The 57,671-nt window shown below is 65.5% G+C and carries 28 protein-coding genes and 1 pseudogene (1 of these 29 running past the window's edge); 15 read left to right on the top strand and 14 right to left on the bottom strand.

Features of this window, described 5'->3' with window-relative positions; genetic code table 11:
- Window positions 1–14,334: part of a non-ribosomal peptide synthase/polyketide synthase coding region (locus ACIRRA_RS39670; RefSeq protein ID WP_402779484.1), annotated on the bottom strand (this coding region is incomplete at its 3' end). The annotated region extends 14,363 nt beyond the left edge of the window; the window shows 14,334 of its 28,697 annotated nt.
- Between the two features lie 74 nt (window positions 14,335–14,408).
- The gene (locus ACIRRA_RS39665) at window positions 14,409–15,101 is read right to left on the bottom strand and encodes a hypothetical protein (protein WP_402779481.1); all 693 of its coding nucleotides are present in this window, start codon (window positions 15,099–15,101) and stop codon (window positions 14,409–14,411) included.
- A gap of 679 nt (window positions 15,102–15,780) precedes the next feature.
- On the opposite strand from ACIRRA_RS39665, the gene ACIRRA_RS39660 reads away from it, so the two are divergent.
- The 5 genes from ACIRRA_RS39660 (at window position 15,781) to ACIRRA_RS39640 (ending at window position 31,985) form a co-directional block, all read left to right on the top strand.
- Window positions 15,781–28,032, top strand: coding sequence for an amino acid adenylation domain-containing protein (locus ACIRRA_RS39660; RefSeq protein ID WP_402779479.1), 12,252 nt, complete (start codon window positions 15,781–15,783; stop codon window positions 28,030–28,032).
- A 1,295-nt stretch (window positions 28,033–29,327) separates the two neighbouring features.
- Window positions 29,328–29,648 (top strand): putative quinol monooxygenase, encoded by a 321-nt coding sequence (locus ACIRRA_RS39655; RefSeq protein WP_402779477.1) that lies wholly within the window; start codon window positions 29,328–29,330, stop codon window positions 29,646–29,648.
- Between the two features lie 332 nt (window positions 29,649–29,980).
- Window positions 29,981–31,231, top strand: a complete 1,251-nt coding sequence (locus tag ACIRRA_RS39650) for a helix-turn-helix domain-containing protein (protein ID WP_402779475.1) — start codon at window positions 29,981–29,983, stop codon at window positions 31,229–31,231.
- A 133-nt stretch (window positions 31,232–31,364) separates the two neighbouring features.
- Window positions 31,365–31,703, top strand: a complete 339-nt coding sequence (locus ACIRRA_RS39645; protein ID WP_402779473.1) for a hypothetical protein — start codon at window positions 31,365–31,367, stop codon at window positions 31,701–31,703.
- Window positions 31,704–31,751: 48 nt separating this feature from the next.
- Window positions 31,752–31,985: a DUF397 domain-containing protein gene (locus ACIRRA_RS39640; RefSeq protein WP_402779471.1), complete on the top strand. Its 234-nt coding sequence runs from the start codon at window positions 31,752–31,754 to the stop codon at window positions 31,983–31,985.
- 869 nt (window positions 31,986–32,854) lie between these two features.
- Here the strand turns inward: ACIRRA_RS39640 and ACIRRA_RS39635 are convergent.
- Window positions 32,855–33,109: pseudogene (locus ACIRRA_RS39635) on the bottom strand (helix-turn-helix domain-containing protein); the annotation flags it as partial.
- A gap of 807 nt (window positions 33,110–33,916) precedes the next feature.
- Window positions 33,917–34,270, bottom strand: coding sequence for a hypothetical protein (locus tag ACIRRA_RS39630; protein WP_402779469.1), 354 nt, complete (start codon window positions 34,268–34,270; stop codon window positions 33,917–33,919).
- Between ACIRRA_RS39630 and ACIRRA_RS39625 the strand changes: the two genes are divergently transcribed.
- Window positions 34,254–35,471 carry a diguanylate cyclase domain-containing protein gene (locus ACIRRA_RS39625; RefSeq protein WP_402779467.1) on the top strand — a complete coding sequence of 406 codons (1,218 nt, stop codon included), beginning with the start codon at window positions 34,254–34,256 and terminating at the stop codon, window positions 35,469–35,471. The two genes, ACIRRA_RS39630 and ACIRRA_RS39625, sit on opposite strands and share 17 nt — an antisense overlap.
- 326 nt (window positions 35,472–35,797) lie before the next feature.
- Window positions 35,798–36,451, top strand: a complete 654-nt coding sequence (locus tag ACIRRA_RS39620) for a GNAT family N-acetyltransferase (RefSeq protein WP_402779465.1) — start codon at window positions 35,798–35,800, stop codon at window positions 36,449–36,451.
- Here ACIRRA_RS39620 and ACIRRA_RS39615 read toward each other — a convergent pair.
- From ACIRRA_RS39615 to ACIRRA_RS39600, 4 genes are all read right to left on the bottom strand, one after another.
- A complete protein-coding gene (locus ACIRRA_RS39615; protein WP_402779463.1) occupies window positions 36,382–38,160 on the bottom strand; it encodes an HEXXH motif domain-containing protein in 1,779 nt (592 codons plus the stop codon). The two genes, ACIRRA_RS39620 and ACIRRA_RS39615, sit on opposite strands and share 70 nt — an antisense overlap.
- A 64-nt stretch (window positions 38,161–38,224) precedes the next feature.
- Window positions 38,225–39,439, bottom strand: a complete 1,215-nt coding sequence (locus ACIRRA_RS39610; protein WP_402779461.1) for an FxsB family cyclophane-forming radical SAM/SPASM peptide maturase — start codon at window positions 39,437–39,439, stop codon at window positions 38,225–38,227.
- A gap of 98 nt (window positions 39,440–39,537) precedes the next feature.
- The gene (locus tag ACIRRA_RS39605) at window positions 39,538–39,690 is read right to left on the bottom strand and encodes a hypothetical protein (protein ID WP_402779460.1); all 153 of its coding nucleotides are present in this window, start codon (window positions 39,688–39,690) and stop codon (window positions 39,538–39,540) included.
- Window positions 39,691–39,790: 100 nt separating this feature from the next.
- Window positions 39,791–40,417 (bottom strand): Tn3 family transposase, encoded by a 627-nt coding sequence (locus ACIRRA_RS39600; protein ID WP_402779458.1) that lies wholly within the window; start codon window positions 40,415–40,417, stop codon window positions 39,791–39,793.
- A 252-nt stretch (window positions 40,418–40,669) separates the two neighbouring features.
- Between ACIRRA_RS39600 and ACIRRA_RS39595 the strand changes: the two genes are divergently transcribed.
- Window positions 40,670–41,485, top strand: a complete 816-nt coding sequence (locus ACIRRA_RS39595; RefSeq protein ID WP_402779455.1) for an alpha/beta fold hydrolase — start codon at window positions 40,670–40,672, stop codon at window positions 41,483–41,485.
- A 131-nt stretch (window positions 41,486–41,616) separates the two neighbouring features.
- On the opposite strand, the gene ACIRRA_RS39590 is transcribed toward ACIRRA_RS39595, so the two are convergent.
- Window positions 41,617–43,584, bottom strand: coding sequence for a gamma-glutamyltransferase family protein (locus ACIRRA_RS39590; RefSeq protein ID WP_402779488.1), 1,968 nt, complete (start codon window positions 43,582–43,584; stop codon window positions 41,617–41,619).
- 322 nt (window positions 43,585–43,906) lie between these two features.
- On the opposite strand from ACIRRA_RS39590, the gene ACIRRA_RS39585 reads away from it, so the two are divergent.
- Both ACIRRA_RS39585 and ACIRRA_RS39580 read left to right on the top strand, forming a co-directional pair.
- Window positions 43,907–44,389 carry a hypothetical protein gene (locus tag ACIRRA_RS39585; protein ID WP_402779453.1) on the top strand — a complete coding sequence of 161 codons (483 nt, stop codon included), beginning with the start codon at window positions 43,907–43,909 and terminating at the stop codon, window positions 44,387–44,389.
- Between the two features lie 771 nt (window positions 44,390–45,160).
- Window positions 45,161–46,207, top strand: a complete 1,047-nt coding sequence (locus ACIRRA_RS39580) for a glycosyltransferase family 2 protein (protein WP_402779451.1) — start codon at window positions 45,161–45,163, stop codon at window positions 46,205–46,207.
- Between the two features lie 52 nt (window positions 46,208–46,259).
- Here ACIRRA_RS39580 and ACIRRA_RS39575 read toward each other — a convergent pair whose 3' ends face one another.
- On the bottom strand, window positions 46,260–46,829 hold the full coding sequence (locus tag ACIRRA_RS39575; protein ID WP_402779449.1) for a hypothetical protein: 570 nt from the start codon (window positions 46,827–46,829) through the stop codon (window positions 46,260–46,262).
- 235 nt (window positions 46,830–47,064) lie between these two features.
- On the opposite strand from ACIRRA_RS39575, the gene ACIRRA_RS39570 reads away from it, so the two are divergent.
- On the top strand, window positions 47,065–47,961 hold the full coding sequence (locus ACIRRA_RS39570) for a LysR family transcriptional regulator (protein ID WP_402779447.1): 897 nt from the start codon (window positions 47,065–47,067) through the stop codon (window positions 47,959–47,961).
- 28 nt (window positions 47,962–47,989) lie between these two features.
- On the opposite strand, the gene ACIRRA_RS39565 is transcribed toward ACIRRA_RS39570, so the two are convergent.
- Complete coding sequence (locus tag ACIRRA_RS39565; RefSeq protein WP_402779445.1) at window positions 47,990–48,460, bottom strand: ester cyclase; 471 nt, start codon at window positions 48,458–48,460, stop codon at window positions 47,990–47,992.
- A gap of 184 nt (window positions 48,461–48,644) precedes the next feature.
- Window positions 48,645–49,028 (bottom strand): antibiotic biosynthesis monooxygenase family protein, encoded by a 384-nt coding sequence (locus ACIRRA_RS39560; protein ID WP_402779486.1) that lies wholly within the window; start codon window positions 49,026–49,028, stop codon window positions 48,645–48,647.
- An 834-nt stretch (window positions 49,029–49,862) separates the two neighbouring features.
- Between ACIRRA_RS39560 and ACIRRA_RS39555 the strand changes: the two genes are divergently transcribed.
- Window positions 49,863–50,237 (top strand): glycosyltransferase, encoded by a 375-nt coding sequence (locus ACIRRA_RS39555; protein WP_402779443.1) that lies wholly within the window; start codon window positions 49,863–49,865, stop codon window positions 50,235–50,237.
- Window positions 50,238–50,259: 22 nt separating this feature from the next.
- Here ACIRRA_RS39555 and ACIRRA_RS39550 read toward each other — a convergent pair whose 3' ends face one another.
- On the bottom strand, window positions 50,260–51,609 hold the full coding sequence (locus ACIRRA_RS39550) for a cytochrome P450 (protein WP_357010524.1): 1,350 nt from the start codon (window positions 51,607–51,609) through the stop codon (window positions 50,260–50,262).
- A gap of 190 nt (window positions 51,610–51,799) precedes the next feature.
- Between ACIRRA_RS39550 and ACIRRA_RS39545 the strand changes: the two genes are divergently transcribed.
- A complete protein-coding gene (locus tag ACIRRA_RS39545) occupies window positions 51,800–53,017 on the top strand; it encodes a helix-turn-helix domain-containing protein (protein WP_402779439.1) in 1,218 nt (405 codons plus the stop codon).
- Window positions 53,018–53,149: 132 nt separating this feature from the next.
- A complete protein-coding gene (locus ACIRRA_RS39540) occupies window positions 53,150–53,893 on the top strand; it encodes a hypothetical protein (RefSeq protein WP_402779437.1) in 744 nt (247 codons plus the stop codon).
- A 35-nt stretch (window positions 53,894–53,928) separates the two neighbouring features.
- On the opposite strand, the gene ACIRRA_RS39535 is transcribed toward ACIRRA_RS39540, so the two are convergent.
- Window positions 53,929–54,909, bottom strand: a complete 981-nt coding sequence (locus ACIRRA_RS39535; protein ID WP_402779435.1) for a hypothetical protein — start codon at window positions 54,907–54,909, stop codon at window positions 53,929–53,931.
- 308 nt (window positions 54,910–55,217) lie between these two features.
- Between ACIRRA_RS39535 and ACIRRA_RS39530 the strand changes: the two genes are divergently transcribed.
- Complete coding sequence (locus ACIRRA_RS39530) at window positions 55,218–56,255, top strand: polyprenyl synthetase family protein (protein WP_402779433.1); 1,038 nt, start codon at window positions 55,218–55,220, stop codon at window positions 56,253–56,255.
- Window positions 56,256–57,671 lie beyond the last annotated feature (1,416 nt).

The following is a 57,671-nucleotide window of genomic DNA, read 5'->3' as shown; positions in this document are numbered from 1 at the left end:
CAGCTCGGTGTAGGTGAGTTCCTCGTCGCCGAAGCCGACGGCGACGTGCTCGGGATGGGCGGCCACTGCGAGGTCGAACAGGCTCGACAGGGTGGCGTCGCTGTCGACGATGTCCTCGCCCGCGGAGACCCAGTGCTCGGCCACATCGTGGCGCTCGCCCTCACCGAGCAGATCGATATCGCCGAGCAGCGCGCCCGGATCCTCCGCGACCGCGCGCAGGATGCGCACTAGGCGCTCGGCGAAGGAGATGACCGTCTCGACGTCGAACAGGTCGGCGGCGTAGTTCCACGACAGGCCCAGCGACCCGTCGGCGCGCCCGCTCACGGTGAGCTGCACGTCGAACTTGGCGGTGCCCGGATCGAATTCGACGACCTCGAGGTCCAGGCCCTCCAGCGAGACGGCCTGCGCGTCCTTGGCGCTGGCGGCCTCGAAGGTCAGCGCCACCTGGAACAGCGGGTGGTGCGCCTGCGAGCGGACCGGGCTGAGCACGTCCACGAGCCGCTCGAACGGCACATCGGCGTGCGCGAACGCGGCCAGATCAGAGCGGCGCACCTGGGCCAGCAGGTCGCGGAACGCCGCGTCCGGGCGCACCTCGCTGCGCAGCACCAGCGTGTTGACGAACATGCCGACCAGGTCGTCCAGCGCCCGCTCACCACGGCCCGCGATAGGGGTGCCGATGGCGATATCGGTGGCGCGGGACAGGCGCGACGCCCAGGTCGCCAGGGCGGCGTGCACCAGCATGAACAGGGTGACGTCGTGCTCGCGCGCCACGCCGGTCAGGGCGCGGTGCAGCTCCGCGTCGATCGAGAAGTCGTAGGTACCACCGGCATTGGTGGCGATCTCCGGCCGCGGCCGGTCGGCGGGCAGCTCGATCTGCTCGGGCAGATCGGCCAGCTGCGCCGTCCAGTAGGCGATCTGCTGGGCGGCGATCGACTCGGAATCGGTTTCCGCGCCGAGGATCTCGCGCTGCCACAGCGTGTAGTCGGCGTACTGCACCGGCAGCGGCGACCAGGCCGGAACCTCGCCCGTGGTACGGGACAGGTAGGCGGACACCACATCCCGCAGCAACACCCTGAGCGAGAAGCCGTCACCACTGATGTGGTGCGACACCAGCACCACGACGTGCTCGTCCGCTCCCAGGTTCAACACGGTGGCACGGAAAGGCACCTCGCGGGTGACATCGAAGTGGACGCTCGCCAGTCGGGTGACCCGCGCGACCACGTCTTCGGCGCTCGCCGTCTCGGTGCGCACCTCGAACTCGACGTCGGACATCGGCAGGATCCGCTGGTAGCCGTCGCCCTCGATCTCCGGATAGACGGTGCGCAGCGACTCGTGCCGCGCCAGCACATCGCCGATCGCGGCGGTGAAGGCGTCGAGATCGAACGCGCCGGCGAGCTTCAGCGCCACCGGGATGTTGTTGACGGCGGTGCGGTTGTCGAAGCGGTTGAGGAACCACATGCGCTGCTGCGCCAGCGACAGCGGCACCAGCTCCGGGTGTTCCTGCGCGACCAGCGCCGCGCGGGCACCGGTGCCGACCCGCGACTCCAGCTGCGCGGCAAGCGAAGCCACCGTGGTGGCCTCGAACAGCGCGCGCAGCGGGATGTCGGCGTCGAGAGCGGCCGACAGGCGCGCGATCACCTGGGTGGCGATCAGCGAGTTGCCGCCGAGCTCGAAGAAGTCGTCGTCCAGGCCGACCCGGTCCAGGCCGAGGACATCGGCGATGGTGCCGGCGACGGTCTGCTGCACCGGGGTCTCCGGAGCACGGAACGCCCGGACCGCGAAGGTCGGGGCGGGCAGCTGCTTGCGGTCCAGCTTGCCGGAGGCATTGAGCGGGAACGCATCGAGCACCATGAAGGCGGCCGGCACCATATACGCCGGAAGCCGTTCGGCCAGCGCGTCTTTCACGCCGTCGACGTCGAGGTGGCCGTCGGCTGCGACCAGGTAGGCGACCAGCTGGTCCCCGGTCCGCTCGTCGTGGCGCACCACCACGACCGACTGCACGATCGACGGCAGCGCGGTGAGCGCCGACTCGATCTCGCCCAGCTCGATACGCAGACCACGCAGCTTCACCTGGAAGTCGATGCGGCCTCGATACTCCAGCTCACCATCGCGTGTCCAGACAACGAGATCACCGGTGCGATACATTCGCTCACCGCTCGTGAACGGGTTGGCCACGAAACGATCCGCGGTCAGATCCGGGCGCGCCACATACCCGGTCGCGAGCTGATCACCCGCCAGATACAGCTCACCCGCGACACCCACCGGAACCGGCCGCAGCCGCGAATCCAGCACATAGGCCTGCGTATTGAAGTGCGGCGCACCGATCGGCACCGATGCGAGATCGGCATCGGTGACCTCGTGATAGGTCACATCGATCGTCGTTTCCGTCGGGCCGTACATGTTGTACAACCGCGCGCCTGTCAACGCACGGAATCTCTGGGCAGCCAAGGCGGGAAGACTCTCGCCACCGGCGAACACCAGGCGCAGGCAACGAGCCTGCGACGCCTGGTCCACAGTGAGGTACTGCTGCAGCATCGATGGTACGAACTGCGTGACGGTGACCTGTTCGGCGGCAATCAAACGTGCCAGGTACAACGGGTCGCGATGCCCGTCAGGCCTGGCGACGACCATTCGCGCGCCAACCTGCAACGGCCAGAAGAACTCCCCCAATGACGCATCGAAACTCACCGGAGTCTTCTGCAGCACCACATCGTCAGCCGCAAGACCGAACTGAGCGTGCATCCACACCAGCTGATTCGCGATGGCCCGATGACTCACCGCCACGCCCTTGGGACGACCGGTCGAACCAGAGGTGAAGATCATGTACGCGGTATTGGCCGCCCCCAACGACGCCAATCGGTCGGCATCGGTCACCACAGCGCCCGAAATACCCGACAGATCCAACTCATCGATCCGAACCTGGGGCCAATCGACACCCTCCAGGCCATCCGCGGAGGTCAACACACAGATCGGCTGGGCAGTCTCGAGAACGTATCGGACGCGCTCAACCGGATGTTCCGGATCCAAGGGCACAAACACACCGCCCGCGACACTGATCGCATACATAGCGACCACCAGGTCGATGGACCGATGCATGCTCAGCGCCACCGGGGTCTCGGGTCCGACACCGGCACCGATCAGCCAGCGTGCGAGCCTGCGCACCCGATCCGAGAACCCGGCGTAGGACAGACTTGTCCCCTCGAAGGTGATAGCGGTCGCTTCGGGGGTCAGGGCAACCTGCGCCTCGAACAACGATCCCAGTGTCGCGCCGGAATCCTCGGACACCCTCGGCAATACCGCATCGATCGGGTACTCGGTCTCGTTCCACGCCTCGAGCACCAGCGCCCGCTCGGCATCGTCCATCAGCGGCAGATCGCCCACGCGCGTAGCCGGATCCGCGGCGACCGCGGCCAGCAGATGCAGCAATCGCTGTGCGAACAGGTCCGCGAAATCGACATCGAAAAGGTCGGTGGCGAACACCAATTCGGCAGACACGCCTGCGCCGTCGCCATCCATCAGAGACAGCTGGAGATCGAATTTCGCTGTCTGATAGTCGATCTCGACTTCGCCGACCGTCAGATCGGGCAATCTCAGCTCGGTGTGACCCAGATTCTGGAACGACAGCATCACCTGGAACAGCGGATGGCGTCCCTGCGACCGCACCGGGTTGACCATCTCGACCACCCGTTCGAACGGCACGTCGGCATGCGCGAACGCCTCCAGATCCCGGCCACGAACTTGGCCCAGCAGATCGGTGAACCGCTCCCCCAGATCGACAGTCGTCCTCAACACCAACGTGTTGACGAACATGCCGACCAGATCGTCGAGAGCCTGCTCACCACGACCAGCAATCGGCGTGCCCACCGCGATGTCCGCGGTGCCACTCAAACGCGACAGCAGGACCGCAAAAGCAGTCTGTACCACCATGAACAGGGTCGCGCCCTCCGCATGCGCCAACCGGTTCAGGGCATCGATCGTCTCGCCGGACACCCGGAACCGCAACAGCCCCGCACGATTGGACGCGACGGCTGGACGCGGCCGCATCGACAACCGCAGCTCGTCCGGGATTCCGGTCAGAGTCTCACGCCAGTAGTCGAGCTGCTGGGAAATCAGCGACAGCTCGTCAGTTTCCGATCCGAGTACCTCACGCTGCCACAGCGCGTAATCGATGTACTGAACCGCGAGTGGCGCCCAACCCGGCTCGACGCCCATCGCAACCGCGGCATAGCCCGTCACCAGATCGCGTACCAATGGCCGTATCGAGAAGCCATCGACAGCGATGTGGTGAGCCGCCAACACCAGCACGTGCTCGGAGGAATCCAACCGAAGCAGGCGCAGCCGAACCGGCAATTCAGTGGTCACGTCGAAGCCACGACCGACGAACTCGGCCACCACGCCAGGCAATTCGCCCTCGGTCACTTCCACGACCTCGAGCTCCGGCACGGCGCAGCCGGTCGGCAGCACCTTCTGGTAAGCCACGCCCTCGTACGACGGGTAGATGGTCCGCAGCGACTCGTGGCGGGCGATCACATCGGCGATCGCGCCCCGCATGGCGTCGAGATCCAGTGCGCCGGACAGACGTACGGCCGCCGGGATGTTGTTGGCGGCCGACTCCGGATCGAACCGATTGAGGAACCACATGCGCTGCTGCGCCAGCGACAGCGGCGGGTACTCCGGCCGGGACCGAACCGTGAGCGCCTGACGCACACCGGTTCCCGCGTGCGACTCGACGCGCGCGGCCAGCGCCGCCACGGTCGGAGCCTCGAACAGCACACGCACGCCGACCTCGGCGTCGAGCGCGGCCGACAGGCGCGCCACGACCTGGGTGGCGACCAGCGAGTTGCCGCCCAGCTCGAAGAAGTCGTCGTCCACGCCGACGCGCTCGACACCGAGCAGGTCGGCGAAGATCTGCGCGATGATCTCCTCGATCGGGGTCGAGGGGGCACGAAAACGCTTGGCCTCGAACACCGGCGCGGGCAGGGCCTTGCGGTCCAACTTGCCCGAGGCATTCACCGGGAACGCGTCGAGCACCACGATCGCGGCCGGAACCATGTACGCGGGCAGCGAACCGCTCAGCGCGGCCTTCACACCGTCGACATCGACCACGGCCTCGGGCTCACGCACCACATAGCCGACCAGCTGGTCACCGGCGTGCACGTCGGTGCGCACGACCACCACCGACTGCGCGATGGTCGGCTGCGCCAGCAGCGCCGCCTCGATCTCACCGAGCTCGATGCGCAGACCGCGCAGCTTCACCTGGAAGTCGATGCGGCCCAGATAGTTCAGCTCACGATCGGCGGTCCAGGTGACGAGGTCACCCGTGCGGTACATGCGCTCACCGACCGCGAAGGGGTTGGCCACGAACCGATCCGCGGACAGCTCGGGCCGCGCGACATAACCGCGCGCCAGCTGCGCGCCCGACAGGTACAGCTCACCCGCGACACCCGGGGCGACCGGGTGCAGGCGCGAATCCAGCACGTACACACGGGTATTGGAGACCGGCGCACCGATCGGCACCGACAGCAGGTCGGCGTCGGTGACCTCGTGGTAGGTGACATCGACGGCGGCCTCGGTGGGGCCGTAGAGGTTGTGCAGGCGCGCACCGGTAAGTTCGCGTAGCTTCTGCGCGGTCGGCGCGGGCAAGGCTTCGCCCGATGCGAACACCTGCCGTAGAGACATCCGCGCCGGAATGACGGGGTTGGAGTCTCCGAGAGTAGCGACGAACACCGAGAGCATGGATGGCACGAAGTGCGCGGTGGTGATGCCGGTCTCGGCGATGGCCTGGGCCAGGTACACCGGGTCGCGGTGCCCGTCCGGCTTGGCGACCACCAGTCGCGCGCCGGCCTGCAAGGGCCAGAAGAACTCCCACACCGACACGTCGAAGGTCGCCGGAGTCTTCTGCAACACAGCATCGTTCGCGTCGATCGGGTACTCGTGCTGCATCCACAGCAGACGGTTCACGATCGCCCCGTGCTCGACCGCCACACCCTTCGGGCGGCCGGTCGAACCGGACGTGAAGATCACGTACGCCGTGTGCTCGGGCCGAATCGCCCCTCCCCGTTCGACATCCGTGACCGGAGCGTCGGAGTAGGCCTCCAGGTTCAGCGTGTCGACCTCGAGCACCGGCACATTGCGACCGGTGACGAACTCGTCGCGACTGGTGGTCAGGATCGCGACCGGCCGCGCGATATCGAGCACGTAGTCGATGCGCTCGTCGGGCTGATCCGGATCCAGCGGCACGTACGCGCCACCGGCCTCCAGCACCGCGTACATCGCGACCACGAGATCCAGCGAACGCCGGATCGCCAGCGCCACATGCGATTCCGCACCAACACCCTGCGCGATCAGCTTGCGGGCCAGCTTGTGCACCCGCGCCGAGAACTCGGCGTAGGACAGACTTGCCCCCTCGAACTCCACGGCAGGCGCATCAGGGCTGGTCAGCGCTTGCGCCTCGAACAGCGAAACCAGGGTGGCGGACTCGAAGTGACGAGCCGTGTTGTTCCAAACATCGAGCACACGCTCGCGCTCGTCGACATCCAGCAGATCGATATCACCGATGCTCACATCCGGCTCGGCGACAATCGCCACGAGTAGACGCTCGAGCCGGTGTGCGAAGGCCTCGATGGTCGGCTCGTCGAAAAGGTCCAGCGCGTAGGAGATCTCGGCGGACATGCCCGCGTTCTCACCACGGTCGTCCTGCGCCTCCTGCAGGGTCAGCTGCAGATCGAACTTGGCCAGACGCGCCTCGTAGTCGATACCGCTGACCGACAGCCCGGGCAGCTCCAAGCTCGCCTGCCGCGTGTTCTGGAAGGTCAGCATGACCTGGAACAACGGATGCCGCGCCTGCGAACGCGCCGGGTTGAGCACCTCGACCAAACGCTCGAACGGCACATCCGCGTGCGCGAACGCGTGCAGGTCGGTATCGCGGGAGCGGGCCAGCAGATCGGCGAAGGTCTCGCTGCCGTCCACCTCGGTGCGCAGCACCAGGGTGTTGACGAACATGCCGATCAGGTCGTCGAGCGCGGCCTCACCACGACCGTGCACCGGGGTGCCGATCGCGATGTCGCCGGTCCCGGACAGGCGGGCCAGCAGCACCGCCAGCGCGCTGTGCATGACCATGAACAACGACGCATTGTGGCGGCGGCCCAGATCCACCAGCGCCTGCTGAGTTTCGGCGGAGATGGCGAACGGATAGGTGCCACCCTGGTAGCTGGCCACGGCCGGACGCTGCCGGTCGGCGGGCAGAACCAGCTCGTCCGGCAGATCGGCGAGCGCGTCGGTCCAGTAGCGGATCTGCTTGGCGATCAGCGAATCCGGGTCGTCCTCCGAACCCAGCACCTCACGCTGCCACAGCGCATAGTCGGCGTACTGCACCGGCAGCTCCGCCCACACCGGGGCCTCCCACGAGGTACGCGCGGCGTAGGCCACCATCACATCACGGGCCAGCGGGCCCATCGACCAGCCGTCGGCGCTGATGTGATGGACCACCATGCCCAGGATGTACTCGGACTCGCTGATCTCGAAAAGCGCCGCGTGCAAAGGCACTTCGCCGGTGACATCGAAGGCCGTGGTCGCCAACTCGACCAGATGCTCGATCAGATTCGACTCGGTGACCGGCACCGGCGTCAGGTCCGGCACGATCTGCGCGGCATCGAGCACCCGCTGCACCGGGCCGTGCGCGGTCTCCGGGAAGACGGTGCGCAACGACTCGTGACGATCGATCACATCGATGACCGCGACCTGCAGCGCCGCGATATCCAACTCACCGGACAGGCGCATGGCGACCGGGATGTTGTACACCGCCGAGGCGGTGTCGAAGCGGTTGAGGAACCACATGCGCTGCTGCGCAAGCGACAACGGCACCTCGCTCGAACGTTCCCGCTTCACGAGCTCACTGCTGGCGCCCTCACCGACATGCGATTCGATACGCGCGGCCAAAGCCGCAACCGTACCGGCGTCGAAAAGCATCCGGACAGGCACTCGGGTATCGAGCGCGACCCCGAGCCGCGAGGCTACCTGGGTGGCAATCAGCGAGTTGCCGCCCAGCTCGAAGAAGTCGTCGTCCGCACCCACCCGAACGACTCCGAGCACCTCGCCGAAGACCTGGGCGACGATCTCCTCGATCGGCGTCGTCGGAGCCCGGAATGTGCGCACCTCGAACACCGGAGCGGGCAGCGCCCGCCGATCCAGCTTGCCAGAGGCGTTGAGTGGCAAACCATCCAACACCACGAACGCCGAAGGCACCATATACGTCGGCAGCCGAGACGAAAGTGAGGCCTTGACGCTGTCCAGATCCGCCGGGTCGTCGGTGACGACATAGCCCACCAGCTGATCACCGGCCACCGAGTCGATGACCATCGCCACGGCTTGGCGGACCGCCTGATGCGCCAGCAGGGCGGACTCGATCTCACCGAGCTCGATACGCTGACCGCGGAACTTCACCTGGAAGTCGCTGCGGCCGATGTACTCCAGCACCCCTGACTCGCTGTGCGGCTGATCGATCCAGCGCACGAGATCCCCGGTGCGATACAGCCGACTGCCCGGCTCACCGAAGGGGTTGGCCACGAAACGATCCGCGGTCAGATCCGCGCGGCCCTGATAGCCACGGGCCAGCTGAGCGCCCGACAGGTACAACTCACCGCGCACCCCGGCAGGCACCGGCCGCAGACCCTGATCCAGGACGTAGGCCTGGGCGTTCCACACTGGTCGGCCCAGCGGAACGATCGCCGGGAGAGCCTGACCGACCCGCCACGAGGTGGCGTTGACCGTGTACTCGGTGGGGCCGTAAAGGTTGACCACGGCCGCGGCCGACAGCCGCCGGAAGGCACGCACAACGGTCGGCGACAGCACCTCGCCACCGACGAAAACCGCACGCAGCGACACACATTCCGCCGCCGAGGCACTCGTCGCGAACACCGACAGCAGCGATGGTACGAACGAGGTCACCGTGACCCGGTACCGGCCGATGACCTCCGACTGGTAGACCGCGTCGCGGTGGCCCTCAGGCTCGGCGATGATCGTCCGCGCGCCGACCATCAAGGGGGCGAACAGCTCCCAGACCGACGCGTCGAAGGTGAACGGCGTCTTGTGCAGCACGATATCGGTGTCGTTCAGACCCGATTCGGCGATCTTCCACGCCATCTGGTTCACCAGCGCGGCGTGGCTGACCGCGACGCCCTTGGGGCGGCCGGTGGAACCGGAGGTGTAGAGCACGTAGGCGGTATTCTCCGGCCGCACCACGCCGAGCAGTTCGGCGGCGTCCACCGGAGCGTCGGAATAATCGGCCCACTGCACCTCATCGAGGAAAACAGAAGGGCAGTAGTCGGTTTCGATGCCGTCGGCACGCGTGGTCAGCACACACGCTGGATTCGAGCCGCGCAGCACATAGTCGATGCGGTCGGCCGGATGATCCGGGTCGATCGGCACATAGCCGCCACCCGCGGTCACAGTGGCGTAGATCGCGACCAGGGTATCGATCGAGCGACGGATGCCCACCGCCACCAGCGTCTCGGGTCCGACACCGCAGTCGATCAGCCTGCGCGCCAGTCGGTTCACACGCGAGGAGAACTCGGCGTAGGTCAGCTCGGTCGCCGACCCGGGCTCGGCGGTACCGCTCGAGTCGAAAGTCAGCGCGATGGCCTGCGGCCGCACGCGCACCTGCTCGACAAAGCGCTCGAGCACCGTCGTGATCGCGGGCACCACATGCTCGGTGCGATTCCAGTGCTCGAGCACCGTGGACCGCTCCGCCACGTCCAGAATGCCGATATCGCCTACCAGCGTGGCGGCATCGTCGACGACGGTGTCCAACACGGACACGTATCGGCGGCCGAACTCGGCGACGGTGGCGGCATCGAACAGGTCGCCGGCGTAGGAGACCACCACTGACACGCCCGCGGGCTCGCCGCCGAGGCCACGCTGCTCGGACAAGGTCCACAGCAGGTCGAACTTGGCGATGTCCACGTCGAGTTCGTGCGCCCGTGCCGACAATGTCGGACCACTCGAAGCCGCAGCTCCGCCGAACTCCAAGTGCCCGTGGGGCATCTCCTGGAACGACAACATCACCTGGAACAGCGGATGCCGTGCCTGCGAGCGCGCCGGGTTGATGACCTCGACCAACCGCTCGAACGGGACATCGGCGTTGGCGAAAGCCGCCAGGTCGGCTTCCCTGACCTGGGAAAGGAAATCGCTGAACCGTTCGCTACCATCGACTTCCGAACGCAACACCAGAGTGTTGACGAACATACCGATCAGGTCGTCGAGAGCCTGCTCACCTCGGCCGGCGACCGGGGTACCGATCGCGATGTCGTTGGTACCCGAGAGCCGGGCGAGCAGCACCGCCAGCGCGGCATGCATGACCATGAACAGCGAAACACCGTGAGCGCGCGCCAAACCGGCCAGCTGCGCATGCTGCTCGGCCGAAATATCGAAGCCGACGCGACTGCCTCGGAAGCTCTGCACCGCGGGCCGCGGACGGTCGGTCGGCAAATCCAGCTGTTCCGCCAGTCCCGCCAAAGCCAGACGCCAGTAAGCGATCTGGCGCGCGGACATGGAATCGGCGTCCGATTCGGACCCCAGCAGCTCCCGCTGCCAGATGCTGAAGTCCCGGTACTGCACCGGAAGTGGCTCCCAATCCGGATCGCCACCGTTCACTCGAGCCATGTAGGCGACCACGATGTCTCGTGCCAGTGGTCCGAACGAGTAGCCGTCCGCGGCGATGTGGTGCACCACCACCGCCACCGCGTGCTCGGCCACCGCGGTCGCGGTTTCGGCCAGGCGAAACACCCGAACACGGAAGGGCAGCTCACGCACCATATCGAAACCGCGGCCGGCGAACTCCCGCAACACACCGTCGAGTCGATCCTCCTCGATGTCCTCGACTTCGGTAACGACGGTCACCTCGGTCATCGGGACCACCATTTGGTAGGCACCCGTATCGGATTCGGGGAAGATCGTGCGCAGCGACTCCTGCCGCTGCACCACATCGAGCAACGCCGCATTCAGCGCATCGATGTCGACATCACCGCTCATCCGCACCACGAACGGCAGGTTGTAGGTCGGCAGTGTCGGATCGAACTGGTTGAGAAACCACATGCGCTGCTGTGCCAGCGACAATGGCACCCGCGCAGGGTGAGGCTGTACGACCAGGCTGGGCCGAGAAGCATCGACAGCGGTCGCGGATTGGGCGCGAGTGGCGATCCCCGCCGCGGTCGGTGCCTCGAACAGCGCCCGCACGCCCAGCTGAACACCCAACGCGGCCGAGACACGCGACACCACCTGAGTCGCGACCAGCGAGTTGCCACCCAGATCGAAGAAATTGTCATCGAGGCCGACCCGCTGCCGCCCCAACACATCAGCGAAAACGCCGGTGACAATGTGTTCGGTCTGCGTGCGCGGAGCTCGATATCCGGCCGCCACCGCGCTGAACACCGGCTCCGGCAGCGCCTTCCGGTCCAGCTTGCCCGACGTGTTGAGCGGGAACTCATCCAGCACCATGATCGACGCCGGAACCATGTAGGCAGGCAGATCCGCTGAGATGAAACGGGCCAGCTCGACCGGATCGACCGACTGCCCGGGGGCGGGGACGACATACGCTGCCAGCTGATGGCCGGTAGCCGTGTCCGCCACCAGCACGACCGCCTGGCCGACCGCCCGGTCCGCCAGCAGGACCGTCTCGATCTCGCCCAATTCGATGCGCTGACCACGGAACTTGACCTGGAAGTCGGCGCGGCCGAGATACTCCAACGCACCGAACTTGTTCCAGCGGACCAGATCACCCGTGCGGTACATCCGAGTCCCGGCCACGGAGAACGGATCGGCCACGAAGCGATCAGCGGTCAGGTCCGCACGGCCCAGATACCCGCGTGCGAGCTGTCGGCCCGTCAGGTACAACTCACCCGTCATACCGATCGCGGCAGGACGCAGCCGCGAATCCAGCACGTAGACCCCGACATTCCACTCCGGCACACCGATCGGCACGATGGCGCGATCGGCAGCGGAAGCCTCCCAGAACGTCACCGACACCGCGGCCTCGGTGGGGCCGTACAGATTGTGCAGACCGGCGCTCGCGATCGCGCGGAACCCCGCCGCCGTCTCCGGCGACAGCGCCTCACCGATAACGAAAACAGCCCGCAACGAAGCACAGTGAGCGACGCTCGCCTGCGCCACGAACACCGTCAACATCGATGGCACGAAGTCGGTGACCGTGACCTGGTGTCGCCTGATCATCTCGGCGATGTAGAGCGGATCGCGATGCCCGTCGGGCGCCGCCACGACCAGCTTTGCTCCTACGAGCAGTGGCAGGAAGTAACCCCACAGCGAAACGTCGAAGGTCGTCGCGGTCTTTTGCAGATAAACATCGGCCTCGGTCAGTTGGTATTCGTCCGCCATCCACAGCTGTTGGTTGACTATGGCCTCATGGGTGACGGCGACCCCCTTCGGGCGGCCGGTCGAGCCCGAGGTGTAGATGACGTACGCGGTGTTGCCCGGATCCAGCGGCGACCGGCGATCATCGTCGGTGATCGGTTCGGCGGAGAACTCGGAGCTGTCGAGCGTGTCGATCTCCACCCGCCGTATCCGTCCCGGCAGTTCCAACGCGTCCGACGATGTCGTGAGAACGCATACCGGAGTGGCGGATTCGAGAATATAGGCGGTGCGCTCGGGTGGGTGGTCGGGATCGATCGGCACGTATGCGCCACCGGCCTTCAGCACCGCGTGCATCCCGATCACCAGCTCGAGAGAGCGCCGCATTCCCAACGCCACCAGTGATTCCGGACCCACACCGTTGGCCACCAAGTAACGCGCGAGCCGATTGACCCGTGCGTCGAAATCAGCGTATGTGAGGGCTTCGCCGTCGAATTCGACGGCTACATTCTCCGGGGTACGCGCGATCTGCGCGTCCAGCAACGCCGGCAGCGTCGTGTCCGCCACCTCGTGGTCGGCATCGTTCCACTCCCCCAACATCCGATCCAACTCGACTGCGGTGGCGATCGGCAGGCCCCACGCGGCTTGGTCGGCGTCAGCGCGGACGAATTGATCGAAGAGCTCGAGAAATCGCCGATGATGCTGGTGTGCTTCGGATTCGGAATAGATGTTCGGGTTCGTCTCGAAGTCGATGTGTGTGCGATGCCCGCCCATCGACTGATAGACGTTGATCGCGAGGTCCTCGATCGCGCCGGTCGACAGCACGTGGGTCCGGCCGGTCAGCCGACCGAGCACAACACCGTCGTGGAACAACATGATGTTGACCCACGGACCGAAGAACTCGGTCGTGACCGCACCACCGCCCGCGCTGTCTCGACGGATGTCCTCGTGCCGATAGCGCTGATGACGCAACGCACCCGACACTTCGACCCGAACCTGCCGCAACAAGTCCGCGATCGTGGTGTCGTGGGCTACGCGTACGCGAAGCGGAACGATATTCGAGCTCACGCCCCCAGCGCGGCGCATGGCGGCTGTGGTCCGAGCGGTCACCGGCAGACTGAGGATGACGTCCTCGCGGCCTGTCCACTGCGCCAAATAGGTGGCAAACGCCGCGATCACCAGAATGGCCAGCGACGCGTCGTGCTGGTTCGCCACCGTGTCGAGCACAGCCGACTGGGCGTCCGACAACACACCGGTGTCCACCCTGTTCGAGGGTGCGGGCGCGGCGCGGCGCCCGCTGAGGCTGACGCCCTCCTCCAGCCCCAGAACACGCTGCGCCCAATGCTGCTTGTCGGCCTGGAAACGAGAACCGTCGCGGTAGGCGAACTCGGATTCGACCAGACTCTCGAGACCCCACACCTGCAGCGGGCTCGGTTCTGCAGCCTGCACACGCGCGGTGTAGATCTCTGCGATGCGATTCAGATACGACATCGCGCTGAATCCATCCAGCACGATGTGATGGGCACGCACGTACCAGAAACAGCGGTTCTCCGCCAACTGCAAGACAGCGACCCGGACCAGCCGATCCGTGACCAGGTTGATCGGGCGACCGTACTCGGCACGCATCCATTCGTGCGCCGCGGCTTCCGCGTCTTCTCGATCCCGCAGGTCGACATGGTCGATGTTGTCGTGATCGGCGATGGTGTGGTCGATGTACTGGAAGGGTTCACCGGCACGTTCGACGATCCGCAGAAATCCGGATCCGAACTCCCGGGAAGCGTCGATACACGCTTCATGCAGAATCGCGCGGTCGGGTACTCCCGGTAGATCCACATATTGGGCGATTGTGATCGGCACCGTGGGATCCAGATGCTGGGCATACCAGATGCCGAGCTGCGCCGGAGACAGCGGGAAGTCCTTTTCCCCCGACTCCTCGTTCCCACCGAAATCCAGCCGATCCACCGGTACCCTCACTTCCGACAACTCTGTACAACGGGGTTCGAATAAATCGAATCCTCTTCGGGCACCCCTTTTCGGTGGCGCTCGAGTCAATTGCGAACTGCTATCTCTTTGTTGATGGTCTGCGCCAGTCGTTCAACGTGCCCCAGACGGACGTAGTTCGTCTCATTTGCACCCGTGAGAAGGTTCGCGGTGGTCATAAAATGCTCGGGGCGTCTTCCGTACCAAAGTCTCCGAGCCGCCGGATACCTCGCGAGCTGCTCTCTGATAGCAGCATCCACGAGGCGCCTCCTCCAATCGATCACGGCTTCATCGGTCGACAGGTCGAAATACTCGAACAGTTCGGGCACCATCCGCAACGAACTGCCGTCCACCAACGCAGTGGTGAGATCTCCGCGCGCAGCGGCCCAATACGCCGGCACCGCAGAGACTTCTCTCTCTCCCAGAATTCCGTAGCCACCGGGATCGTTTCCGACCACCTGCCCGCGCGGACGAAAGGGGTCGGAAACGAGTGCGCATGCCACTATCGGCGATCCGCCTCCGCCGAATTCTGCCGCCACATCTCCCACTATCGCGGCTCCGTGCGCATAGCCGACCAGAATCAGCGGGCGAGCGCTGCGATGGACTTCGCGCAGAACAGCGGCTTCGACAATCGATCGGCTACCTAGGCACCCCATCATCCGTGGATTGAAACGATCCCGGTCCAGTGCATCGGCGAAAGTATTCGTCACCGAATGGTATACCGATGTCCATCTAGCACCCAAGATGAGTACATCGATCATGAACCTCCGCCTGTGGTCTCCGAGAACTCGAAAAGCGCAGTCGTCGCAGTTCGGCAGCAATCTGATGCGGATAAACAAGATATTTGCATTTCAAAAACCGCGATACCCTCACGCCGTCCGATCGATATCCCACAGCCACACTGGACACATCATATGGCGACATCCGGCAAGCATCCATCCGCGCATTCCCACGTCTGGGAATACACGGGGCGCGTCTGTATTCGGTTCCTCGACTTCGCCGCCGGCAGACCCGGGCAAAGCCCCGGAGTGACAAACGACACAAAAACCGCGGGCACGGGGTACGGTGCGGCGCCGCCTCCCTCTTCGAGGATTTTGTCCAGAAGGCGGAGCCGCCTCGCGACGGCACAACCCTGTGCGATATCCGCATACGCACAGAGCTCTGCGGTGACGGCCGTCGGATGAAAACTAGCTCGTACCGTGCTCGAATCATTCGCGCGCGTCCCCAAACCTGGGAAGGGCGACGGCGTCCCGCAGCCCCCGCGACCAGGTCACCGACCAGCAGAGACCCCATTCTCCGCCGCAGCTCGCCGAGGAACGCCCCGCGAATCATTCCCACCAGAGGGAATAGTCGAAGTTGGCCGATTCACTACTTTCGTCAAGGCTCCACTGATCGCAGCGGGCCAGGACGTGAATCGCTGTCGAAGGGTTGAGTATTCGTATGCAGTCGGTGCGTCGTTCCCCGCGCGGCACCCGCCGCCGCACCCACTTCCTGTCATTCGCACAGGTGTTGACGGCGGCAATCGACTCACACGCCGATTCCATCGCACTGTGTTTCGACCCGACCGGAATGCCCGAGGATCAACGCGTCCTGACCTACCGGGAACTCGACGAAACATCCAACCGGCTGGCTCGGGAACTGATCGCGCGGGGAATAGGCCCGGGGGACATGGTCGCCGTCGGCATCCGGCGGTCGGTGGAATCGATACTGTCGGTCTGGGCGGTAGCCAAGACGGGCGCGGCTTACGTCCCCATCGATCCCGGCTATCCCGCCGACCGTATCGAGCACATCGTCACCGATTCCGGCGTCGTGCTCGGTCTCACGACCGGCACACATCGAGATTCCCTCGGCACACACATCGACTGGCTCGAACTCGACGACCCGGCCATCCGAGCGGCCGTGAACGCGCGTGCCGCACACGTCATTTCCTATCTCGATCAAAGTCGTCCGCTGCCCGGCCACGCCGCCTACGTGATCTACACCTCCGGTTCGACCGGCAAACCCAAAGGTGTGGTGATCACGCACTCCGGCATCGCCGCCATGGCGCTCGTCGGAGCCCGCTACCTGGTGACCAGCCGGTCACGGGTGCTGCACCTGAGCTCGCCCAGCTTCGACTTCTCGCTGATGGAGATGTTGTTCACCTTCGCGGTCGGCGCGACTTTGGTCATCGCCCCGCCCACCACATTCGGTGGTCCGGAACTGGCGGATCTGGTACGCAGGCAACACGTTTCGCACCTTCTCATCACTCCCGGCGCCTTGGAATCAGTCGATCCGATCGGGCTCGACGATGTCCGCGTCGTGGTGTGCGGCGGTGACCGCCTGGGCTCGGATCTGGTGTCGCGGTGGGCCACCGATGGCCGCAGAATGTTCAACGCCTACGGACCGACCGAAGCCACCGTCATGGTCACCACCGGGGAAATGCTGCCGGACCGACCGGTCACCGTGGGTTCGGAGATCGACGGCGCCGGCGCCTTCATCCTCGACGCGAGGCTGCGACCGGTCCCCGAGGGCGTCATCGGCGAGCTGTACCTGTCGGGCGCGGGTCTGGGCCGCGGCTATCTGAACCGGCCGGCCCTGACCGCGGAGAGATTTCTGGCCAACCCGTTCTGCGTCCCGGACAAAACGTCCGGCAGCCGGCTCTACCGGACCGGTGACCTGGTGCGCCGCGGCCCGGACGGCCTCATCGAGTACCTGGGCCGATCCGATTTCCAGGTCAAGATCCGTGGCCTGCGTATCGAACTCGGCGAGATCGACAGCGTCTTCACCGCGCACCCGGACGTGGCGTACGCCGTGACCCTGGGCACCACCCTGCCCTCGGGCGTCACCGGGTTGGTCGCCTATGTCCTACCCCGCGCGGGCACAGCGCTCGACTCGGGCGAGCTGTTGCGGTTCGCGGCGGAGTCTTTGCCCGCGTACATGATTCCCTCGGCGCTCGTCCTGATCGATGAGGTCCCGCTGACCCCGGTCGGCAAGCTGGACCGTAATGCGCTGCCGCAACCGATATTCGCCTCCCGGGAATTCCGCGCCCCCACCACTCCCGCCGAGGAAGCGATCGCGACCGTGTTCGCGGGGCTGCTCCTGCCGAACGGAAGCGACACCCGAATCGGACTCGACGACGACTTCTTCGAACTGGGCGGCAACTCACTGCTGGCAGCGCAAGCCACCGCCCGTATCGGAGACTCGCTCGGAGTCCGCGTCTCGGTGCAGTCGCTGTTCGAGGCCTCCTCCGTAGCCGGTCTGGCCGCCCTGATCGCCGAAACCGCGGGTGGCCGAGGAGGTTCCCGCCTGCAAGCGATGCCGCGCCCGCCGCAGATCCCGCTGTCCTACGCACAGCAGCGAATGTGGTTCCTCAATCGCTTCGACCCGGCGAGCGCGGTGGACAATATGCCCTTCGCCGTGCGCTTGAGTGGCCCGTTGCACGTCGACGCCCTCACCGGCGCAGTCCGTGACCTGGCACAACGCCACGAGGTGCTGCGAACCTTCTATCCCGAACTCGACGGCGTCGGGCGCCAGGAGATACTGCCGCTCAACGATTCACGTGCGGTGCCGACGGTCGCGGTCGACGATGTGAGCGAGAACGAACTGCCCGCACTCATCGCCGAGACAGCCATGGCCGCGTTCGATCTGACCGCCGCACCACCGATTCGACTGCGACTGCTGCGACTCGGCGCAACCGAACACGTCATGGTCTGCGTGGTTCACCACATCGCGGGCGACGGAATGTCGATTCTTCCGCTGACCCGTGATCTCATGACCGCCTACCTGGCCCGCACGCGTGTCACCACGCCGAACTGGGATCCCCTGCCGGTCCAATACGCCGACTACACACTGTGGCAGCGCGAGGCGCTCGGCTCGGAGGACGACGAGCAGTCCGTGCTCGCCCAGCAGATCGCCTACTGGCGCGAGCGGCTCGCCGGCCTACCCGATCAGCTCGACCTGCCCTCGGATCGGCCGCGACCGGCAAGGGCGTCCGGGCGCGGCGCCGCCTACGACTTCCACATCGACGCGGCACTGCACACCGCCCTGACGCGGATCGCACAGCAACACAATTCAACGCTGTTCATGGTCCTGCACGCCGCACTGGCGATAGTGCTGGCACGGCAGAGCGGCACGCGCGACATCGCCATCGGCACACCGATCGCCGGGCGCGGTGAAGCGGCACTCGACGATCTCATCGGAATGTTCGTCAACACCCTGGTGCTGCGCACCGAGGTGGACGGCGGGCAGGGCTTCACCGAACTCCTGGAGACGGTGCGCGCCAACGATATTCAAGCCTTCGGTCACGCCGACGTTCCCTTCGAACGACTGGTGGAAGTGCTCAACCCGCCGCGATCGCCCGCGCGGAATCCGCTGTTCCAGGTCATGCTGTCGTTCCAGAACATGGAAACCGGCACCCTGCAACTGCCAGACCTCACCATCTCCGGCGTCGATCTGCACACGCGCCTGGCCAAGATCGACCTCGATCTGACCGTGATGCCACACGACATCGACGGAGAACCCGCCGGAATGGCCGCGACCTTCATCTACGCGACCGATCTGTTCGACGAGGCCACCGTCGCCACACTGGCCGATCGACTGCGACGCACACTGGCCGCCGCCGCCCAGCAGCCGCAACGCCCACTCGGCGACCTCGACATGCTCAGCGACGACGAACGCCGGGCAATGCTGTTGGGCCGCAACGCTACCGCGCATGCACTCGCACCCGAGTTGCTGCTGGACGGCTACCGCAGGGCCGTCACCCGATATCCGACTCGAGTCGCGATCGCCTTCGAGGGCACGACCTTGACCTATGCGGAGTTCGCCGCCCAGGTCAATCGTTTGGCGCGCCTGCTGATCGCGCGCGGAGTGGGGGCAGAGTCCCTGGTAGGTCTCGCGATTCGCCGGTCACCGGATCTCGTCGTCGGCATGTACGCGATCCTCACCGCGGGCGGCGCGTGGGTGCCGCTGGATCCCGATCACCCCGCGGACCGAATCAGGCACATACTCGATAGCGCCCGACCCGCCTGCGTGCTGGCCACCACCGCCGACGCCGTCGACCTGCCTTCCGAAATCGATATCGTGCATACGGATACCGTTGCGCTGCACTCCTTCTCGGACACACCGGTCACGGCGAGCGAATTGCGTCGTCCGGTGCGGCCGGACAATCCGGCCTACGTCATCTTCACCTCCGGTTCGACCGGTCGCCCCAAGGGCGTGACAGTCAGCCACGGCGCCATCCACAACCAGATCAGCTGGATGCTCAGCGAATACCCGATGGGCCCTGACGACGCCTACTTCCAGAAGACCGCCACCACCTTCGACGTGTCGCTCTGGGGCTACTTCATGCCGCTGCGTACCGGCGCGAAACTGGTGATCGCCGACCACGACGGCCACCGCGACACCGAGTACCTGGCCAGTGTCATTGCCGCACAGAACATTACGGTCACCGATTTCGTACCGTCCATGCTCACCGTGTTCGCGGCCCACACTCGCCCGGGCAGTATTCCGACACTGCGCGACGTCTTCGTCATCGGCGAAGCACTGCCGCCGGAGACCGTCACCGCCGCGCGTGCATTGGGAACCGGCATCCGGGTACACAACCTCTACGGACCGACCGAGGCCGCCGTATCCATCACCTCCTGGCTTGCCGACGGAACCGATCGAACCAGCGTGCCGATCGGATTGCCGCAATGGAACAGCCAGATATATGTGCTCGACGCGCGCCTGCATCCCGTCGCGGCCGGAGTCCCCGGCGAACTGTACCTCGCCGGGGACCAACTGGCCCGCGGCTACCTGGGCCGCCCCGACCTCACCGCAGACCGCTTCCTCGCGAATCCGTTCGGGCCCAACGGTTCCCGCATGTACCGCACCGGCGATCTGGTGCGCTGGCGCGCCCCGGACACACAAGGGCCCGCACGACTCGAATACATCGGCCGCACCGACTTCCAGGTCAAGTTCCGTGGCCAGCGCATCGAGCTGGGCGAGATCGAAACCGCCCTGCTGGCACAACCCACAGTCTCACAGGCCGTGGCGCAGGTCGTGCCGACACCGCTCGGCGATCAACTGGTGGCCTACGCCGTGGCAACACCGGGCGCGATCATCGACCCGCGGGCGCTACTGGCTACCGTCGCCGACAGCCTGCCCACCTACATGATTCCATCCACCGTCGTGGCCATCGACGCCTTCCCGTTGAACACCAGCGGCAAACTCGACCGCAAGGCCCTGCCCGAACCGATCTTCGCCACCCGCGAATTCCGTGCTCCGGCAGGCGAGTCGGAGATCGCGGTGGCCCGCGTCTTCGCCGAGGTCCTCGGCCTCGAGCAGATCGGCGCCGACGACGATTTCTTCGCCCTCGGCGGCAACTCGCTGATGGCCGCCCGTCTTACCGCACGACTCGGCGAAGCACTCGGAACCCGGGTCGCGGTACGCGAGCTGTTCGACTCCTCGACCGTGGCGGCCCTCGCCGCACGGCTGGCGCAGGACACGCAAACCTCGGATCGCCCGCGCCTGCGGCCCATGGCCCGGCCCGATCGCGTGCCACTGTCGCTCGCGCAGCAACGGATCTGGGTGATCAACCAGATCGATCCCGCCTCCGCCGCCTACAACCTGCCATTCGCGATTCGCCTGACCGGGACACTGCATGTCCACGCGCTGCGACAGGCCGTACTCGACGTGCTCGAGCGGCACGAAGCGCTGCGCACTCGATTCCCGACAGCCGAAGCCCACCCCTTCCAAGACATCCTCTCCCCCGATGCGGTACTGCCACACGGGCTCGAGATCGTCACCGCCGGCGCCTCCTCGGTCACCCACCATGTCGTGGCGATGATGACCGCGGGCTTCGACGTCACCGCGTCCGCGCCACTGCGCGCCCGCCTGTACACCGACCCCGCGGCCGGAGAACACATCCTGGTCCTGGTCGTCCACCACATCATCGCCGACGGAGCCTCCCTGGCCCCGTTGGCACGAGATCTGGTGACCGCGTACATCGCACGCAGCCAGGGCAGCGCCCCGGCATGGACTCCACTCGCTGTCCAATACGCGGATTTCGCGCTGTGGCAACGATCGGTGATCGGACACGATGACGACGAGAACTCGATAGCCGCCGCACAATTGGCGTACTGGCGCGACCAACTGCGTGACCTCGACGACCAGCAGATGCCCACCGACCGGCCTCGGCCTCGCACACCGTCGCTGCGCGCCGACACCATCGATTTCACGATCCCCGAGGACGTGCACCGTGCGCTGGACGCCCTGGCCCGCGAGCATCGCGCGTCGCTGTTCATGGTGGTCCACGCCGCACTCGCGGTACTGCTGGCCCGGCTCTCCGGCGGCCGCGACATCATCATCGGCACACCGATCGCGGGCCGGGGCGAGCGCGCCCTCGACGACCTGATCGGCATGTTCGTCAACACCCTGGCGCTGCGGACCAGCGTCGAGGGCGACGCGGCGTTCGAGGATCTCATCGGCACTGTGCGCGAGACAGACCTATCGGCGTTCGCGCATGCCGACGTGCCGTTCGAACGAGTCGTCGAAGTCGCGGCACCCATCCGCGACACCGGGCGCCGGCCCCTGATCGAAGTCATGCTCGCGTTCGAGAATGTCGAACAGGCAAGTTTGGCGCTGCCCGGCCTGACCGTGGCGGCACTCGAAAGCGGTGAGCTCGCAGCCAAATTCGACCTCCAGGTCATGGTCGCGCCGCAGGTCGAAGCGGACGGCGGGATCGGTGAGATCACGATCGGGCTCGTCTACGCGACAGATCTGTTCGACGAACCGACCATCGCCGCATTCGGCCGACGCTTCGCACGCGTTCTGGCCGCAATCGCCACCGACCCTCGAATCACCGTGGGAACCATCGACATTCTCGACGACAGCGAACGTGCGCGTCTGCGCGCCGGGCGAACGCCGGTCGAGTCGGCCGCCCCGGTGGCCGCACCGCACGTGGCGACCTTGCCGGACCTGCTCGAGGCCGCCGTCGAGCAGAACCCCGACGGCACGGCACTCCTTTACGCCGACGCCGTCGAAACCCTGTCCACCATGGAGTATTTCGAACTCGACGAACTCTCCACACGCCTGGCACGACTGCTCATCGACAGCGGGATCGGCCCCGAAGATCGAGTCGCCCTGGCCATCACACGGTCCGTCGAGTCGGTGGTGGCGGTATGGGCGATCGCCAAGACCGGCGCAGCCTACGTGCCGGTGGATCCGAGGTACCCGAGCGAACGCATCACCTACATGCTGGCCGATTCGCGTGCGACCCGGGGCCTCACCGTGGGCGCCGTGCGTGCCGAACTGCCGGACACCCTGGACTGGCTGGTGATCGACAGCACCGAACTGGCCCGACGGCTCGACGGCTACCCGAGCGACCCGATCACCGACGCCGACCGTGTACGCCCGCTGCGGGCCGCTCACCCGGCCTACGTCATCTACACCTCCGGTTCCACCGGACGACCCAAGGGCGTAGTGGTCAGCCACGCGGGCCTCGCGGGCTTCTGCATGCAGCAGCGTGAACGCTACCGGGTCACCAATTCCTCGCGCACACTGCATTTCGCCTCGCCGTCCTTCGACGCCTCGGTCCTCGAGTTGCTGCTGGCCGTCGGCGCAGCGGCGACCATGGTGGTGGTCTCGACCGACATCTACGGCGGCGACGACTTGGCGGCGGTGCTACGCCGAGAGAAGGTGACCCATGCCTTCGTGACCCCGGCCGCGTTGGCGTCGCTGGATCCGACCGGACTGGACCGGCTGCGCGTGGTGGTGGCGGGTGGCGAACCCTGCCCGGCCGACCTCGTGCGACGCTGGGTGACACCGATTTCCGGACGGCGTACACGTGAGTTCTACAACGGTTACGGTCCGACCGAGACCACGATCGTGACCAATATCAGCAAGGCGCTGGCCCCCGGAAATCCGGTGACCATCGGCGCGCCGATACACGGAGTGGCCGAATACATCCTCGATAGCCGGCTCGCCCCCGTCCCCGACGGGGTGATGGGCGAGTTGTACATCGCCGGTCCACCACTCGCGCGTGGTTACGCGGACCGTCCCGCCCTGACCGCCTCACGTTTCGTAGCCAACCCGTTCGGAACCGCTGGATCGCTGCTGTACCGCACCGGCGACCTCGTGCGCTGGACCGGCGACGACATCGAATACCTGGGACGCAACGATTTCCAGGTCAAGATCCGAGGATTCCGCATCGAACTGGGCGAAATCGACACGCTGCTCATGGCTTATGACGGCGTGGACTTCGCGGCGACCCTCGGCCACCAGCTCGACAACGATGCGACAATCCTGGCTGCCTACGTTCACGCCGCACCAGGCGCGAAGCTGGATGTCGAGGCGCTGCACGACTACGCCGCCGATCGATTGCCCGCGCACATGGTGCCGAGCGCGATCACGCTCCTCGAGTCGATTCCATTGACCCCGACCGGCAAACTGGATCGCCACGCGTTGCCGAAACCTGCCCTGCGGGCCAAGGAGTTCCGTGCCCCGACCGGGGAACTCGAGACATTGGTCGCGAAGATCTACGGCGAACTGCTCGGTATCGAAAACCCGATCGGTGCCGACGACGATTTCTTCGACCTAGGCGGCAACTCCCTCATCGCCACCCAGGTGACGGCCAGGATCGGTGCGGCGATCTCGACGCACGTGCCGGTGATTCTGCTGTTCGAGGCCTCCACGGTATCCGGATTCGCGGCTCGGCTGCCCGAGCGTGACCTCGACCGGCGTCACTCTCTGGCGGCTGTCCCACGGCCGCACCACATTCCGCTCTCTCCCGCACAGCAGCGGATGTGGCTGCTCAATCAGTTCGATCCGGCCTCGACCGCCTACAACATCCCGCTCGCGGTACGGCTTTCCGGTGCACTCGACACACACGCGTTGCAGGCCGCGATCACCGATGTCATCGCCCGCCACGAAATTCTGCGCACCATCTACCCGCGAGCCCACGATGCGACAGCTCTACCGGCACAGATGATTCTGTCGGTAGAGCAGTCCGCCGTGGAAATCGAGGACCATGCGATCGTCGCGGCAGACATCGTCGCGGCGGTATCCGCGTTCATGACCGGCACCAGCTTCGACGTCACCGTCGAGGTGCCGGTGCGGATCGCACTGTTCGAGATCGCCGACAGCGACACCGCGGAGTTCGTGCTGGCCTTGGTGATTCACCACATCGCCGGCGACGGCGCCTCCATCGCCCCCCTCACCCGCGACCTGATGATCGCCTACGCCGCCCGCGCACACGGACACGCGCCCGAATGGGAACCGCTACCGGTGCAGTACGCGGACTACACACTCTGGCAACACACCCTGCTCGGGTCGGAATCCGATCCCGATTCCGTTGCCGCACACCAGATCGCGTACTGGAAGACCGCCCTTGCCGAGCTTCCCGAACAGCTCGAGCTTCCCACCGATCGCCCGCGGCCACCGACTCAATCCTTCGCCGGCGACAAGGCCGCGATCAGCATCGACGCCGAAACACACACTCGCCTGGCAGCTCTGGCGCGGGCCCACAACATGACTTTGTTCATGGTGGTCCACACCGCCCTGGCGGTGTTGCTGGCACGCCTGGCGAACGCTTCGGATATCGCCATCGGCACGCCGATGGCGATCCGCGGTGACGCCCAGTTGGACGACATGATCGGAATGTTCGTCAACACCCTCGTCTTCCGAACTCAGGTAGACGCGGGGTCCTCCTTCGCCGAACTGCTCGCGCGGCAACGCGAGACCGATCTCGCGGCCTTCGCCAACGCCGACGTGCCGTTCGAACGGCTCGTCGAGGTCCTCGATCCGCCGCGCTCAGCCGCTCGCCACCCGTTGTTCCAAGTCGGCCTGTCCTTCCAGAATCTGGCTCGCACCAGCCTCGAACTTCCAGGACTCGCCGTCTCCGCCGTCGACTTCGATCTGGAAGTCTCCCAATTCGACCTGCACTGGATCCTGGAGGACAACTACCTCGAGGACGGCCACCCGGCGGGAATCGACGGGACACTCACCTTCGCGACGGCACTGTTCGATCGGGCCACCGCCCAGGGGTTCGTCGCGCGATTCATCCGGTTGCTGACCGCCCTCACCACCGATCCCGCTGTGCCGGTCGGCGACGTCGAACTGCTCGACGACGACGAGCGCGACCGCTTGATCGACCAGTGGAACTCGACCACCCGGCAGACCATCGCCCCGACAACCCTGCCGGAGCTGCTGGCGGCCTCCGTCGCACGAACCCCCCATGCGCCGGCGCTGATCTCGGGCGACCTCCGGCTCAGCTACGCGGAGCTGGATGAACGTGTCAACCGCCTCGCACGACACCTGATTTCCCTGGGGGTCGGTCCCGAACAGCGGGTCGTGCTGGCTTTGCCTCGCTCGATGAACCTGGTCGTCGCCATGTACGCGGTCTCGGTCGCAGGTGGAGCCTACGTACCAGTGGACCCGAATCAGCCGCCCGATCGCATCCGCCACATCCTAGAATCGACCGCGCCGATCAGTGTGCTGACAAACGCCGACGCGAATTTTCAGACCGCAATCGCGCCGCTCGTACGACTCGACGAACTGACCCTCGACAATGTCAGCGCAGCCCCTGTCCTCGATTCCGAACGCACAGCACCACTGCGCGCCGCGAACACCGCGTATGTCATCTTCACCTCCGGTTCCACCGGCCGCCCCAAGGGTGTGGCGTTGCCGCATGGTGCGGTGGTGAACCAGTTGCTGTGGAAGGTCACCGAATTCGGCCTCGACCCGGCGGATGCGGTGCTGCTCAAGACCGCCGCCACCTTCGATCTGTCGGTCTGGGAGTTCTGGTCCGCCGCCGCCTGCGGTGGCCGCATGGTCATCGCCGCGCCGGACGGCCACAAGGACCCGGCGTATCTGAACGAGCTCATGGCCCGCGAATGGGTGACCACCCTGCACGTGGTGCCGTCCATGCTGGACGCGCTGCTCACCGACGGGCTGCCGGATTCGCTGTGGCGCATCCTGGCCATCGGTGAGGCGCTGCCCGGCCCGCTGGCGCAGCGCGTGCTGCGGGAGCGGCCGCGCACCGAGCTGTTCAACCTGTACGGCCCGACCGAGGCCGCGGTGTCGGTCACCAACCACCGGGTCACCGTCCGCGACGAGCTGTCGGTGTCCATCGGCTCGCCCGAGTGGAACTCCCAGGTGTACGTGCTGGATTCGCGTCTGCGGCCGGTGCCGGTGGGCGTGTCCGGCGAGCTGTACCTGGCCGGCGCGCAGCTGGCGCGCGGCTACTACGGCCGTCCGGACCTCACCTCCGACCGATTCGTGGCGAACCCGCTCGCCGGCAACGGTTCCCGCATGTACCGCACCGGTGACCTGGTGGCCTGGCAGGAGAGCGGCGAGCTGGAGTACCGGGGCCGCACCGACTTCCAGGTGAAGATCCGCGGCTTCCGCATCGAGCTCGGCGATATCGAATCCGCGCTGCTGCGCCTGGATTCCGTCGCCTCGGCGGCCGTGGTCGCGCACACCGATCCGGTCCTCGGCGACCGCCTGGTGGCCTACATCGTGGGCAGCGACGGCGAGCCCGACAAGCAGCAGCTGCAGTCGGCGCTGGCCGCCGAACTGCCGTCGTACATGATCCCGTCAGTCTTCATGCCGCTGACCGCGTTGCCGCTCAACGCCAACGGCAAGCTGGACCGTAAGGAACTGCCCACCCCTCTACCAGCGGTACACGCCTTCCGTGAACCGGTCACCACCCGGGAACGGGCGGTCTGTACGGTATTCGCCGAGGTGCTCGGTGCCCAACGAATTGGCCTGGACGACAACTTCTTCGAACACGGAGGCAATTCACTGAGCGCGACTCGATTGGCGAATCTTGTCGGCCACGCGCTCGGACACCGAGTTCCCGTCATGCTGGTGTTCACCACGCCCACCCCCGCCGGCCTGATCTCCGCAGTAGCCGATGAGCACACCGGCAGTGCGGCATTCGACGTACTGCTGCCGCTGCGGACCACCGGCTCCGCGCAACCTCTGTTCTGTGTGCACCCGATCGGTGGCATCGCCTGGTCGTTCGCGGGTCTGGCCGCACACCTCGACCGTGACCGGCCGCTGTACGGATTGCAGTCTCCGGCCTTGCGCGGCGACGAGCCTCTTCCCAACTCGATCGAGGACTGGGCCCGCCGCTATGTGAAAGAGATCCGAACCGTCCAACCGACAGGTCCTTATCATCTGCTCGGCTGGTCGCTCGGCGGCGTCATCGCACACGCCATGGCGGTACAGCTACAGGAAGAGGGCGCGGAGGTCGCCTTGCTCGCCATGCTGGACAGCCACCACGAAACCACCGGTCGCGCTTCTGTATCCGTACGAAGAGTAGTCCCACTCGCAGAGCTGCTGGGCGGTCTGCTCGGCGACGTGGCCGCCAACCTGCCCGACCTGGACTCCACACCGGAGCGACTGGCCCAACAACTCGCCGTACTCGGAGAACCGTTCGCTTCTTTCGGCGCCGACCGCATCGCGGCCGCAATCGACAACGCAGCCCGATCAACCCAACTCGTAGGCAGCTACCACGCTCGCACATTCCACGGCGACCTGATGTATTTCACTGCCGCACAAGGCCTCTCGCCAGAAATTCAGGGAGCCATGACGTGGATCGATGTCATCGATGGACACATTAACGACGCCCAGGTAGATGCCACCCACTGGAGCATGACCGGCGACAAGGCACTCGGACAAATCGCGGACGTGCTCGCGAAAATCTTGACTACGCCGACGACTGCTGAGTGAGTCCCAACACCGCCGCCACGATCAGGGCGATGAACATCAGGGCGGGGACCATGACGCGGACACTATCGTGAGCACCACGCCACCTACCTGCAGCTCTACCCGGAGATAGACGCTCCCCCACTCGCCGAAGGTGCGCCATGATCAGTCGCTCCCGCCGAGCAAGCCCGGATCGCCGCCGAACGCCGACGTGACAGGATCCTGTAGAGAGCCAGCCCGCCCCGGTCGGGCGCGTCGAGCCCAGGGACGCTACGGGATTCGCCGCGCGAGGATCCGCGCGCGACGCCGTTCGGAGGGACGGCCGTAGGCCAGATACAACGCGATCTGCACCCGTGCGTTACGCCAACGCTCGGCCGCATCGGCTGGACGTGGCTACAGCTCAACGACTTTCGAGTCTTCGCCCCTGAACGATTGGGCACGCCACGCCACAGACTGGTTCCTGGCTGGCGATTTCCCGGACCGGCGGGATTGGCAAAGGATTCGGGGGTTCCCGCCGACCGTCGAGCGTTCTCGTGCTCGGCTGCTTCCATGGCTGGGAGAAGCGCCGATCAAGGGCCGCAAGAGCGGGCGACCCTCGGGCTCCGAAGCATGAGTGCCACCCGATAGCCCATCGACGACATCAGCGGTTGCGGTTGCTGGGACAAGCCCCGAAACCCACCCGCGACACTACGAGCGGAACCCGGTGGCGGATAGCCCTTTCCAAGCGGCAGGCACGCCACGTCGGTCAAGCTGCACGCGACGTCACAGTTCATTGTCTACGTGTTAACTCGATACCCGGGTCATGATGGAGGAGTGTCCGGCGGGCATTCGCACGCACCATCGCGCCACCAGCCGCACCACGGGCAGGAGACCGGCAGCGCGAGGAACTCCCCGGAGTCAAGCCATTGGTTGGGCACCCGGCCCGGGGTGTGCACGAAGGGCGGTTCGGGGGCGTCAACGAGGATGATTACCCCATGTCCACGTGGGTACAAGCCCGTACAGGAACGTTTGCTACCTGGAACTCTGCATATTCGTGGACACCGTTGAACGGGCTTGTACGGAAGGGATTGTGACATTCTGTTACATCCTCAGCGCCCGGTGCGGGGTACTCGAATTCGAGTACCCCTGCCTTGTCCCGGATGCGGTTGCCCTACCCTGCGTTGTCGAGGTAGTCGGCGATGTCCTCCGCGCTCCAGCCGCTCGGCGCCCCGACCACGACCGTGTTGGTGTGCGGATCGGTCAGGAAGTAGAAGCCGCGACTCTTGGTGAGCCCGAAGCCCTTTCGGCGGGCCGCACGGCGAAGTGAACGATCGTCCGTGATGACGAACTCATTGATCGCTCTTGTCGTCCGCTTCAACTTCGCCGATGCTGCCGCGGTCGAGGGTTTCGACGCCCTGGTTGCCGAGACCGTCGAGCAGATCCGCGAGCGCGAGCCCGGAACGCTGGTGTATGCCACGCACACTGTCGAGGGTGAGCCGCTCGCCCGGGTCTTCTATGAGGTGTACGCGTCACGTGATGCGTTCGACGCGCACGAGCAGCAGCCGCACACGCTCCGGTTCCTCGCCGAGCGTGAAAAGTTCGTCGACAGCTTCCGCGTCGAGTTCCTCACCCCGGGCGCCGCGAAAGGCATGCCCGCCTGAGAGGTGTGCGTCGGTTCGTCCAAATTGGACGAGCCGAGGCCCCCGGGCCTACAGGGCATGGGTGATGCCGCACCAGGACGCGAACCCGGCCACCGTGTCCGTGCGCCGCGACTCCGCCCCCGCCCGTGAGTCGGATACGTTGGCGCTGCCCTGGCGGCTGTCCCCGCGCCGAGGTCCGATCCAACCGAGAACAGTGAGAAGCCGTCACTAGGTGGCGACCAGGTGACGGCTTCTATGCGCCTATGAGTGTGGTGGCGCAATTCTCGATGGTACGCCCGCTCGATCCCTCCGAACCCCTGGTTGAGCCGACCGAACGGTCGTAGCGTGGACACATGAGTGTGGTGGACACAGGGGGTAGTGGCGTGCCCCCGAACGAACTCGGACGCCGACTGCGCGAAATCCGTGCTTGGCGTGGCCAATCCCTCGAAGTGACCGCAGGACTCGCCGGCATATCGTTCGGCTACCTCGGCAAGCTCGAGCGGGGAGAGAAGACGCTCGACAACCGGCGCACGGTCGAGGCCCTGGCGAATGCGCTACGGGTCGCACCGTCGGAGTTCAACGGACAGCCATGGGAGAACAGCGGTGCCGCGCCCGAGTCCTACGCCGGGCTGGTAGCCATCGAAAGTGCCCTGGAGATCTGCGAACTCGGCGAGGACCCCGGCGGCAACCTTCGCGAATGGCCAGAGATCGCGGCGGACCTGGCGGCCGTCGAGTTGCTGCGCGAGGCCACCGACTACCCGGCGGTGTGTGCGCTGGCGCCGCAACTGTTCCACGAACTGCACGCGGCATACGTGCGCCGGCCCGCGTGGCGCACCGACGTCCTGATCGGCCTTATCCGCTGCTATTACGTGCTCGCCGAGACAGCGAAAAGGCTTGCGGTGCGCGGACTTCCGATCATGATGGTGAAGGCAGCGCAGGCGTGCGCCGAGGAACTCGAGGATCCCGCGTGGCTTGGGTTCGCGGTGTGGCTGCGCGGCAGCATATCCGGCAGCGTGTCTCGGCCGCAGCAGTACCAGCGTGCCGTCGCCACCGCCGACCGGATCGCGCCGAGCCTGAACAACCACGACGTGATCCAGGCGTACGGCATGCTGAACCTGTCCGCTGCCCTGGCTGCGGCCGTGCAGGGTGACCGGTCCACTGCCGACACTCACCTCACCGAAGCCGCGGACGTCGCCCGGCGCATGGACACCGACACAGGGCAGTTCGCTCGACTGTGGTTCGGGCGCACCAACGTTGACATCTGGCGGTCCTCGATCGGCATGGAGCTCGGCGACGGCGTAGCCGCTGTGGAACTGGTGGCAGACGTCCCGGTGGAGTCGATCCCGTCGGCGTCGCGGCGTGCGAATTTCTGGTCCGAGGCGGGCCGCACGCTGCTGGCCGAGCCATCGCGGCGAGCCCAAGGGACAGAATTGCTTGTCAGGGCCGAGGCGACTGCTCCGCAACAGACTCGAAGCGATCTGTTCGTCCGTGAAGCAGTCGCCAACCAGCTGCGAACGGCCAGTCGGGGCGTCGGCGGCCGGGAGCTGCGCGGCCTTGCGTACAGGCTCGGCATAGCCCCCGAACACGGCTCTCGGTCGTACTGATTCCTCGTTTGTCCCTGTGGGACAAACCGTGACGGCTTCCGCTCATAGCGTCGAGGTTGGCCCCACCCCCGAGGAAAGCTCGTAGCCATTGGCCCTCGGTGGTGGCGGCTCTCCACCGAGCAGGGGGCTACCGATGCGAGCGAAACCGACCGCGCTGGGGTGGCTCGACATCGAAGTGAGCACCGCGCCGGAATGGGACCAAGCGCAGATGCGCCGTCTCGCACGCCATCTCGGGTATGTGGTCGAGATGGCATCGGAGGTCTCACTGATCCCGCTCGTCGATATCGTGCGCTCTGCCGACGCGGATGCGCTGATCGTGCCCAGCCCAGACCATCTCGACCCGCTGATGTTGAACGCGCTGCTGTCCGTGGCTGATGTGGAGACCGTGTTACCGCGGTTGTCGTTCGCACGGTGGAACCCGGCCATGGGCGCAGTGACCGTCCCAGACCACCGGCCCAACAGGGACCGGTGAACCGATGGCGGTGTCCGCACCGCCCGAACCGACAGGGAGACACCCGAAATGACCGACACCTTTGCCCCCAACGCCGCCGCGCTGGCGTTGCGCGTGCCGTTCCGCAAGGCCACCGCGTCCAACCCGTCCGGCAACTGCGTCGAGGTCGGCGAACTGAACGATGGCCGGGTCGCGGTCCGTCACTCCGGCGCCCCGAGCGGTGGCGCGATCCTGTACACGCCTGGCGAGTGGGATGCGTTCTGTGACGGCGTGCGCGCTGGGGAGTTCAGCCGGTCGGCGTGAGCTGGCACGCGATCGGTTGGGCCGTGGTCGTGGGCCTGCCGGTGACTGTGATCGTGTGGGCGGCGTGGCCGCGGCGTGACCGGTCGATGTGATACGGGTGCCCATCTGTCCGCGAGAGAGGCGCGGACAGATGGGCACTTCGTATTGTCACCCGGCGTCCAAGACGCGCGACGGCTTCACCGGCACCATGCGGTCGATCACCGACGGACACCCGACCAGTAGCGGATAGCGATCTCCTCACCATCGGCCCGCCGCTCGGCACCGTACCCATCCGATACCCTTGGCGCATATGGCACCTGATTAGCTGCGCACAGAGACGATCGCTGACGAATCACTCGATCCTGTCTGGAAGCTCGACCTCACGAATCGAAACATCGAAGTCGACCCCCGAAACCGCACATTGCGCGATCTCACCACGGGGGAGACGCTTGCTCTAGAAGGTTGGATCACAAGGGCCACGACGCATCCGACGATGACGGTGGAATTCGACGTACGGGTGCGCGCTGCCGAGCCCCCCGCCCTCGGAGACTGGACCGAGGTGGCCGATAGCTGATGCCGCAGATGGGAGCCCGCCAGCAGTCATAGTGGCGGGCTCCCTCGCCACCTCAGTGCTTATTCGTACACCCCCCGCTCCGGATGATTCCAGGCTTCGTCTGTCGTGAGGTGCGACCCAGCGCAGGCGGGCATCCCTTCTGGCCGACCGTCGCGCCCGTACCATGGGAACTTCCCTGCGGGCGTCAAGGTCCAGTGGTGCTCGCAAATGCTGCACTACTCTGCGGGTTGGCCGTCAATTTGCATGGTGCCGAGAATCCCACGCCGATCACAGTTTTCGCATCCCATGGCGTACGGGACTCCGCCCCGGCCGGGACTCACCCCACAGTCGGGACTGCGGAGACGTTCGCGGTGAGCGTCCCCTCCCCTGTCGCATGGGCGGGCCGCGATCGGATGTAGGAGTAGACGGTCTCGCGGGAGACCCCGAACGCCTTGGCAAGGGCGGCCTTGGACTCGCCGGCCTCGGCACGCTGGCGCAACTGCTCGGCCTGCTCGTCGGTCAGCGTGCGGCCGGTGTAGGCGCCTCGTTTCTTCGCCGCGCCGATGCCTTCGCGCCGGCGCTCGAGGATGATTCGGTCGGTGTCACCGTGCGCGGCCGCGGCGGCGGCCAACTGTGGGATCGCGGTTATCGGGGTCGGGATCGCGCGGGGCCGCGTGCGAGCACCGGCCGGGCCCGTCGTGGTGACGGTGTCCTCGGGCTCGCCGACGTCGCCGAGCCCTGCACACGCACCACATGCATCGCTCCAAGGAACGCCCCGCGAATCCTTCCCACCAGAGGGAATAGTCGAAGTTGGCCGATTCACTACTCTTTTCCTCGCGAACCCCCTCGCGGATGTACTCGCCCCAGACGGCTGGCTGGCCCAGGGCCGGGATGATACTCGTCTACGCGATTACCCAACGCGCTTTCCTGCGCGGTATCGCCACCACAGATCTCGGCGGACATTAGCCCCCGCCCGAGGACTCCCCGACAGATTCCAGATCAACTCTCCCACAAGGAAGTTCAAGGAGACTTGAACATGCTTCACCCTGTGTGCGCCCGACTCGCACTCTCCATTGCCGCACCAGCTCTCGCTGTGGCAAGCCTGCACGTCGGCAATTCACCCGAATCGACCACCGACGTCGCCCGGGGACCACTCACCTGTCAGGAAGGGTTCTGCCAAGGTTCCACCGGTTCGGACGACACATTCTGGCCGTGGCTCATGCTCTTCCCCACCGGCAGCGGCCAGGCATCCGTGACCTCGGCCGAAGCCCTATGATGCGGTGCCAGCCAAACGATCTCGCCGAATCGGCGGATCGTCCGCCGCCGCGGCGAGGCGTTGGCCTACGAGTGCGAGTTACGGGGAGGGCTTCCATCCATGGGCAGTGAGTACACGTCGGCGCTAGAGATCGGGATCGAGAGAATGCGCGCCGAGCACAGCGCGCTGTTGCGGGATGGGCGGCTGTGGTCGTTGCGTGAGCTGTTCAGCACGCCCGATTGCGATATCGCGGAGTACTGCCGAGACTTTCGGCCGAATCGGTTCGGTGAGCAGCACGGGATCGACCCTCGCCACAACCTGCCGCTCGCCGGGATCATCACCACCGACGTCGAATCGCTGGACACCGAACGGGTGGCTCACGCCCGCGAGCAGGCGCAGCGCGAAACCTACGAAGTCTCCTTGAACTTCCTTGTGGGAGAGTTGATCTGGAATCTGTCGGGGAGTCCTCGGGCGGGGGCTAATGTCCGCCGAGCTCACCACCGAGCTGAACCGCGAAGATTTCGATGCGGAGGTTGGCGCGCGAGTGGGTGCGGCACTGGTGGACGCCAAACTGACGAGTCTGCCGGTGCTGTCCGTGTCCGCACGGATGCTCAGCGGATTGACCGAATATTGCCGCAGGCCCGACGCGGCATCGAGGTTGGCGGTCCTGCTGGCAGCGTTCGGGCGAGGCTATGGTGCGGCGCTGCATCAGGCGCAATGCCGAGGCCGGTTGTCCGTCGAGGCCGCGATGGGTAACGCACGGCGCGCCGCGGAGGAACGGTTCAAGGTGGTGTTCGACAACGCGGCGGTCGCCATCGCGGTCGGTGACACCACGGGACGTCTGATCGATGCCAACCGCGGGCTCGCCGAGATGATCGGTGTACCGATCGATCGGCTCCGCGGTGCGTCCGTCTACGATTTCGCGCACCCTGATGACCGGGACGCGATCGAGGCGCTGGTCTACGAGAAGCTCGTGCCGACCGGTGAGGGCACGGTCAAACTGGAGCAGCGCATCCAACGCGCCGACGGCAGTTACGGCTGGGCCTCGTTCGCCATCACTTTCGTCAAAGGCACCGACGGCCGAGCCGATTACCTCCTCGCAGTCGGGGAAGACGTCACCGAGCAACACGAGATGCAGGATGAACTTCAGCGGCAGGCCCGCCATGATCCGCTTACCTCGCTGCCCAATCGACGTCACCTCGTCGAGCAGCTCGACGTGATGATCGCCCAGGCGGGCGACGACGATCAACTCGGGTTGTGCTTCCTCGATCTGGACGGCTTCAAGCAGGTCAACGACCACTACGGCCACGGCGTGGGTGACCGACTGCTCAGCGCCGTCGCCGACCGATTCCGCCAGGGCACACGCGATCCCGGACTCTTCATAGCTCGAATCGGTGGCGACGAATTCGTCGCTCTGATTCCGAAAGCCGACGCCGCACAACTCGCCGCGGTCTCCGACACCCTGCTGGCGACACTGTCGGAGCCGATCATCGTCGGCGACAACATGTTACGGGTGTCCGCCAGCATCGGGACCGTGCTCTGGCCGGTGGTCGGTGCGGACGCCGAAACGCTTCTCGACGCAGCCGACACCGCCCTGTTCCGCGCGAAGGCCGCCGGAAAGAACCGCTGGGTCCTGCACTCGCACGAAGTGCGCGCCGACGCACTCGCGACCCACCCCGACCAGAAAACGAGAGGCTGACCCATGCCGCGCGGTCACCCACCTGGTCAGCGAAGTCGCCATCACCCAATTCCTGGACCTAGGATTTCAGCAATTCCCACGATAGTAGTTTCTCCAGCTGGGGATCCTCGGCCCGCCACGCGCCATACACCGTGTGTACGAGATCCACTGCGGCGAAGCCGTATACGCCGGTGATCCTGGCGCAGTAATGCGCGATTCACCTCACCAGAAACGGTCCTGCAGCACAGCTCAACCCATTGTCCGAGATTCCCAACGCTGGGAATCTCGAATGCGCGGCCCACAATGGTCAACCGAGCAGTCCGACAGGACAGGGAGTGGGTCAGGCGATGGCGGCCACAGGGATCGAAGCCGGTCCGGCGTTCGAGTCCCGCATCGAGGACGCCCGCCTCGGCGACACGCCCGAGATCGTCCACGTGATCCGGGAAGGCGCCCGCTCGGCCTATGGCGGTCTTCGGGTGCTGCCCGGCAAGCCCGGGCTCCCGGCGTTCCTGACCGACCTGGCCACCCGCAAGCCGCGGGAGATCGACGCGGCCGTGCGCGCGGGTCGTGACACGCTGCTCGTGCAGCGGATCGGCAGCGGGCGCATCGTCGGCTTCGCGAAGGTCGGCCCGGGCGAGAGCGGCGCCCGCCTGCTCGAGGCCTGGTACGTGCTCCCCGAGTTCCACGGCACGGGCCTGGCACGGCTGCTGATGCGGCGGGCGATACTCGCGGCCCGCGACCGCCCGTTCTACGCGTACACCACGGCCGGCACCCGCGGGCATCGGGCCTACGCCAAACTCGGGTTCATTCTGGCCGGGGAGGCGCTGCCGACGCCCGGCCCGCTGGCGGCGGCCGGGCTCGTCGCGCCGCAACTGCGCGCGGACCTGCCCGCCGAGGCGCGGCGTCGGTTGCTGCGCACGCTACCGCCCGGTCAGGCGTCCGAGCCGGCCGAGAGCCAGAGCAGCAGATCCAGAATCTCGACCTCCGGACCGACGGACTGATACAACCGCGCCGCCACCGCCGCCCGATCGGTCAGCACCCGCACGGCGTGGTGCCCGTGCACCTTCGACACCGCCAACGCCAGTCCCGCCCATGCTTGCGGCCGCAGCGGGTCGACGCGCAGTTCCCGGCTGTAGAGGGCCATGGCCTCGCTCGGATATCCGGCGAGATAGGCCCGGTCACCCTCCGGCTGTCGCGAATCCGCCAGGGCCGCAGCGGCTGTCGCGTCCACGGTGGTGAGCTGGGCGGCCAGGCGCAGGCTGCGGTAGTGATCGGGAAGGGTGCGCTGATCGACCCGGTCGGCGAGGAGAATCCGGGTGGGGGCCCGGCGCTCCGCGTCCCAGCACGCGGTGAGTTCGGCAATCGCCACCGGATCCGGCGTCAAGTTCCGGACCGACCAGAAGACCCGGTGCGCCAAGGATGATTCGATCGCTGCCTGCCGGGCCGTGGCGGGGACCTCTTCCCCGGACCAGGAACGCATGGCCGCGGTCAGTCCGTCGAGAAAACGGGTGCCTGCGGCGGTGAGCAGGCCAGAGGCCCGCGCTTGAGTGATCGCGCCCACCAGCTGGGTGCGCCAGAGTTCGAAGTCGGCATGCGCCTGCAGGGACCCGTGGCAGTCGGAATGGCGATGGACACGCCAGAAGTCGACCACTCCGAAGAACGCGTAGATGCCGTGCATCAGGCCGAGAATGGGTCGTGGATCGTCGCGCCAGGGGGCGTAGAAGCGGCATTCGGGGTCGGGGTCGAACAACTCCACCTGGTCAGTGAGCAAGCCGAACTTCGTGTGCTGGACCTCGTGGATCAGGGTGAGCGCCAACTGGCAGCTGTCGGTCGCGGCGGTGGTGTACACGCATCCGGCGCCATTGGCCGAGGTGTAGCTGGAGCTGTCCACCATCGCCTCCGCGCTCAACGGCGACAAGCTGCGCAGGCAGCCCCGCATCGGCGTGAGGTAGTGATCATGATCGCGACGCAACAGCTGCCACGCCTGCTCGAAGTCGCGTTGCCAGCGTTGGGCCTGCTGGGCGTTCAGACGTGGGAGCGCCGACCCCGCGGACTCCCGATGGCGGAACGGATCCAGATCGTCCAGCCACACCGTGATCTCGTCGCTCTCGACCCGCGCGGTCCGCAGCGGCAACCATCCGGTCCGCGTTTCCTCGGTCGGCGATTCGATCCGCAGGGAACCTGTGTCCCAGCGGAAATGCAATGCGCCCGTGGCGGTCCAGTGCAGTTCGCAGTGCCCGCAGTGGTCGTCGGCGCCGAGCACGGCCATCCCCAGCCCCGGCAGCATGACCTCGCCGTTGCGGATCACCAGTCGGGCCTGTCCCTGGGTCCCGGCCAAGATCCCGGCCGAGGCCGCCAGCCAGCCGAGATAGCCGCAGTCGGCCCACAGCGGGGTCCGGGAGTCGTCGGATTCGGCGGCGAAGCGGCGCAGCACGTGGTTGAGCCAGGGACCGGTGTTGGGGTAGCACAGCATCGACGAGACCACCTCCGGGTGGTCGGGCTGCAGTGCGGCCAGGCGCCAATAGGCCTCGTGCAGTCCGGCCGCGGCATCGATCGCCGCCTCGTCGGCCGCGACCGTCAGCAGGGTGCGCACCAGGATCGCTCTCAGTTCCAGCAGGCCTCCGGTCAAGGCCGCGATACCCGCTCGAGAACCGTGACCGGAGCTCAGATCCAGTGCGATATCGTCGATCTCGTCCACTGTGGCCGTCATTGGTGTCTCCCTGTCGTTGCGGACGGTGTCACGGGCCGCCGAGTCGGCATCGGGTGGTGGTGGTCTATGGCGAGGCGGCGAGCAGGTCTGCGCGTAACCGCTTTTCGATGTGCCCGATGACCTTTTTCAGATCGGGGCAGTACACGGAGGGATTGCGAAATCCGGAACCCTCGCGATAGCGGTGCACGTAATGTCCCGCGCCGCAGACGATGTGCACCGGGCAGGCCGTACAGGTGTCGTCGAGGGCGGCGGCGCCGATCTGGCGGGCCATCATCGACGGATCCCAGATCGCCTGATCGAGCGGGTTGCCCGCACCGCCCAGGCGCAGTCCCGCCGCACCCTCGAACGCCGACTTCAGCTCGTCGACCTGTTCGAGCGAGCCGTCGGTTTCGATCACCGCCAACCGGACCGGCGCCAGACCCAGCAACTCCGATCCCGCGTCCCGGCCCAGCAGCAGATCGATAACGCAGTCGAACAGCCGAACCCGGGTCTCGAGTTCGGGAGCGCCGTACCAGCGGTCGAAGATGGGCAGCAGCCAGTCCGCGTAAGGGGTGGCCGCCGGGTCGGGTGTGCGACCGGGGGGTGGTGTGGTCCAATTGCCATGCGGCAGAAGGAAATCCACGGACGGTGGGGAGAATCGCAACAGGGCGTCGTAGGTTTCGATCGGATCGTTGCGCAGATCCACGGTGCACAGCAGGCCGGTGAACAGCCGCCTGCGTTCATCGGCCAGCAATCGTTCCAGTCCGGCCGCGACACGGTCGTAACTGCCCTGACCGCGGCGGTCGAAGCGGTGGCGATCGTGCTCGGCCCGCCCGCCGTCGAGGCTGACGCCGATCCTGATGTCCCAGCGATCGCAGATCTGCAACACATCCTCGCCGATCAGGACGCCGTTGGTCTGAATTCCCAAGCGCACCTGGACATCAGGCTCGAGCAATCGGCGGGCGGTGCGGGCGAAGTACTCGAGTTCGGAGGAACCCGCCAGGAGCGGCTCGCCGCCATGGAAGACGAGGTCCACCGCGGGCACCGCGTGCATGGCGGCATGCTCGGCGATCATCCGGCACGCGCCGTCGAAGGTGTCGCGGCTCATGGCCCTGGGTTTCGCACGCCAGCTCTGATCGGCCATTTCGTAGACGTAGCAGTAGTCGCACGCCAGGTTGCACCACCCGTGGATCTTGACGACGAACTCGGTGAAGGCCTGCGGCCGCCAGCCCTTGCGCCGGAGCTCGGCGACCTGCACCCCCCAACCGGACCAGGGCAGTTCCTCGAGCGCGCGGTTCATCCGCGGGGTCCTTTCGCTAGCGAGCAGGCGGGAGACCCGCGGAAGGTGTGCCCGGGGGCTCAACCGGGCACCTCGATGCCCGGTGCGCGGCAAACCGGCTAATCGTCCGCGCCGATGAAGCTTTGAAACGCGAGCCGCCCGCTCTCGGCGGACTGCGTGACGTGCCGTTGCAGCGCGGCGCGCAGCGCCGAACCGGCCGCGGCCGCCAGACGCTCCGGATCGCGTCCGGCGAGTTCAGCAAGATTTCCCATGACGTGTCTTTCCTTTCGAGAAATCCACAACCAATGCCGGGTTCTGCATTGTCGAGGTCGAATTCCACGAGCAGAACGGTGCGGTGCGGAAATTCCAGATCTACTCGGGGAACTCGATGCACATCCCGGCATTGCGGATGCTACGCGCCGCGCGCACCGAGCACCTCGCGGATATTCCCGGCACTGAGAACACCACTGCCCGAAGAGTTTTCGGATGCCGGATCCGGGGCAGCACCTCGAATCCCATGAGCGTAGCCAGGCCGAATACCGGTAGCGACTGGCCTTGCGTGTCCACATGCACCACGCCGGGCTGGATGTCGGAGCTGTTCTGCAGCAGGCCCTCGATGATGTAGATCGCCTCCCACACCCCGCAGGGGATGAAGTGGGTGAACAGAGCGATGTAGGTGTTGGAGATGTGGCGCATCGCCAGCCCGCCGAATCCGCCGTAGCGGATGTGGGACTCGGCCAGGAGGTTGTTTTCCCAGGTGTCGATCTGCGATCCGTCGGTGGCCACCACCTGACCGTCGCCCCACACCCCGGCCACATCCAGCTTCGCGAAGGCGTTGATCACCTCGGCGGATGCCTTGTGGATCTTGCCGGCGTCGGCGTGTTTGTTGGCGGCGGTGTAGATCTCGTGCGCGGAGACATGTTTCATGTGCCGGGCCACCTCGGTGGCGGTCAGGTTCCCGCCGTAGGTGAACGCGGTCAAAACGTAGTTGCTGACCACCGGGTCCGCTGGGTCGACAGCATCCGCCTGCTGGCCACCCGCGGCGAATCCCAGTGGATCGAAGTCGGCCCCAAACGAGTCCTCACCCCCCTGGTCGCGAAGATTCTCGCCGCATAGGTGTGGAAACCGGCAGGCGTCCCGGCCAGAGCTCGACCAGGCATTGGGCTGTCCGACTTTTCACTGCGGGCGGGAACCAATTCGGCTCGCGGCAGTACAGTGCCCGTCGATACAGGAAGTGAGGGCACCCTGCCGATGACGTACGCGAGAACACCGGACGGGACCCGCATCGCCTACCAGCTCCAAGGTGAGGGAGCGCCGCTGGTCTTGCTGGCGGGCCAGGCGAACAACCATCACTGGTGGGATGCGGTGCGCGCTGATTTCCACCCTGCGCGCAGCACTCTCACCCTCGACTATCGCGGCACCGGAGACAGCGACAAGCCCGAAACCCCCTACAGCACTGAACAATTCGCCGAGGACGTCATCGCCGTGCTCGACGAGCTCGGCATCGAGCGGGCCGACGTCTACGGCACGTCCATGGGTGGCCGGGTTGCCCAGCAACTCGCCGCGCGTCACCAACATCGGGTGGGTGCACTGGTACTCGGCTGCACCTCACCCGGCGGCCCGCACAGCATCGAACGCTCCAACGATGTCGGCCGGTCCCTGGTCCAATCTGAGCCTGGTGCCGCACGGCAAGCGCTGCTGGAGTTGATGTACACGCCTCGCTGGCTTGCCGATCACCCTGGCCCGTACAACGTTATCGGCGATCCCGCGATGCCCGCTCACTCTCGACACCACCACCTCGTGGCCAGCAACCGGCACAACGCGTGGGACCTGCTGCCCGCCATCAGCGCACCCACCCTGGTCCTGCACGGCACCGACGACCTGCTCAACCCCGCCGCCAACGCCCCCTTGCTCGCCGCCCGAATCCCCGGTGCTCAGCTACACCTGATCCCTGGAGCCCGGCACGCCTACTTCGAGGAATTCCGAACCCTGGCCAGCCCTGTCGTTCTGGACTTCCTCTGTCGGGCGTCGGTTCCCGAACGACCGGTCGTCCGCGGGCCGCGCTGACGGCTGTGTACGGCTGTCCGGTGTGCGGTCGGTGAGATCGGTTGTGGGAAAGCGATTCATCGCGTCGTCTCCTGTCCTCACCACCGTGGCCCGCAGCTTGTGGAAGTTCGGTGGCCGATGGGCGCGGCAGTTCAGCGTGGCGGATTCCCACCCAGCACAACGCCTTCACGGCGGGGGTCGGCGCCACCGATCCAACCATTACCCTCGCGTACCAGCGCAGAGGCTCCACTGGATTGTGGGTCCACCGAGACCTGGTGGCCGAGCTGGCGTAGCCGCTGCACCAGCGGATCGTGCGCGCCATTGTCGGAAGCATCCACGCCTGGATGCTCACCGCCGACATTGGTGACCGGCGTATCGGCGGCACCGAAGTCGATCATCGACACCGCCTGCTGCGGATCCAGTCCCCAATCCAACATGGCAACAAGAGTTTTCACGACAAACTGGATGATCACCGCGCCCCCGGGTGAGCCGGTCACGTAATCCAGCGACCCGCGAGAACCATCGGGATTACGCGCGAACACCAGCGTCGGGGCCATGGAGCTGCGCGGCCGCTTGCCCGCCTCGACCCGATTGGCGATCGGCACGCCCGCGCTGTCGACCGGTTGGGCCGAGAAGTCGGTGAGCTGATTGTTGAGCACGAACCCATCGACCATGTGCATCGACCCGAACGCCGACTCCACCGTCGTGGTCATGGACGCGGCGTTGCCGTACCTGTCGACAATGCTGATGTGGCTGGTGCCATGCTCGGGCAGAGGTCCCGCCGCGCCGGCAAGAGCGGGACCGAAGCTGCCCGGCGCGGCAGTACCCATGCTGTGGTGTGGATCGATGAGCGCCGCGCGCTGGGCCAGATAGCCCGGGTCGAGCAAGGCACTGGGCGAATTCCCGGGCAGAGCAACGAAATCGGAGTCTGCGACGTATCTGTCGCGGTCGGCGTAGGCCAGCCGTTCGGCCTCGGCGATCAAGTGCACCGCGTCCGCGTTCAGTGTGCCCCCATTGCGGGCCGTGTCACCGACTCCGTCGGTGTCGGAGGGGCGCAGTGCGGCGAGATCGAAATGGGACAGAATGCCGAGGGTCTGCTCGACCGCCAAGCCACCCGAGGAGGGGTTGGGCATCCCGCAGACCTCGTGACTTCGGTACGGCGAGCACACGGCGGTGCGTTTCTTGGCCTGGTAACCGGCCAGGTCCGCTGTGGTCGTGGCCCCGGGGGTGCGGCCACCGGCCGCGGAAGTGATCGCGGCGACGATGTCGGCGGCGACAGGACCGGTATAGAACGCATCGGCGCCATCGGTGGCGATGCTCGAGAGCACCTTGCCCAACGCCGGATTCGTCACCATGGTCCCGGCTGGTTTGGCAGTGCCGTCGGGCCGCAGAAAATAGGCAGCGGCCTGCTGGTCGCGGGCCAGATCGTGCGCGGACTGCGCGATCTGGCCGGCCATACGGGGGCCGATCGCGAATCCGTTGTCCGCCAGCGTGATCGCCGGCGCGAACAGATCCTTCCACGGTTGTCTGCCGTGCTCGGTGTGAGCGAGTTCCAGCATCCGCAACACCCCCGGAGTCCCGATGGAGCGTCCACTGGCGCGGGCGTCGGGTGTGGGCACAGAGTGGTCCGTAGCACTGACAAAGCGCAGATAGTCAGCAGTAGCGGCCGCGGGCGCGGTCTCACGGCCGTCATAGGCATCGATGGTGCGGGTCTTGGCGTCGTAGTACATCAGGAACGCGCCACCCCCGATTCCGGTGGCCTGCGGTTCGACCAGAGTCAAAACTGTCTGTGCGACGATCAGCGCATCAGCGGCGGAGCCACCCGCCGCCAGTATGGTGCAGGCGGCCTCGGTGGCCACCGGATTCGCCGTCGATACTGCAAAACCGGTGGTCCGTACCGCACGCATTCCACTGCGATAGCCGGTCGCGATCTCAGGATGTTCGGCCAGATTCGTTGAAGAAGGTCCCGCCGGGACACCCGAGGCCACCGCAGTCCCATTGGGGGTCGCCGTACATGAAGAGGCCGTCGGCTGTCCCGGATCCGACGAGCAGGCACACACCGATCCCAGAAGCAGGAACGTAGTCACCGCGCCGATCCACAGGTGGTCTCGCGATCGCATCATGACCGCACACGATAGCGCTGTCGCCGACGTTGGGAAGTGCTGCGCGGCAACGACACTGGCAGCAGTGATCCGCTTCCGTGTACAGCACGGTCCGGTTCCCAGCATTGGGAAAGCCGCAGTCGTCGACAGTCTGGCATCGTTGCACAAACGATCGGGACCAATCATCAATTCTCACCAGTGTGTTTCCAAAGCAACTCCCGCCGAACCGGACTCGGTGCCGGATTGCTCCACTCTCGGCAGAAGTTGCCCCTTGGTGACAGACGGGTCCCAACTCCGCCCGCGCACTCAGGAAGCCACCCGCGCCCACCATCTACACGCTGTGTTCGACCGCCTGCGTCGCGAACACGGCCGCCTGGTCGATGTCGACCTCGCCGAAGGCATACCGGCCACACTCGTATTGGGATACCAAGCCGCACTGGCGATCCTCAACGACCTCGAGCACTTCCCCGCTGATCCCAGGGCCTGGCAGTCGACCGTCTCGTCCCGCTGCCCGGTCCTACCGCTGATGGAATGGGGACCGCCGGCCACGGAAAGCGAACACCGATTCCGCTACCGACCGGCCTACCGAGCCGCCCTGGACGCGATCGACCAAATTCTGTTCGTCGACCCTGGGGTCCCGGTAGTAACAGCGCAGAAAACTGTCAGCCTTCTGCTCGATCGCTCCCGAAGCGCTTCGGGGCGTGGTGTACTTGCCGCTGCGTTCGCCGTGACCAGCGCCCAAGACCAGCCGGTGCCGCAGGAAGCTGAGCCCGATGAGGATGACCCCGCACCTCGAGTCCCAGGAACCGTTGTGCCGCAGTAGGATCCACATCCGACACAGTGACCGAAGGCCGACGGTGTCGCTCATCGATCAGCAGCGCAAGGGCTTTCGTCGGCGAGCCGAAAATACGGCATCCGGAACGGATACATCAACGCTCGCATGAACGCTGGTCCGTCCGCTCGATCGGTATGCAGGGCGCTGCTCGACGGCGCGATTCCATTGATGAACCAATCCCGCGCCAGCAAGCAGTCCTGGCCACCGGTCAGAGCGAGTTCGACGGTTCCCGCCGCGGTGAGGCGGAATTCAGCGACTCGCCGCCAGACCCGACCAACGAGTTCATATACCGCGACGAGCGTCGGCGGAGTGTTCGACGTGCATTCCACACAATTCATTGGACGCCGGTGTGACCGTCATCTCCATTTGCCTGTTCTAACCGATGGGAATACACCTTGCGCGAGTTCCAGAGCAAGACCACCCCGACGCGGCGGCTACGACGAGTCACACCACAACCAGCGCACCGCCATCGCGAGCCCTTCGGCCCGAATCCGGAGTAGTCGAGACGATGGCCATGCCCTGTCCCGGGCGACCGCGCCGGCGACATGCGGTCTGAAAAACCTCCAGAGGCCCGACGAGATCCAGCGACTGGAACCCCTCGAACACCACGAACATAACCCACAAATCACGACATCCGGCGCGCCGTCTTCGACCGAGCCCGCCGCCGAGATCGCCGACCAACTCCGAGTCCACCGTGTCGGGTCGAGGATTCGGCGACACGCGGAGCACGACCTACCATCTCCCACGGGCTTCCCAGCGGTGGCAGACATCGTCATGGTCGGTATCTTTACAGAAATTCGAGCACCTTCCACGCAGACGAGTGCGGAACGGATGAAATTCGTGGAATGCCACCAGAATATGGCCCGCCTGTCCGTGGTGATCCCAGTCCTTCACGAGGAGAGAGGAATCACTGAAACCCTCGATCGACTCACCGCACAAGCATCGATCGATCAGGTCATCCTCGTCGACAATGGAGCGATCGGAGAAACTCGCCGCGTGATAGCGCACTACGCGATCGCCTGCCCGAAGATCGATGTCGTCTCCGAACCGGTCCGAGGAATCGCCCACGCCCGAAACACAGGATTCGACCGTGCCCGAGGCGATTTGATCGCTCGCATCGAGGCACGCACCTTGGTCGCTTCGAACTGGGGTGAGACAATCCGACAGTTCTTTGCCGACCATCCCGCGATCGATGCGATCAATGGCGCCACTACATATCATGATTCGCCCATCCGATCCGTACGCCATCGCCGCATCGGATTCGACCGTGGCACGTATGCCGGCGGTACAAGAATCGAAAAGTTGCCCAGAGCGAACATGGCCCTACGACGCAGCGCATGGATGGGCGTGCGGGCCGACACCTGCTCATCGCCAGATCTGCTCGAGGACCTGGACCTTGCCCTCTGTCTGGTCAGGCGCGGATTTCGGATCCAGCAGGCTGACCAGATGCGCGCCCAGATCTCGGCTCGACACCACAAAATCAGCCCACGGGACCACTGGCGCTACGAACGCGACCGCTTGCGAACTCTCGAAGCTCACGGCTTCGAAATCGCTGTGCGGCACAGGATTCACGGTGCCGGCGCGTGGTTGACACACAGCCTGCAATGGCCGATCTACCGATTCTGGGACCTCGAGCGGCGCCGCTTCACCCTCTGCTCAACCGAACGTGGACTCCTCGACCCAAATCCGAGCCAATCTCGTGCACCGCTCGCCCCGAGCTATTCGCCACTACCCACCCGTCCGCACCGGCACCCCAAAGCCGATGCCCCACTGTCGGCGCGAGTAGCGGCCAACTCGCAGCAGTGATCTCGCCTCGGGAGTCGATCCGATTGTTCGGCCCCGCGTCAATCGGTCACCGTCAGGCTGGATTGTCGGCGTGGGTGAGCGTCTCCCACATCGTGAACATGTCCAGTCCCGCCGGACGCTGCTTGATTGTGAGCCGTTCGGTCTCGGGCAAATCCAGATGCATCCGATTGTGCAATGCGTTGTACGCGACCTCGGTCACCGGCCCCAGCTCGCGTCGCAGCTGCCCGCCGCACAGCCAGCCCGGCATCGGTGTGCCGAGCTGGTATCGCGCATGCAGTTCGAATCCGGCCCGCAGGCGATCGGCGACCTGCGGATACAGGTCTCGGCCTTGAATGCGGCTGGTTTCAGCGATATGCGCCGCAGCCGACACCCCGTAGCCGGTATGCGCGAAATCGCGGCACGTCTCCTGCGCGACCCCGTCGACGAGCGGCGTCTGTCCCCACCAGTAGTCGGCGAGCGCTTCGGGGCGTGGTGTACTTGCCGCTGCGTTCGCCGTGTGAACGAACTCGGCCAACCGACGGTCAGCAACAATGGAGTCGCATCGCGACACCGGCAACTTGGAGAGCTTCGTCGCGGTCGAACGTTGGTGCAGCGCAGCCGATCTCGACACCCATTTCGCCATTTCACCAGCGGCTTCAGGGCTTCGGCATCACCGGTGTCGGCGGCCGAAACACCCATAGTCAGACACCAATCGGCGCGACAACTCGACGACCACGGCCAGAGATCATGCCGCACAACCAAATCCGACACGCGGCAAACGAATCACAACGACATGAGGCACGGTCTAAAGACCTACGCGGTGGTGGGTTCCCGAAGTTCGATTCGCAACATCGATCTCGGAAGAGCACAATGTCGCCATGGAATTGCGGGACATCGAAATCTTCCTTGTACTGGCCGAGGAACTGCATTTCGGGCGTACCGCGCAACGGCTGCACCTGTCCCAGGCACGGATCAGTCAGTCGATCAAGAGCCAGGAGCGCCGCATCGGCGGCCGCCTGGTGGATCGATCCAACCCTCGCAATGTGCAGATCACTTCACTCGGACACCAGCTACTCACCGAGATCCGACCGGCGTATCACGGTGTGCTGCAAGCCATCGAGAATGCGCGCTCGGCGGCGTTCGGGATCTCCGGGGTGCTGCGCGTGGCGATGATCGGCTACAACCCCTATGACTATCAAGCCTACTGGGATGCCTTCCGCCGACGACATCCGCAGTGGGAGCTACAGATTCGCAGTACCGAATTCGGCGATCAGTTCGGGCCGTTGCATCGCGGTGAGGCCGACATCCTCATCGCCTGGCTGCCAGTGGAAGAACCTGGATTGGCGGTTGGGCCCATCATTTCTGCGGAACCGATGGTTGCGGTCCTGACCGTAAACCACATGCTCAGCGGCGAGAAGCACTTGAAATTGGAGGACTTCGGCGTTTTCGGTGTCTTCAAGCCCAGCACACCGCTACCTGAGTACTGGGAAGATTCGGTCAGCCCCTTCTATACTCCCAAGGGCAAACCCATCGAACGGGCAACTGAAATCTCCACCCTCGAAGACCTTCTCACCACCGTCAGCACCAGCACTGCGCTCACCACCGGCATGAGCCACATCGCCCGTTACTACAACCGCCCCGGTGTCACCTACTTGCCGATCACCGATTCCCATCTGGTCCGATGGGCGCTGGTTTGGCGCAGCGACCACGACAACGAACAGATCCGCGCCTTCGCCCGCATCGCCCGGGAACTGGGCACACTCGACCAACGCTGATCGCCTGAACTTCCTGCCCCAGATCAGGTCACTTCTCGGCCTGCGAGGGCAGCCAACCCAACTGGCTGGCTCGACCGAGATCATCCCGCGCGGCCCAGTGTTCGATGACCAGCCCGTCGACGACACGAATCCAGTGTGTCTGGGCGACGGAGAAGGATTTGCCCTGCGGGGCAAATACCTGATCGACCTCGCCGTCAACGGTGTACAGCACAAAGGGACCTGTTTGCCGACCAGCCATGACAGTGTCGAGACACACCAGATCGCCTTCAGCGACAACATGCACGATCTCATGTTCCATCTCGGTGAATGCAGCCCGCAACCAAATCGCAGTCGCATAGAACCCCTCCGGGCCGCGAACCCGGGTGGCAGGCGGCTCGCGACGACTCTCACGATTGCTTGCATGGGGATGGTAGACCGCATCGAAGTCGGCGCGGCTACCACTCGACATGATCTCCAGACTACGGATAGCCAGCTTCTTCTCAGCAGCAGCGGGACTCATCGGACTCCTCAAACACTGTGCAAACAAAAACAATTCGCCCCGAGCCCATACACACCGTGATCGGTCGCCCGAGTTCGGTCTGGCTCGCAAGTCAGACGATCGGCCTCACGCCCGCGAAAGGCGGATGAGTTCCCGCGATCGTCGAACTACCCGTACCGGTCCGCGTGACACTGCGGCCACGGAACTATTCACCGGCCGGTCGCACGTAATAGACCACCTGATACCGCCCAGGTCGTGCCCTCACATCCAACTCTGGATCATCGAGCATGGTGGTGATCGCTTCGCGCCATTCGGGATTGGCACGAGCCGTCGTCAGGGCATCTGCGCTTCGCCACTCGGCCACATCAACGAAGGTCAACTCGTCACCAGCGATGGTCTTGTGCATCACCGCGCGAACGAATCCCGGCTGTTCGGACATGATTCGTGCGCTGGACCCTCGCCACATCCGCAGAAATCGATCGGACTGTTCGAGCGGAACCGAGTACGCATTGATCATCGTGACCGGCGCGGTAGCCGCCACCGCCGCCTCCGGATCCGCCCAAGGCTCACCATCAGCCAACTCCGTCATCACTCAACCACCTGTCCACACCATCGGGCTCCGATGAGCAACCTAATCGGGCCACCGCGCCAACCGACGCCCCAGACGCCCCATCACTGGGAATAGCTCATCGATGTCGACTGACGGCGAACAAGAACACAGCCTGCACGCCCGCCCTCAGATGCTCAGCGTACGACGCTTCGACGCAACCAAGTCGGCGATTTCTCGCATCACACGGGATACCTGCAAATTCATCACGTGACAACGTCGAGGTCAACGGGTGCGTGGAGGTTGCCTCCGACGCGGACCACGCACCTGCAGCTGCCGCGGATCCCGCTCATCGCCTGCCGACGGATTGTCGTTGTGCGGCATCGGAACCGGCTGATTCCTTGTGATATTCGGGGAATAGTTCGGAAACGGCAGAGTCCAGAACCCGAAGGCTCCCTCAAGAGCGCGCACGCCCGCGCGTCACGACACTAGAGGCTCACTCGCACAACGGACTTCCCACTGCGGGAGACCCGCACACCCATCCAGATTCCGGGATCGCCGAACTCTGGTGAACGCATCTATGGCGGGCGGAAGCTCTTCTCGACCATTGGTCGCCGCGGCATCGGCAGTACTCACCCGCGCCCTCCTCCTCGGCAGCCGGACATGAAACCAGCAGCGCCATAATCTGATCCATCCGAATAGCCCGCTGAATCCCCACAGGCCGGTGCGCCCTCACTGATTGCGAATACGTTTCGGATTTCGGCCCGGCCAAGCGGCTGTTCCCATCGGTGGGAAATCGAAAGTCGGGCATCGAGCCTTCACACTCCGAAGCCGATCGGCTTTCTGCCCCACCGCCCCAATTCTCCAAGGGCCGTAATGACTTCCAGCAATACACCGCAGTCTCGCCCACTTCTGTCCGTCGTCATACCCGCTCTGAACGAAGAGGTGTCGATCGTTCGGACCCTGGACCATCTGGTCGTTCAAGACGCAATCGACGAGATCATCGTCGTCGACAACGGAAACACCCCAAGGTCATCCTCATCGAGGAGGCAACCCAGGGTGTCGCGTTCGCCGCGATCTCGGATTCGACAAGGCTCGAGGCGATTTCATCGCCCGCACCGACGCCGACACCCTGGTCGAGCCCGACTGGGGCTCGAGAATCGGGTTCTGGATCCAGGACCGCCGCGGCGAGTTGGGCGGCCGGGTCGGCAACCTACAGGTGCGCGCCTACAGGCGATCAGTCGACTTTGATCGGTCACGAGTGAATTGCCGTCTACTGCTGGTAACTGGTGCGCGCCGAGGCAAGCATCCGCAATCCGGAAGGAGACAGGATGGCGGTGGCTTTCGGACGCACGTGAGCATCGGCGACATGGCTCAGTCGCCAGCGCGCCGCGATGGTGGCCAGCATCAGCGTCGCCTCGGTCTGGGAGAACACGTCACCCATACATTTGCGCGCACCCGACCCGAAGGGAACGTAGGAGATACGCTGCGGGGCGGCGTTTCCCGGCAGCCACCGGTCCGGGTCGAAGCGATCGACGCGCAACTGATCGGGGTGGCGGTGGATCAGATAGGCACCGAACACAATCGTGGTTCCCGCTGCGATCTCGTGCCCGGCGAGCACAGTGTCGACGGTGGTGGTGCGAGTGAGCAACCACGCCGACGGCCACAACCGCATCGTCTCGGTAATGATCCGCCCGGTCAGCTCGAGCTGCGCCAGGTCGGCATACGTCGCGGCACGACCACCGAGCACCGCGTCGACCTCCTCGAAAAGACGCCGCTCGACCTCGGGATAGTGCGCCAGCATGTGCAGCGCCCACGCCACGGTGCTACCGGTCGTTTCCGTGCCCGCCCAGAAGAACGACAACAACTGTCCGATGATCTCCTCGTCGCCGAGTCGAGGCCGATCACTGTCGGGGTCGTCAGCGTCCAACAACGCCGAGAGCAGATCACCATGATCCCTGCCGTCGCCGCGACGTGCGGCGATGATCACGGACATGTCCTCGCGCAGACGTCGGCTCGCGCGCTCGTAGCGCCATGTACCCAGTAGGTTCAGCCCGGCCAACCGTCGAGGCACGATGACTCGCTGATAGATCCCGTTCACGATGACGGCCAGATCGGTGAGCATGCGCTGCAACACCTCCGGCGGCAGCGACTCGGAGAACATGGTCGCCACCAACGTATTGGAGGCGATAGTGGTGGTTTCACGCAGGACGTCGAGGACTTGCCCGTCGCGCCAGCGTTCGACCACAGCCGTGATCTGGTTGGTCATGATCTCGGCATAGCCGGGTAGGCGCGATTTGTGGAAAGAAGGTTGGGCGAGTCGGCGAAGCCGACGGTGTGCGCTGTGCGGGCAGACCGGAAGACTGTCGCCCACCACCTCGCGCGCCCGATCGAAGAACGGTCCGCCCTTGTCGAACACCCGATCATCGTGAAGCAGCCGGTCCAACACACGCGGGTCCGACACGACCACCGCCGACACCGGACCTATCCGGATCCGCACCAGATCACCATGCGCGGCAAGGGATTCCACGAAGGACAGGGGTCTGCGGACAAGCTGTACGGTGTGCCCCAACAGCGGCAGCGCACCTGGCGCGTCGGGGATCGTGGATACCACCTGCATCATCTCCTTCTCGTTGTCTCAAAACTGTTGGCTGCGAACAGAATTACCCACACCTCCTGATACATCGGCGACTGTGATGGCCGAACCATGAACAGCACCAACATGTTTCCCGCCGATGGGAGGTGTCGGCTCGGTGGAACGTAGGCCGAGTGTCACTATCCGACGTTCATCACCACAGCGGAGGGACCGACATATGAACGCACTCCACACGACCGATCTGGGCGTGGGTGAACGACTCGAGATACGCCGACGCCGACGCGGTCTGTCACGCAAGGTGGTGGCCAACCTCGCCGGACGCAGCGAGGAATGGCTGCGGCTGGTCGAATCGGGCCGACGCAAACTCGACAGCATCGAGGTACTGCTGCGCCTGGCCGAAATCCTGCACATCGACGATCTCACCGAACTGATCGACACCGCACCCGCACCGCTGCCACGCGAAACCAACCATGATGAGATACTGCGCCGACTGCGCCGCACGATCGTCGATCACCCGGCTCTGCAGATCTACGACACCACCGGCACCGTCGTCACTGCCGAACCCGCAGAACTGGACCAAGGGCTGGAATCGTGTCAGGAATGCTGGAACGCTGCGCCGCAACGCTATTCGCAGCTCGCCCGGACCTTGCCCGGCGTATTGCAGGCGTGCCGCGCGGCACAGTGGCAAGCCCGTGATGATGCCTCGGCGTCGCTGCTGATCCAGGCCTACCACCTCGCGCGTCAACTGCTGTCGGCCTGCGGCGATCACGCAATGGCCGCCACTGTCGCCGACCGCGCGATGACCACCGCGACAGAGCTGGGCGACACGACATTGATAGCTGCCAGCGCATGGCAGGTCGGCCATGCACTGCTGGGCCTGTCCTACCCCACGCACTGCAAGAACTATGCGCAGGCCGCGGCCGACCAGCTCTCCATGGGCGTGCCCGACTCGACCTGTCACGCCGCCCTCTGGGGCGCGCTGCATCTGCTGAGTGCGCACGCCGCCGCTCACGGCAGCGGGGACACGGCGAGAATGCTCGACGCCGCCAGAGCCGCCGCCGCTGCCCTCGACACCGACACCCAGTGTCACGGCATAGCATTCGGGCCCACCGAGGTCGGATTGACCAGCATTGAGATCGCATTGACCACCAACGATCCCGACGAAGCGATCAGATTGGCCGCCACCGTCGAACCATCGACGGACTACCTGCCGGCACGCCGCACGAAATATCACATCGCCCAGGCCAGCGCCTACATCCGCCGACGCGACGACATCGCCGCCGCGTTGGCGTTGACCAAAGCATCCCGAGTGTGCGCCGAAGACATCCACTACGACCCCGCCGCCCGCCACAGTGTGCGCCACCTGATCCGGCGCGACAACTATCTCGTGCGCCCCGAGGTGCGCCATCTGGCCGAGCTGGCCGGCCTGCCATGAATGGTGCACGACGAAGTTGGGGCCAGCGTGTGTTGGCCCCACCCGCCCAGCGGGCCGACACAATCCGGTCGGCGGGCACCCCGTCACCACGATCCGCCCCACCGTGCAAGCGGCGAGAGAAAGGTCTGGCTCATGGAGATCGACAGCGGCCGCTACCACCTGCAATGGGCGGGAGTGGTCGGCATGCTGCCCTTGCCGGCCATGGTCGTCGGCTTCGCGTTGGGTCAATTCCCATGGCCCGATGACAATCTCGACGGCGGGGTGTACCTCGACTATGAGCTGCCCCGCCACTTCGGCGAGATCGGCACCCTGGTGTGGTTGGTGCTCACCGGCGCCTCGGTGATGTTCCTGTGGCTGCTCGCCATCGCTCACATCCGGCGAAATGCACAGCTCAGCGCCAGTGTCGTCGTCATGATCGCAGGTGGCGGTGCCAGCGCAGCGGCGGCGCTGGTGTTTGCGAGCTCGTTCGTGACCATCGCCGTGATGGGGCGCGGCTACCCCGTCGAGGCCAACGGGGAGGATCACGCAGCCTCGATGGTGATCACCTATTCGTGGAATCTCACCGAGATCTGCTTCGCACTCAACACTGTTCTGCTCGGACTGATCTGGTTCGCAGTGGCCGCGGCCAATCGACGTCACCGCCTGCTGCCCACCGCTCTGACGCATGCCGCCGTCGGTGTGGCGGTGATCGACGTCGTCGGCGTGGTGTCGGTGTTCGTACCGACCGGTGCCTGGTCGCCGGGTTCGTTCGCCCAGGTGCTGCCCGGCGCCGCGGCGACCTACCTGTGGATCATGGCCGCTGCCGTAATCCTGCTGCGTCGCCACGGTTTTCCCGCAGGCCCGACAGTGACGGCATCTCGCCACCACTCCCCGTAGCCGGGCGGTCGGACGGACCTCATCGAATCCCATACTCAGCGGGTGGGATTCAACTGCCAGGCGTGATGCCCGTTCGCAGTGGCGGCTTGGGTGCGGGCGTATTCGAGGCTATAGCGGAAGCTTGTGTAATACCACTCGATCGCCCCACCCATCCACCACCGCATCGCGGCCGCGTACTCCATCACCGCTGAGCACTCGTCCTCGCTCAGCCCGATCTGCTCACACATCTGCGGCAGCCGCGCCTGCTGAGTCAGAAACCGTTCGATCAGTTCCTCGGTGTACGCGGCGACCGTGCGCATGGCCTCGTCGCGACTACAACCGAGCTCATGCTGGCGCACCAATACGAGATTGTCGATGTCACCGACCATCTCCTCCTTGGGCAACGAGATCAGATCATTGGTGAGCAGCGAGATGTCCTCGGTGAGGTCCCGCATCAACGCGATCTCGGGGCTGTGGAACGCCACTGCGGGCACCTCGAAATGCCCGACCCGTTCCATGAAGTCGAACACGATGCCCATCCCACCGCTTCCGCGGCGGATCACCAGATACGCGTCGATGCTCTCAGGAGTCCCGCGCACCCTTCCCCGCGCCTCGTGCACATGTGCGTACAACCACCGGTCATAGTGGTACGCCGCCCGCTCGCACCACGACCGAGACATACCGACCCGGCTGCGATCCCAGATATCGGCCAGCGCCGCCAGATACGGTGACAAACCTGCGCGCTCATCGCTGTGGAACACACTCGCCGCGCGACCGATCACCCGTGCCGTCTCGATTGGATCCCGGCCCAGTGCCCCGTCGAAAGGTTCGTCGGTGATCGCGGCCATACCCATGAAATCCGCGAGCAGATCCAGATCCTCCCCCCGCGCATACGGCCAGCCTTGCGCCACCAGCCTTGTCGTTTCGATCCGCACGAATCTGTCTGTCGGATAGGCGTTCTCACCGATCAGCCCATAGCTCTGATGCCAGGCGACAGTGTGGGCGAGCGAGCGCTCCAGGTCCGGACTACGCCGCATGTCGAAAGGATGGACAACTCGCCCGTCGTGATCCTCTACGCTCACAAGCGTTTCTCCTCGGGCTGATCCGATATGACGCGCCGCAGCCTAGAACCGACCACAACACGGCCGGTCCAACCAGGCGAGGACCCCACAACGTCCTGTAGTCGTCCCCCACAGCACGTCCTCGGGAAGCACTCGGGACCCCGGCAATGTGGTGCTCAGACTTCAATGCACGGGCGGCCACGAACAACGTTGCCTACCCCCGACCCCGAGCGATCTAGCGTGACCTCCGCTCTCACGGGACGCGGTGAATCGGAGATGACGTGATGACCATGACGACCCTCGACCCACATCAGCTGACACAACGCGCACAGACCGTGCTGCACCGAACGCGCCAAATATGCACACCGGTGTTGCGCGAAACAGTCGATATACTGCGAGATCCATTGCGGCGCATGGCCGGATACCACTTCGGCTGGTGGGACGAGCACGGCAATCCCATCGCCGAGGAATCGGGCAAGGCGCTGCGCGCGGCCTTGACCCTGACCACCGCCGCCGCCTGCGGCAGCACCGGCCACATACCCGTCCCAGCCGCAGCGGCAATGGAACTGATACACAACTTCACCCTGGTTCACGACGATGTCATGGACGGTGATCACCTACGCCGCGGACGAGCAACCGTGTGGGCGGTGTGGGGTGTCGGCGACGCGATTCTGCTCGGGGATGTGCTGCACAGCTTGGCATTTCACACCGCCTCCACCAATCTGACCCCGACCGTGGCGGCGGCGGCCACCACCCGATTGGCAGCCGCGTCAGTCGAGATGTGCCGCGGCCAGCAACAAGACTGCGCATTCGAAACCCGCACCCAGGTCAGTATCGACGACTACCTCACCATGGCGGCCGACAAGACCGGCGCGCTCATCGGTTGCGCAACCGGGTTGGGCGCACTGTGCGCCGGCGCCGGCGAAGACACCGTCGCCGCATTCGAAACGTTCGGCCTGCACCTCGGACTCGCATTCCAGTGCATCGACGACATCATCGGCATATGGGGCGACCCGGCCATCACAGGTAAACCCACGGGACGAGACCTGGTGCGGCGCAAACGAACTCTCCCAGTGATCGCCGCCATGAACTCCAACACCCCGGCCGGTGATTCACTCGCCGAGCTCTACCAAGCCCCCCATCCGATGACCCCTGCCGAGGTCACCGCGGCCACCGACCTCGTGGTCGCCGCAGGCGGCAGACACACGGCCGACGAATACGCTCACCGATGCATCACCACCGCACTCACCGCACTGCCCGCCGACCTCCGCACACCCGACCTGCGAGCTCTCGCCCACCTCGTAACCCACCGCACCCACTGACACGGCCCCCTCGGCGTGGCTCGACAACCAGTCGCAGAACATGCGGACTGCCAATCCAGTTCCGCAGCCCCCCGAGACAGCATCGGATGCGAGAAATCGCACCCGATGCAAGTCGGGCCCAGGGGTGTCCGGATGCCCGCGGCCGCCAACGCCAATCCGACCAGGACCTCGACCTACAGGCCACTAGGCAGCGCGGTCACATCGAACGGCGCTGCCGCAAACAGCTTTTCGGTACCACGAGGCGGAACGACGGATACGTCGAGGTCGTGTTGCCCCTCGCCGACTGGTCGGCCGGCTACCAGGCAGGACACCATCGACTCCGTCCGGCAACTCTGGGACCGCGTCCACGGCACGGAAACCAATCGACAGCATCGGATTGTCCGATACCCCGGCACAGTGGCCGCAGTGAGGCTTTTCGCCATCCCCGTCACCGATCAGCACATATTCCCAGTCAAGGGAATAGACGGGTGAACTGTTCCTCGGCAGAACTACACTCCTCATGGGTCCGGTGCCCGAGCGTCCCTCTCCTCTCAACGCGAAGCCCGGATCGCCACAGGTCTGTCCTACCCGGTCGGCGACTCCCTCAGACATGTCGCTCACCGCGGTAAGCATGATCAAGAGCGCGTGGCGCGAGATGCATGTCCTCGCGCCACGCCGTGGCCGGCGACCTTTCGCTTCCCTACCGGCCCAACCACGCGTATCGGGTCCGCCATCATCAGGATGAGCCGACCACCGATGGGCGACAGTCATCCGAAGTGAGCGACCACCCAGCGGCTGAGCGGACCCTTGCCACCATCGGTAAGGGTCCCGCCCCAGGGCATCCGTACATTCTGACACCGGTTGGACAGGCGGTCCCGCCTCGAGCGACCAACCCACCATCGGAAAAGGGCACTCGCCAAACTATTTCGCGGTGTCCGGAGAGTCCCCGAATGAAATCCCTGAAACGTCCAGCCATGCGCCCCGCGGTCGCCGTGTCCGCTGCGGTGATCGTGGCGTTCGCGGTGTCCCCGACCCTTGCCGCATCGCCAGCCTTCGCCACGCCTGTGCTCGATTCACCCGCTGACCAGGATTCGGCCTCGAATCCGGACAGTGATGAGCCGTTGGAACCCGATAATTGGGCAGACCCCGAAGGGGCATGGTCACCCTCCGCCAACAACTATCCCGGTCACGACAGCGACGAGGATCGGCACAGCCCTCCACACGGTGGGCAGAACTGCCCAGACAGTGGGCAACCCTCACATGGTCCGGGCCACGTCGATCGGCAAGACGTCCCCAACACGTATCCGCCACATGTGTATTTCCTTCCACCGTCCGGAAGCGCCCCTATCTGTCACTCTCGTCCGAGACATGGTGATCAAGTAGTTCTCTGACGATGTGGGCGAGATCGGAAGTTGTCGAGCGTGACGTTGAGCGTTG

The organism is Nocardia sp. NPDC101769 (assembly GCF_044766925.1).
Lineage (GTDB): Bacteria > Actinomycetota > Actinomycetes > Mycobacteriales > Mycobacteriaceae > Nocardia.
Note: the sequence above shows the minus strand (reverse complement) of the source record. Positions and strands in the feature narration are given on the sequence as shown.

Excerpts from the sequence above, each read along its gene's own strand:
- ACIRRA_RS39665 (WP_402779481.1), bottom strand. The coding sequence starts at position 15,101 with ATGATCGATGTACTCATCTTGGGTGCTAGATGGACATCGGTATACCAT.
- ACIRRA_RS39660 (WP_402779479.1), top strand. The coding sequence starts at position 15,781 with ATGCAGTCGGTGCGTCGTTCCCCGCGCGGCACCCGCCGCCGCACCCAC.
- ACIRRA_RS39655 (WP_402779477.1), top strand. The coding sequence starts at position 29,328 with ATGACGAACTCATTGATCGCTCTTGTCGTCCGCTTCAACTTCGCCGAT.
- ACIRRA_RS39650 (WP_402779475.1), top strand. The coding sequence starts at position 29,981 with ATGAGTGTGGTGGACACAGGGGGTAGTGGCGTGCCCCCGAACGAACTC.
- ACIRRA_RS39645 (WP_402779473.1), top strand. The coding sequence starts at position 31,365 with ATGCGAGCGAAACCGACCGCGCTGGGGTGGCTCGACATCGAAGTGAGC.
- ACIRRA_RS39640 (WP_402779471.1), top strand. The coding sequence starts at position 31,752 with ATGACCGACACCTTTGCCCCCAACGCCGCCGCGCTGGCGTTGCGCGTG.
- ACIRRA_RS39625 (WP_402779467.1), top strand. The coding sequence starts at position 34,254 with ATGTCCGCCGAGCTCACCACCGAGCTGAACCGCGAAGATTTCGATGCG.
- ACIRRA_RS39620 (WP_402779465.1), top strand. The coding sequence starts at position 35,798 with ATGGCGGCCACAGGGATCGAAGCCGGTCCGGCGTTCGAGTCCCGCATC.
- ACIRRA_RS39615 (WP_402779463.1), bottom strand. The coding sequence starts at position 38,160 with ATGACGGCCACAGTGGACGAGATCGACGATATCGCACTGGATCTGAGC.
- ACIRRA_RS39610 (WP_402779461.1), bottom strand. The coding sequence starts at position 39,439 with ATGAACCGCGCGCTCGAGGAACTGCCCTGGTCCGGTTGGGGGGTGCAG.
- ACIRRA_RS39605 (WP_402779460.1), bottom strand. The coding sequence starts at position 39,690 with ATGGGAAATCTTGCTGAACTCGCCGGACGCGATCCGGAGCGTCTGGCG.
- ACIRRA_RS39595 (WP_402779455.1), top strand. The coding sequence starts at position 40,670 with ATGACGTACGCGAGAACACCGGACGGGACCCGCATCGCCTACCAGCTC.
- ACIRRA_RS39590 (WP_402779488.1), bottom strand. The coding sequence starts at position 43,584 with ATGCGATCGCGAGACCACCTGTGGATCGGCGCGGTGACTACGTTCCTG.
- ACIRRA_RS39575 (WP_402779449.1), bottom strand. The coding sequence starts at position 46,829 with ATGGCGAAATGGGTGTCGAGATCGGCTGCGCTGCACCAACGTTCGACC.
- ACIRRA_RS39570 (WP_402779447.1), top strand. The coding sequence starts at position 47,065 with ATGGAATTGCGGGACATCGAAATCTTCCTTGTACTGGCCGAGGAACTG.
- ACIRRA_RS39565 (WP_402779445.1), bottom strand. The coding sequence starts at position 48,460 with ATGAGTCCCGCTGCTGCTGAGAAGAAGCTGGCTATCCGTAGTCTGGAG.
- ACIRRA_RS39560 (WP_402779486.1), bottom strand. The coding sequence starts at position 49,028 with ATGACGGAGTTGGCTGATGGTGAGCCTTGGGCGGATCCGGAGGCGGCG.
- ACIRRA_RS39555 (WP_402779443.1), top strand. The coding sequence starts at position 49,863 with ATGACTTCCAGCAATACACCGCAGTCTCGCCCACTTCTGTCCGTCGTC.
- ACIRRA_RS39550 (WP_357010524.1), bottom strand. The coding sequence starts at position 51,609 with ATGATGCAGGTGGTATCCACGATCCCCGACGCGCCAGGTGCGCTGCCG.
- ACIRRA_RS39545 (WP_402779439.1), top strand. The coding sequence starts at position 51,800 with ATGAACGCACTCCACACGACCGATCTGGGCGTGGGTGAACGACTCGAG.
- ACIRRA_RS39540 (WP_402779437.1), top strand. The coding sequence starts at position 53,150 with ATGGAGATCGACAGCGGCCGCTACCACCTGCAATGGGCGGGAGTGGTC.
- ACIRRA_RS39535 (WP_402779435.1), bottom strand. The coding sequence starts at position 54,909 with ATGCGGCGTAGTCCGGACCTGGAGCGCTCGCTCGCCCACACTGTCGCC.
- ACIRRA_RS39530 (WP_402779433.1), top strand. The coding sequence starts at position 55,218 with ATGACCATGACGACCCTCGACCCACATCAGCTGACACAACGCGCACAG.